Below are 57671 nucleotides of genomic sequence, written 5' to 3'. Positions count from 1 at the left end.
CTTGGGCGCCGGCGGCGCCGTGATCCCGGGAAGCCCCGTGGCCAGCCACGTGCGGTACGACCGCATCCAGGGGCTGTCGGCACCACCCTGGCGGTAGTCGACCAGCACCTTGTTGACCCGGGCCACGAGATCGTCGGCCCCGAGCTTCGCCGCGACGCCGTAGTACTCGGTGGTGAACGGCTTGTCGCCCTTGAGCTCCACCGCCGGGTCCTGAGCGGCCTGGCCGGCCGCCAGCGCGTTGTCCGTGACGACCGCGTCCACCTCGCCGAGCTGCAGCCGCACCAGGCAGTCCAGCTGGTTGGGGACGGTCAGCTGGTCCAGGTCCTGCTCGGTGCCGTCGTTCTCGTCCTTGAAGGTCGCACCGTAGGACTCCTTCTCCAGCGCCTCGTACGCCGTCGAGCCCTCGGCGGTGCAGACCCGCTTGCCGGCGAGGGACGTGTCGTACCCCGTGATCGTCGACTCCTTGGGGGCCAGGACCTGCTGGCCCGCCTGGAAGTAGGCGGTGGAGAACGAGACCTGCTCCAGGCGCTTGCAGTTGATCGTCATCGTCCGCACGACGACGTCCACCCTGTCGTTCTCCAGTGCGGCGATCCGCTGGTTCGTGGGGATCGCACGGAAGATCACCGCGTCCGGATCGCCGAGGATGTCCTTCGCGATGGCCCGCACCAGATCGATGTCGAAGCCTTCGAGGGTGCCGGTCTCCGTCTCCGGATTGCGGTACCCCCACTGGAAGCTGTTCTGGTCGACACCGGCGATCAGCTTCCCGCGCTCCCGGATCTTCCTGATGGCCGGGCCGTCCGCGCTCGACGGCGCCAGGCTCGCCTCCGGGTCCGTGCACGAGTCGGCCTTGGCGGCCACCGCCGACGTCGCCCCCTGCCCCGTGCTCTCTCCGCCCGAGGAGCCCCCGCCGTGCGTCAGCGGCAGCAGGGTGAGCGAGGCCGTGAGGGCACAGGCCACCGCCATGCCTGTCACACCTCCCCAGCCGCGCAGCCTGCCGCGGGCGGCCCAGACCTCGGCCCTGGTCATCGCTGCCCCTCTCACCGGTACTCCGAGAGCCTGCGGTTGACCCCGGCGATCGCCGCTACCGCACCCAGTACGGCGAGGACGGCTGCCCCGATCGGCATTCCGCCCAGCGCCCCGCGCCCGTCCTTCGCCGCAGCGGTGAACTCGCCCTGTTCATGGGCGAGCGCCTGCTGCAACGCCCGGTCCACCAGTTCGAAGCACTCTCCCGTGGAGCCCTTCGCACCGATGATCTGCTGCAAGGCGCTGTTGTAGTCGCCCTGGTCGTCCGTCGTGCGGGCCTTCCTGTGGCGGCCCTGCCACTCGTTCACACTGCTGATGGCCTTCGCCACCGGATCGCTCCCCCGGGAGTCGTCGGCGAGCTTCTCGGCGCTCTTGAGCTGCGATCCGAGGGACTTCATGCCCGTGCTGTAATCCGTCTCGTACTTGTCCTTCTGCCCGTCGGCGGTCAGGACCGCGCCACGGGCGACCAGCGTGAGGTTCTCGTTGGCGCGCGCCTTCAGCGAGTTGATCCGCGCGTTGTTGAGGACATCGAGGGACTCCTGCCCATGGGTCATCGCCTCACGCAGCTCGGCCCGCGCCACCGTGTGTCCCACGGCCAGCCACAGCAGCACCACCGTGGCCGCGGCGGTCGCGGCGAGCAGCCCGCGGTTCAGGACACGGTTCGTCCTGCGGTAGTTGCGCCGCTGCATCCATACCAGTGCGGACAGTGCCACGATCCCGGCACCCAGGGAGAAGAACGGCCACTGCCGGGCGTCGGTCGAGTCGGTGCCGAGCCGGCCGGTCTCCGCCGCGTACAACCGCTCGGCCGCCGGCAGGAGTTCGTTCGTCATCTTCTGGTTCGCGTACCGGAGATAGGCGCCACCGAGCGGCAGCCCCTGCCGGTTGTTCGCGCGGGCACGCTCGACGAGACCCGTGTACTCGGGAAGCAGCTTGTTGAGCGTGGTGATCTCGTCCCACGACGACGACGACGCGTCGGTGCTCGCCGCGGCCTTCACCAGGAGCCTGGCGGCTTCCCTGATGTCCTTCTCGTACTGCTCGTGAACGGCCTTGGGCTCCTGCGCACCTGCCAGGAAGCCGCTCGCCGCCATCGTGTCCGCGTCGGCGAGCGAACGGTAGATACTCGCCGCGTCCGCGCTGAGCGGCTGACTGCGGGTCACCACGTCGTCGGCGGCCGAGGCCCGCCCGGAGATCTCCAGGGCCGTGACCGCCCCGAACGCCACGACCAGCAGCGCCAGTACGGCACCGATGATCTGCAGCCTGCCCGGCTCGGTCATCGCCGCGGCACGAAGCCGCTCGGCGGCCACCGCCCCGGCACCACGACGCTGCGTGGGTACGGTCGTCACCGCCGCCTCGCGATCCGGCGCACGCTCCCGCTGCGAGTCCCCGTTCGGCGGGTATGTCACTTGACCTCCCCCTCGGTCACTGACGGTGGTCCCGCCCCCCGGCCGATCGGAGGACTGGTACCCGGCCAGAAGTATGGCCGCAGGGAGCGGCATCCACCAGGAATGCCTGGATCCCGCGTCGATCCCCGAAGTCGATCAGGTGCATTCGATCAGGACGAACGCGGCCGATCAAGACAAGTCACCGCGCAATTCCCGATGCATCCCCCGAAGCGGAGCGATCTCCCCATCATGAACACGTTCGGGACATCTGATCGGTTCCCGTGCTGACGGGGCGTCTCGCGGCGCCGGAGCCGCAGGACGCCCCATCAGGTCCGACCGGTGGGTCAGTTGTAGTGCGCACGCAGCCTGCTGTGCACCTCCGGCGCCGCCCCCGTGCGGTCCAGACCCAGCAGAGCGGCCCCCAGCACAGGGGGTTGCGAGACCACCCTGACCACCGCCTTCGGGGCGCGTTCGGCCAGGAGCCCGGCGATCCGTTCGTCCAGCCGTGCGTGCCCCGCGGCGAGGACACTGCCACCCAGCACCACCGGCACCTCCTCGTCCAGCAGTTCCAGCCGGCCCAGCGCGACCGACGCCAGGGCGACGACCTCATCGGCCAGCCGGTCCACCAGGGCGCTCGCCACCGGATCCCCGGCCGTACTCGTCGCGAACAGCACGGGAGTCAGCTCGTGCCTCCGCTCGTAAGGGATACGCCCCCGGTGCAAGGCCTCGATCAGCTCGTACACCGAGCCCAGCCCGAAGTGCCCCGGCAGCGTACGGGCCAGCTCGGTCGGCCCACCACGGCCGTCCTCGGCCCGCGCCGCGAACCACATGGCCTCCTCGGCGAGCCCCGAACCGCCGCCCCAGTCACCGGATATCCGGCCGATGGCGGGGAAGCGCGCGGTACGCCCGTCCGGCACCATGCCCACGCAGTTGATCCCGGCGCCGCAGACGACGGCCACACCGCGCGGCTCGTCGACCCCCGCCCGCAGGATCGCGAAGGTGTCGTTGCGCACCTCCACCGTGCGGCCCCACCCACGCTCCACCAGAGCCAGGGTGAGTTCCTCCTCCTCAACGGGGAGATCGGCGTTGGCCAGGCACGCCGACACGTGCCCGATGCTCCCGACGGGTTCGACGGCCGCCGCGAGCGCCCAGTCGAGCACCGAGGCGAGCACGTCCACGGCTGCCTCCACGCCGACCGTCGGCGGCTGGAAGCCGCCTCCGCGAGCCGTGGACAGGACCGTGCCGTCCTCGCCGATCAGTGCCACATCGGTCTTGCTGTTCCCCGCGTCGATGGCGACGACCGAAGCGTTCACGCCCACGCGAGGTGCTCCCGGTTGTGCGCGACCAGCCGGTCGGTGAGCGCCTCGGCGTACTCGTACTGGCCGATGAGAGGGTGCGAGAGCAGCGCCTTGAAGACACGGTCCCGGCCGCCCCGCAGCGCCGCCTCCAGGGCGAGGTCCTCGTACGCCGTCACATTCGCGATCAGTCCTGCGTAGAGGGGGTCGAGCGCCGACACCGCGAGCGGCGTGGCGCCCGTGCCGTCCACCCGGGCCTGCACCTCGATCACGGCGTCGTCCGGCAGGAACGGGAGCGTCCCGTTGTTGTACGTGTTGACCACCTGTACCGAGGAGCCGCCCCCGCCGAGCAGGGCGGCGGCCAGGTCCACGGCCGCCTCCGAGTAGAAGGCGCCGCCGCGCTTGCCGAGCAGCGCCGGCTTCTCGTCCAGCGCCGGATCGCCGTACATGGCCAGGAGTTCCTTCTCCATGGCGGCGACCTCGGCCGCCCGCGAGGGCTTCGTGCCGAGCTCCCGTACGACCTCGTCGTGCGCGTAGAAGTACCGCAGGTAGTACGAGGGGACGACGCCGAGCCGGTCGACGATCTGCCGGGGCATGTGCAGATCGTCGGCGATCGTGTCGCCGTGCTCGGCGAGCAGCTTCGGCAGGACGTTCTCACCGTCCGGACCGCCGAGCCGCACCCCGAGCTCCCACGACAGGTGGTTGAGCCCGACATGGTCCAGGTGCACCTCGGCCGGGGTGACGTCGAGCAGCGCCGCGAACTTCCGCTGGAAGCCGATCGCCACGTTGCACAGGCCGACGGCCTTGTGCCCGGCCTGCAGGAGCGCCCTGGTCACGATGCCGACGGGGTTGGTGAAGTCGATGATCCAGGCGTCGGGATTCGTGCGCCGGACCCGCTCGGCGATGTCGAGCACGACCGGCACCGTACGAAGGGCCTTGGCGAGGCCGCCGGCCCCGGTGGTCTCCTGGCCGACGCAGCCGCACTCCAGCGGCCACGTCTCGTCCTGGCCGCGAGCGGCCTGGCCGCCGACGCGCAGCTGGAGCAGGACCGCGTCGGCGCCGTCCACCCCGGCGTCCAGGTCGGTCGTGGTGGTGATCCTCCCGGCGTGGTCCTGCTTGGCGAAGATCCGCCGGGCGAGGCCGCCGACGAGCTCCAGCCGGTCGGCCGCCGGGTCGATGAGCACCAGCTCCTCGACCGGCAGGGTGTCCCGCAACCGTGCGAATCCGTCGATCAGTTCAGGTGTGTAGGTGGACCCGCCACCCACTACTGCGAGCTTCATGTCAGCCCTTCACTCCGGTCAGTGTGACGCCCTCGACGAATGCCTTCTGGGCGAAGAAGAAGACGGCGATCACGGGGGCCATGACCAGAACGGTCGCGGCCATGGTCAGGTTCCAGTCGGTGTGGTGTGCGCCCTTGAAGGATTCCAGGCCGTAACTGAGCGTCCAGGCGGCCGGGTTCTCGGAGGCGTAGATCTGCGGTCCGAAGTAGTCGTTCCAGGCGGCGAAGAACTGGAACAGGGCGATCGCCGCGATGCCGGGCTTCGCCATCGGCAGGACGACCCTGATCAGGGTACGGAACTCGCCGCACCCGTCGACCTTCGCCGCGTCCAGGTACTCGTCGGGGATGGTGAGGAGGAACTGCCGCAGCAGGAAGATGGAGAACGCGTCGCCGAAGGCCATCGGAATGATCAGCGGCCACAGCGTGCCGGACAGGTCCAGCTCCTTCGCCCAGAACAGGTACATCGGGATGATGACGACCTGCGGCGGCAGCATCATCATCGAGATGACGAGCATCAGCGAGAGCTTGCGGCCCCGGAAGCGGAACTTGGCCAGAGCGTAGGCGACGGGCACCGACGACACGACGGTCAGGACGGTGCCCAGACCCGCGTACAGCAGGGTGTTGCGCCACCAGGTGAGGAAGCCGGGGGTGTCGAAAACCCGCTGGTAGTTGCCCCATTCCCAGGTGTCGGGGGTGAGGTCGCGGGTCAGCGCCTGCTGGTCGCTCATGAGCGACGTCAGGACGACGAAGACGAACGGGAGCACGAAGAACAGCGCGGCCGCGATGCCCAGCGAGTGGACGGCGATCCAGTGCAGCAGTGCCTTGCGGCGGGCTGTGCGCAGGGCCGGCGTGGAGGTGTCCGTGGCCGGCACCGGGCGGGGCGTGTCGAGGAGTTGGGTCATGGCTCAGTCACCGGCCTGGATCAGGTTGTTGCGGCCCCGCATCAGCAGCGCGGTGAAGGCCATGGCCAGGGCGAACAGGACGAGGGCGACGACACAGGCGGAGCCGTAGTCGAAGCGCTGGAAGCCGAGGTTGTAGACGAGCTGAGGAAGCGTCAGGGTCGACTTGTCCGGGTAGCCCGGTTCGAACTGCTGCCCGGAGCCGCCGATCACGCCCGAGGCGACCTTCCCCGCCACCAGCGGCTGGGTGTAGTACTGCATCGCCTGGATCACCCCGGTCACCACGGCGAACAGCACGATCGGAGAGATGTTCGGCAGCGTGACGAAGCGGAACCTCTGCCATCCGGACGCGCCGTCCAGCTCGGCCGCCTCGTACTGCTCCTTCGGTACGTCGAGCAGTGCGGCCATGAAGATCACCATCAGGTCGCCGATGCCCCACACCGCGAGCATGGTGAGCGCCGGCTTCGAGAAGGAGGCGTCATTGAACCAGCCCGGTGTCGGCAGCCCCAGGTCGCCGAGGATCGAATTGACGGGACCCGTCCCCGGGTTGAGCAGGAAGACGAAGGCCAGCGTCGCGGCGACCGGCGGTGCCAGGTAGGGCAGGTAGAAGAAGGTGCGGAAGAGCCCCGTCCCTGTCTTGATCTTCGTGATCAGCATGCCGATGCCGAGGCCGAACACCACCCGGCAGGTGACCATGACGAGCACCAGCCAGAGCGTGTTGCGAAGGGACGGCCAGAACATCGGGTAGTCGCTGAAGACGTACGTCCAGTTCGCCGTCCCGTTGAAGGACGGCACCCCGAAGCCGTCGTACTTCATGAAGGAGAAGTACACGGTCGAGACCATCGGGTACGCGAAGAAGACGGTGAACCCGATCAGCCACGGCGACATGAAGGCTGCCGTCCGCAGCGCCGACCTGCGGTGCTTGGTGCGGAGTGTGTGCGTGGTCATCGGGAGCTACTTCGCCTTGGCGATGTCGGTGTCGATCTGCGCGGCGGTCTTCTCCAGACCGGCCTTCAGGTCCTTCACCGCGCCCTTCTCGTACTGGAAGCCGAAGTCCTGGAGGGTCTGCTGGTACGTCGACCCGTTGACCGCACCGTCGGGCGTGTTGGACTTCGGGTGCTGGGCGATGTCCAGGAAGGTCTTGAACCGCGGGTCGAGCTTCAGGTCGGGGGACTTCAGCGCCGCGAAGGTGGAGGGCACGTTGCGGATGCCGTTCGCGAAGTCGACCACGGCCTGCGTGTCGCTCGTCATGAACTTCACGAGCTCCCACGCGGCGTTCTGCTTCTTGCTGGCCGGGGCGATCCCCATGATCGTGCCGGACAGGAAGCCCTTGCCGTAGCTGTCGGCCTCGTCGTCGGCCACCGGCATCGGTGCCACACCGATCTCGAACGGCACCTTGGCGTCGGTGGCCATTCCCAGCCGCCACTCGCCGTCCAGCTGCATGGCGACCTGGCCGGTGTGGAACGGGTGCTTCGCGCCCCACTCGTCACCGAAGGTGCCGCGGTACTTTTCCAGCTTCGCGTAACCGCCGAGGTCCTCGACCAGCTTCTTCTGGTACGTGAGCATCTCGGCGAAGGCCGGGTCCTTGGCGATGTTGGACTTGCCGTCGGCGTCGAAGTACGTGTGGTCCCACGAGGACAGGTAGTGATCGGCGACCGTCTCGTAGCCGTGGTAGGTCGGCATGAAGCCGAGCTGCTCGTAGCTGTCGCCCTTGGAGACCGTCAGCTTCTTCGCGACCGCGGCCAGCTCGGACATCGTCTTCGGGGGCGCGGTGACACCGGCCTTCTCGAAGGCGTCCTTGTTGTAGTAGAGGCCGTAGGCGTCCGCGAGCAGCGGCAGGGCGCAGCGCTTGCCCTCGAACTGGGTGTAGTCGAGCAGGACCTCGGGGAAGGTCTTCTCCAGGTCCAGCTTCGACTTCTCTATGAAGGGCGTCAGGTCGGCGAAGGCACCGGACGAGCAGAACTTGCCGACGTTGGAGGTAGTGAAGGACGACACGACGTCGGGGCCGTTCGAACTTCCGGTGCGCAACGACTGGTTGAGCTTGTCGTCGTTGATGTTGCCGACGACGTTGACCTTGATGTTCGGGTGGGTCTTCTCGAACCGGTCGACGTTGTCCTGGACGGCCTTCACCTCGGAGGGCGCGCTCCAGCCGTGCCAGAAATTGATCGTGGTCCTCGCGTTCGGGTCGTCGTTCGCACCGGACTCGGCCTGGCCCGTACAGGCGGTGGCGAGGACCGAGATCGCGGCGACGGCGACAGCGGCGGTGGTGGTCAGTCGGCTTCTGCGCATGGCAAAGCTCCCAGGGACAGGGGGAAGGGGAGAAGGCAGGAGTGGGAAAAGGTTCAGCGGGAGGTGTCGAACACTTCGTCGCGGGTGTCCGCGAGGGCCCGTTCCAGGGCACCTCGCAGGACCGGATGCCGGCTGATCCCGCCGAGTACGAGACGGGGCCGGGACGCCGCGAGCTCGGCGAGCTCGGACTGGATCAGGGACCGCAGCAGCTCGCCGCCCGAGGCGACGAGCTCGCCGGAGAGCACGATCAGGCCGGGGTCGAGCACGGCGGTGACGGACGCGAGACCGGTGGCGAGCCGCTGGGCGTACTGGCGCAGCAGCTCGGTCAGTGCGGGGTCCTGTTCGTACGCGGCGGCGGCCCTGGCCAGCAGCCCGGCGGCGACCTCCGCGTACGGCTGGTGCGGGGTGTCGATGCCGAGCGAGGTGGCGAGCCGGGGGACCGCCTGGGCGCCGGCCAGCTCCTGGAAGCCGCCGGCGTTGGCCTTCACGACCTGGCGTACGAGAGGGGTTCCCGGCACCGGCAGGAACCCGACCTCGCCCGCGCCGCCGGTGAATCCGCGGTGCAGCCGGCCGTTGATGACGAGGGCGGCACCGAGGCCCTCCTCGTTCCACAGCAGGACGAAGTCCTCGTGGCCCCGGGCCGCTCCGAGCCGCTGCTCGGCCACCGCGACCAGGTTCACGTCGTTCTCGTACTCCACCGGCATCGGCAGGGCGGCGGCCAGCTCGTCCAGCAGGGTGGGGGCGTGCCAGCCGGGCAGGTGCGAGGCGTAGCGCAGCCGTCCCGTGCCGGGGTCGAAGGCGCCCGGGGTGCCGATGACGACACGGTGCACATCGGCGCGGGCGAGCCCGGCCTCCTTGACCGCGCCGTCCAGGGCGTCCGTGACCTGCCGCACCACGCTGTCGGCGCGCCGTCCGGGGGTGCGGAGCTCGTACTCGCCGACGGTCCGGCCGGTCACGTCGGCGACCGCCGCGACGATCCGCCGGGCGGTCACATCGAGCCCCGCCACGTGCGCGGCCCGCGCGTTGACCGCGTACAGCTGGGCGCTGGGGCCCGGCCGTCCCTCGCTCGTACCGGTGGCCACGACGAGCCCGGCCGCCTCCAGCCGGGCGAGGAGCTGGGAAGCGGTGGGCTTGGACAGGCCCGTCAGGTTCCCGATCCTCGTGCGGGAGAGGGGGCCGTGCTCCAGCAGCAGGTCCAGGGCGGCACGGTCGTTCATGGCGCGAAGGACGCGCGGTGTGCCCGGCGTGCCCGGTGTGGTTCCCGCCATGACGGATGCACCTGCCCTCTGTTAGGAAAGTTTCCTATTCGGTGGGAGGAAGGTAAGGCGCACGTCACCGGCACGTCAATGGTGTCCGCCCCTGCGGCAATCAAAGCGTTACCTCGAGCCGGGGCGGACGCCGAAGGGGCGCCGCGCGGAGTCCGCGCGGCGCCCCTTCGCCCGTGTCCGGGCCGGTGCTACTTCGTCAGGTTCGGCGGCGCTATCGGGGTGGCCGCCAGCGACTGCGGCGACGTCGTCGACGCGTACGCCGACGGGGCGGCGACGCCTGCCGTCGGGTCCGGGGCCGACTCGCCCTCCACCTGGAGGGGGACGGCGCCGACCATGCGGATGCCGGCCGAGTCGAGCGCCTGCTTGATCCGCCAGCGCAGCTCGCGCTCCACACCCAGTGCCTTGCCCGGCATCGTCTTCGCGGTGACCCGTACGGTCATCGAGTCGAGCAGGACGGCGTCCAGGCCGAGGATCTCCACGGGGCCCCACAGGCGCTCCGACCAGGGGTCCTCCTTGGCCATGACCTCGGCCGCCTCGGTGATCGACGCGCGGACCCGGCCCAGGTCCTCCGTCGGGCGCACCGTGACGTCGACACCGGCCGTGGACCAGCCCTGGCTGAGGTTGCCGATCCGCTTCACCTCGCCGTTGCGGACGTACCAGATCTCGCCGTTGTCGCCGCGCAGCTTGGTGACGCGCAGACCCACCTCGATGACCTCGCCGGAGGCGACACCCGCGTCGATCTGGTCGCCGACCCCGTACTGGTCCTCGAGGATCATGAAGACACCGGACAGGAAGTCGGTGACCAGGTTGCGGGCACCGAAGCCCAGCGCCACACCGGCGACGCCCGCGGAGGCCAGCAAGGGCGCCAGATTGATCTGGAACGCCCCCAGGATCATCAGGGCGGCCGTGCCGAGGATCAGGAACGACGTGACCGAACGGAGTACGGAACCGATGGCTTCCGAGCGCTGACGGCGGCGTTCCGCGTTGACCAGCAGGCCGCCGAGAGCCGTGCCCTCCACCGCCTGGGCGCTGCGGTTCATCCGGTCGATGAGATTGGTCAGGGCACGCCGGATCACGTAGCGCAGTACGAGCGCGATCGCCGCGATGAGCACGATGCGCAGACCCGTGTTGACCCAGGTGGACCAGTTCTCCTCGACCCAGCCGGCGGCGTTCCCGGCCCGCTCGGCGGCTTCGTCCAGCGAGCCGCCGGGCGCCGGTGACGGGGCTGCGGCCAGGAGGGCGGACAGGGACACGGCAGGGACCTCCAGGTGGGGCGAGAGCAGACCAACCACAGTAACGAAGCCGGGGGAGTGGTTCGTTGCCGCTGCGAGGGGAGAGACACGTCTCACCCGGGGATACAGAGGGTGTGGCCGATCGCACAGAGCGATCGGCTGCCGTGGTGAAGCGCCTGTTCCGCCGGTTTCCGGCGGTGCGTCCGGTGGGTGGTGAGAAAAATCCCTCCGGCCCGTTACCCGGACGTGGTGGCGCTTCCACCAGGCATGAGGAGAGACTGAGATCGGATCGTCCCGGCGCGAGCCACGCGCCGCCGGCGTACAAGGAGGCATCCACCGTGCCGCATGTCCTGGTTCTCAACGCGTCGTACGAGCCCCTCGGCGTCGTACCGCTCCGCCGCGCGCTCGTCCTCGTCCTCGAGAACAAGGCCATCTGCCTCGAGGAGTCCGGCGCCTTCATGCACAGTGCCACCCGTGCCGTGCCGGCGCCCAGCGTCGTCCGCCTCAAGCGGTTCGTGCGGGTCCCCTACCGGGGGCCCGTTCCACTGACCCGCCGGGCGCTCTTCGCCAGGGACGGCGGACGATGCATGTACTGCGGTGCCGCCGCGACCAGCGTCGACCACGTCATTCCGCGCAGCCGTGGCGGACAGCACGCCTGGGACAACGTCGTGGCGGCCTGCCGCCGCTGCAACCACGTCAAGGCCGACCGCCATCTGCCCGAGCTCGGCTGGCGGCTGCGCCACGCGCCCGCCCCGCCCAGCGGCCTGGCCTGGCGGATCATCGGGACGGGGCACCGCGACCCGCGCTGGCTGCCCTACTTGCAACCGTTCGGCGCGGACGACGTGATGGCCCGGATCGATGGCGTTTCCGCCTGAGAACCCGGGCCTCTGTCGTCCCGGGGCAGGTAGCGGGGCGGGCCCGGAGGCCCGCCACGCTACTCGGCCACGGCGTAGGCCTCCACCGACCAGAGCGAGTAGCCGTACTGCGTGGCCCGGCCGTCGCCCTGCACCCTGATGAAGCGGGTGCCGCGGGCGTCCATCCGGACCGATTCGCGCCCGCCGCCGCCCTCCCGCACGGTCGCCGCGGTACGCCAGGTGCGGCCGTCCGCGGAGACCTGTACGCGATAGCGGGAGGCGTACGCGTCCTGCCAGTGCAGCACCACCTGGCCCAGTCTGACGGGCCGCGGCAGCTCGGTCTGCCACCAGGCGTTGTCCTCCACGGGTGAGGACCAGCGCGTCCCCGGATCGCCGTCCGAGGCCGCCGAGGCCGGGAAGTCCGGAGTCTCGTCGCCGGACGAGGAAGCCGTGGCCGTACGCGCCAGATCGGGGCCGGCGGTGCGCGGGTACGCCCGCACGGTCAGCGTGCTCTCCTCGCCGCCGAAGCTCAGCGGCACCTCGTACTCGCCGGCCGGGGTGTCCGCGGGGACGGTGATGTCCACCGGGACATCCGTACGGGATCCGCGCGGCACCGTCGTCTGCTTCGGCACCGTCACCTTGATGCCCTTGGGAGCCTTCGCGGTCAGGGACCCCTTCACCGCGGTGGGGCGCCCGCCGGCCAGCCGTGCCTCGACACGCTGAGGACCGCCGCCGATCACGGCGTCCGTCTCGCCGCGTACGAGATCGAGGCGGGCCGCCGGCTCGTCACCGAACCACGGCACGAGCGCGCGCACGGCCGCGGGGCCGGGTCCCGCACCCGTCACGATGGAGGGCGTGCCCGTGATACCCGGGGCCAGGGGCCCGGTGAGGACGGGGCGTGCCGCCGGGACGGTGACCCGGAGCGCGTCCGCCCGCAGGCCCTTCGCCGCTGTGTGCGTCCAGCCCGCTGTCGCCAGCGGGCCGAGGCCGCGCCAGCCCTCGCCCGGCACATGGGCCTCCAGGACCGCGTCCGCGGCCCCGCTGCCCGGCTCGGCCAGCGTGGTGACGGCCTGGACCGGGCGGGCACGGTCCAGGCGGACCGTATAGCTGTTCGAGTCCCGGCTCACCGTGCCCGTATCGCGATCGGTGCCGTTCCAGCCGTCGGCCTCCTTGCTGACCCGGTCCAGGAACGGTCCGAGCACACCCTTGCCGACCGTCGCGCCGCTCGCCTCGATCTCCTTGCGCAGCGGCTCCAGCGCCAGCTGGGCCTTCCAGGCGGCCGCTCCGTCGCCGGCCGCCTGCGCCTGCAGGAGATCGACGGCGAGCTCACCCGCCCGGCCGTACCGGGCCAGCTGCTCGGTCCACGGGCGCACCTCGTCGCCCAGCCGCCCGTCCGCCGGGGTCCCCAGCTGCTGCGGGGCCCGGCGCATCACGGAGAACGCCGCCCGCAGCTCACGCGCCGCGTCGTCACGGGCCGCCGCGTCCGTGGTCGTGCGGGATGCCCAGAACGCCGCGAACAGCGGTCGCAGATAGGCGGACTCGTCGCCCCCGAGCACGGAGGTCGCGCTGTTGCCGGCCAGCGCCCGCAGCGCCGCCCGGGTGCCGGCGTCGGCGCCGGCCAGGTCGTCCATCGCCGCCTGCCAGGACTCCTGCGGCCGGTACCCCTTCGGGTTCCAGGCGAAGTCCGCTGCCGTGAAGAGCGGAATGCGGGAGGCCGACGACTGTTCCATCGCGTTGGCCAGCAGGGCCGCGGAGCCGATGGCCACGGCCGGGTCCCGGCCGGTGTACGGGCCGAGGAAGATCCGGTCCTGTGCGTAGTCGTTGACCGGGTAGTTGTCCATGGTGACCAGCGGATGGCGGAAGGCCGCCCGCGCACCGGCGAGCTCACGCCCGGTGATCGTCTTCGGTACGACGCCGACCCCGGTCCAGGCCACCTGCACCCGGTCGTCCAGTTCGGCGGCGAGGGCGGTGCGGTAGTCGGTGGCGCCGTCCTGGTAGAACTCGGTCGGCATCACCGACAGCGGCTCCGCGCCCGGGTGGCGCTCCGCCAGGTGCCGGGCCACCGCGCTCGCGACCCGCGCCTGGGCCCGGGCAGCCGCCCGTGGACCGCTGCCGAACGTCTCCGCGTCCCGGTCGCAGTGCCACTCGCTGTAGCTCACGTCCTGGAACTGCAGCTGGAAGACCCGGACGCCCAGCGCCCACATCGCGTCGATCTTCCGGGTCAGCGCCTTGACGTCCGCGTCGGACGCCATGCACATCGCCTGCCCGGGGGAGACGGCCCAGCCGAGCGTCACGTGCTCCGCTCGCGCCTTCTCGGCCAGTGCCCGGAAGTCCGCTCGGCGCTCGGCGGGGTACGGGTCGCGCCAGCGGGCCTGCCGGTAGGGGTCGTCACCGGCCGCGTAGAGATAGCGGTTCTGCTTCGTACGTCCCATGAAGCCGATCTGGGCGAGGCGTTCCTCGCGGGTCCACGGCTGTCCGTAGAACCCCTCGGCCATGCCCCGCACGGCGGTGCCCGGCCAGTCGCGGACCACGGCCGGGGCGACGGTGCCGTCGCTGATGAGCTGGCGCAGGGTCTGGACGCCGTGGAAGAGACCGTCCTCGCCGATGCCGTCCAGGGCCACGGTGGAACGGCCCCGGACCTCGCCCACGGCGATCCGGTAGCCGCCGGACGGAAGGTCGGCGCGCTCGGGCGCGCGAAGGTCCCGCAGCGCCTGACCGGCCCCCGTACCGCCCAGCCTGATCACCGGGCCGCGTCCCGGCAGGGCGTCGTGCACCGTCCGTACTCCGGCGTCGCCCAGTACCTTCCTGAGCTCGGCCACGGCGTAGCGGTCGGCGTCCGCGTCGGCGAGGAGGGTGACCTCCGTGCCGAGGGGCACGGCCCGGCCGGACGCCTTGATCGCCTGGGGCCGTGGCCAGACGGAGGGCAGCTGTGTTCCGTCGGCGCGGTCGGGCGTGGTCGCGGCGGGTGTACCGGGGACGACGGGGGCCGCGACAGCCGCCGGTGCGACCGGGCCGAGGAGACCGCCGATCACGGCGACGGCGACGGCCGTCGCACGCCTTCTGCGCCCGAACTGCACGCCGTTCTCCCTTCGTCCCGCCCGTGGGCCCCGAGCCCACCACCCGGGCGCGAGGGTGTCAATGCGTGTGGCCGTTGTGACGCATATGCCGGATGTGTCGCACGATGCGGTTGGCGTGCGGCGCCGGGAGATTTCGAGTGGCCGAAAACAGCCCATACCCGACGTACGCGGGAACGGTATGTGACCCACGGCACGTTGGGCTCGTTGTCATAACGCCTACGTCACGTCCACGCCTGCTCCCGCGCCCGCTGGGTAGGCCTGCTGTGTCCTGTTGTCCACGGCCAGGAGGCCACCGTGCCCGCTTCCGCGCAGCTTCTGCTCTCCGCCCTCTCCAAACAGGTACCGAGCCCCACGGGTCCCGATCCGCTGACCAGCGAACCGCCCCTGACCGAAGTCGTGCCCCTCATGATCAGCGAGCTGCCGCTCGCCGACGTCTCCCACCTCGTCGGCGAGCAAGGGTTCGCCGACGACGCGCCGCTGACCAGCGAGCCACCGCTCGCCGATGCCACCCCTCTCACGAGCGAGCCACCGCTCGCCGCCGTCGCCCCTCTGACCAGCGAGCCGACAGCACCCGGCACCGCAGGGGGCATGGAGTCCCCAGGAGTCTGAATGGGCTTGTCCCGGCTCGCCGCGCTGCACGGCGTCGCCACCTCCTTCTCCCCGTCCGCGGATGTCTCGGTGTCCGTCCCCGACGACACGGTCAAGGCCGTGCTCGCCGCGCTGGGCGTCGACGCCGCCACCCCCGCGGGGGTGGGGAGATCACTCGTCGCCGCCGAATCGGCAGCGGCCTCCCGACTGCTCCCGCCGACGGTGGTGACCTGGGCCGGGGAGTCGCTGCCGCCCGCCCTGGCCGCGCTGCCGCCCGGCGCGACCCTGACGATCGAGCCCGAGGGCGAACCGGGAAGCACCGAGGCGCCACCACCGCTGCGGATGCAGGTCCCGGCGGCCACGCCGACCCCCCGGGCCGGGAACGCGCCGCGCACGCCCTCCTGGTGGAGCGAACCGCCCCTCGGCGTCCACCGGCTGACCGTCCGTGCCCCGGGCCACCGCTACGCCACGGCCACGCTCGTCGTCGCACCGGACCGCGTACCCCAGCCGCCCGCCCGCACGCACGGTTTCCTCGTCCAGCTCTACTCGCTGCTTTCCGCCCGGTCCTGGGGCATGGGCGACCTGGCGGACCTGGCCGACCTCGCCGCCTGGTCCGGACGGACCCTGCAGGCAGGCTTCGTCCAGGTCAACCCGCTGCACGCCGCCGTGCCCGGCAGGCCCACCGACCCGTCCCCCTACCGCCCCTCCTCGCGGCGCTTCCCCGACCCCGTACATCTGCACATCGAGTCGGTACCGGAGTACGGGCACGTACCGGACAGGGCAACGCTGGACGACCTGCGCCAGGACGCCGCGTCACTCTGCGAGGCCGTCCTGAACAAGGGGGCGCTGATCGACCGTGACGCCGTCTGGGAGCTCAAGAAGCAGGCCCTGGAGCTCATCGTCCAGGTCCCGCTGACGCCCGGCCGCCGCGCCGCCTACTGCGACTTCCTGGCCGCGCAGGGGCAGGCCCTGGAGGACCACGCCCTGTGGTGCGCCCTGGCCGAGGTGCACGGTTCGAACTGGCGCGACTGGCCCGAGGGGCTCCGTGATCCGCGCTCCGCGCAGAGCGCCCGCGCCCGCACCGATCTCCTGGACCGGGTCGACTTCCACTGCCGGCTCGCCTGGCTGACGGACACCCAGCTCGCCGCGGCCCAGAGCGCCGCGCGGGACTCCGGGATGGCCGTCGGCATCGTCCACGACCTCGCGGTCGGCGTCCACCCCGACGGGGCCGACGCCTGGGCGCAGCAGGACGCCTTCGCGCACGGCATGTCCGTAGGCGCGCCCCCGGACGCCTTCAACGCGCACGGCCAGGACTGGGGGCTGCCGCCCTGGCGCCCGGACGCGCTCGCCGCGTCCGGCTACGCGCCCTACCGCGGCCTCCTGCGCGGTCTCCTCGCCCACGCGGGCGCCCTGCGCATCGACCACGTCATGGGGCTGTTCCGGCTCTGGTGGGTCCCCGAGGGCAGCCCGCCCACCGAGGGCACCTACGTCAGCCATGACGCGGACGCGATGCTCGCCGTTCTCGTCCTGGAGGCGCACCGCGCGGGTGCCGTCGTCATAGGGGAGGACCTGGGCACCGTCGAGCCCGGCGTGCGCGAGGCGCTGGCCCGGCGCGGGGTGCTCGGCACGTCCGTGCTCTGGTTCGAGCGCGACTGGGACGGCACCAGGCGCCCCCTGCCCCCCGAGCGCTGGCGCCGGGACTGCGTGGCCACCGCCACCACCCACGACCTGCCCTCCACCGCCGCCCGGCTGACGGGTGAGCACGTGACGCTGCGCCACCGGCTGGGGCTGCTCACCCGCCCCCTGGAGCAGGAGCTGGCCGAGGACGCCGCGGACACCGCCGAGTGGCTGGCCTATCTGGCCCGGCTCCGGCTGCTGCCCGAGGGCGACGGTGACGAGGAGGCCGCCGTGCGGGCCGTCCACCGCTTCCTGCTGCTCACCCCGGCCCGGATGGCCGGGGTCTGGCTCCCGGACACCGTCGGCGACCGCCGCCCGCAGAATCTGCCCGGCACCTGGGACCAGTACCCCAACTGGCGTCTGCCCATCGCCGATGCGGAGGGCCACCCGGTCACCCTGGAGGAGATCGCCGCATCGCCCCGGCTGCACCGGCTGATGGAGGTTCTGAGACCTGGCGTGGACCGGCCGTAGGGCCTGTACGGCACCCCCGGGCGCGCGCCGCCCGCAGGCGTTCGCTACGTTTGCACCGTGGACAAGAAGAACGCTATGCGCGCCGGCGCCGTCGCGGCCGGTACGACGCTGATGATGCTGCTCATGTCGTCCCCCGCGCTCGCTCTCACCCGCGACGACGGTGACGACCCGGGTACGGGGCTGAACGTGATGGAGACCCTCGGTCTCTTCGTCGCGGCGCCCATCGTCCTGTTCCTGGCGATCGTGGGCCTCGTCATGGTCCTCGACAAGTCCAAGAAGCAGGCCTAGCACCTCTCACCACACCGCTCTTCACGGGTGCGCCGCCGGTACGAGGTACCGCGCGGCGCACCCGCATGTCCGGATCCCGGTAGGTTTCGGCCATGACCGAGTGGGACGTCAAGAAGCTCCGCATCCTGCGCACCCTGCGGGACCGGGGCACGGTGACCGCGACGGCCGAGGCCCTCCTGATGACCCCGTCGGCCGTCTCGCAGCAGCTCACGAACCTGGCCAAGCAGCTCGGTGTCCCCCTGCTGGAGGCGCAGGGCCGCCGCGTCCGGCTCACCGACGCCGCGCACCTCGTGCTGCGCCATGCCGAGGCGGTCTTCGCCCAGCTGGAGCGGGCCGATGCCGAGCTGACGGGCTATCTGCGCGGTGAGGCGGGACAGGTGCGGGTGGGCGCCTTCTCGACGGCTGTCCCCGCCCTCGTCGTACCGGCCGTCCGGCTCCTGGCCGAGGACCGCCGGCCGTCGCCCCAGGTGCGCGTACGGGAGACGGAGGCGGCGCAGGCGTACGAGCTGCTCTCGGCGGGCGAGGTGGACCTCGCGCTCTCCCTGGCGGCGCACGCCCCCACGGCCCGCGACCCCCGCTTCACCCTCGTACCGCTCCTGGCCGACCCGCTGGACGTGGCACTGCCCGCGGACCATCCCCTCGCCCGGACCCCGGGCCTCCGTCTGGCCGACCTCGCCGCCGAGCCCTGGATCTTCGGCGGTTCCGGTCCCTGGTCGCAGATCACCACCGCCGCCTGCGAAGCGGCCGGCTTCGTCCCCGAGCAGGCCCACAGCGCCTCCGGCTGGACCGCCATCCTCGCCATGGTGGAGGCGGGCATGGGCGTGGCGCTGATTCCCCGCATGGCGTCGGCCGCCGACCGGCCGCGCGAGGGTGTGGCCATGCGGGTCCTGGACGCCGACCGGCCGCGCCGCCACGTGGTGGCGGCGGTACGGCAGGGGGCCGAGCGGGGGCCGGCGGTGGCACGGGTGCTCACTGCGCTGCAGCACGTGGCCGTTAAGCAGAACTGAACGAACTGTACGAAAACTTTCGATGGACCTGATGGGTCTCTCCGTACGAGGGTCGTCGCATGACCTTCGACGCGAACGAGAGCACACTCCAGGACACCGACCCCCACGCCAATGACGCGGCCCCCTACGGCGGCGGCGACCCGTACGCCGACTACCGCACCGCCACCGGCCTCGCGTTCACCGACCTCGTCGACCTCGCGGACCGCCGCCTCGGCGCGGGCGTGATCGCCGCCGACGACGAGTTCTTCGCCGAGCGCGAGAACCTCCTGATCCGTGAACCCGCCGTCTTCGACCCCGAGCGGTTCGGCCACAAGGGCAAGATCATGGACGGCTGGGAGACCCGCCGCCGCCGTGGAGCGGACGCGGACCACCCCTTCCCCGCCCCCGGGGAGCACGACTGGGCGATCGTCCGCCTGGGCGCCCCCGGCATCATCCGCGGCATCGTCGTCGACACGGCCCACTTCCGCGGCAACTACCCGCAGCGCGTCTCGGTCCAGGCGACGGCCGTCGAAGGCGCCCCGAGCCCCGAGCAGCTCCTCGCGGACGACGTGAAGTGGGAGGAGATCGTCCCGCAGACCCCCGTACGCGGCCACGCGGCCAACGCCTTCGAGATCTCCGGCGACCGGCGGTACACCCACGTCCGCCTCTGCCAGCACCCCGACGGCGGCATCGCCCGCCTCCGCGTCCACGGCGAGGTCGTCCCCGACCCGGCCTGGCTCGCCGCGCTGGGCACGGTCGACCTGCTCTCGATCCTCAACGGCGGTACGTACGAGGACGCCTCCGACCGCTTCTACTCCTCACCGGAACAGATCATCCTGCCCGGTACCTCCCGCAAGATGGACGACGGCTGGGAGAACCGCCGACGCCGGGTCCGCGACACGAACGACTGGGTGCGCTTCCGGCTGCCCGCCCAGGGCGCGGTGCGCGCCGTCGAGATCGACACGGCCTGCCTCAAGGGCAACGCCGCGGGCTGGATCGCCCTCCACGGCAGGGACGGCGACACGGGCGAGTGGTTCGAGATCCTCCCGCGCACCCGGCTCCAGCCGGACACCCTGCACCGCTTCGTCCTGGACACCGAGGCCGTGCTCACCCACGCCCGCCTCGACACCTTCCCCGACGGCGGCGTGGCCCGGATGCGCCTGCACGGCACGCCGACGGAAGCGGGAGCGGCCGAACTGGCCCGCCGCTACGAGGAGTCGGCCGGCTGACGGCCGCGCCCCCGGCCGACTCCCCCCGGCCCCGCCCGGCGGACGGCTGCGCGACAGCGCCTGCCCGCCGGGCGGTTTCCACCGCCTACGCGGTCGCTGCCGCCGAGTCGGCAGCCTGAGCCCTGAGCGCGCGCTCGACGCCCGCCCTGGACTCCGACATCAGCCGGCGCAGCGCAGCGCTCGGCTCGGCCGAGTCCAGCCACGCGTCCGTGGCGTCCAGCGTGGCCCCGGAGACCTGGAGGGCCGGGTACAGGCCGACCGCGATCTGCTGGGCCATCTCGTGGCTGCGCGAGTCCCAGACGTCCTTCACCGCGGCGAAGAACTTCTCCGTGTACGGGGCGAGGAGCTCACGCTGGTCGGTCTGGACGAAACCGCCGATGACCGCCTCCTGGAGGGCGTTCGGCAGCTTGTCGGACTCGACGACCGAGGCCCACGCCTCGGCCTTCGCCTCCGCGGACGGCTGCGCCGCACGTGCGGTCGACGCGTGGCGCTCGCCCGCGGCCGTCCTGTCGCGCTCGTACTCGGCGGCGATCTCCTCCTCGTCCAGGAGGCCCGTCGCGGCGAGCCGCTGCACGAACGCCCAGCGCAGCTCCGTGTCGACGGCCAGACCCTCGATCTCCTCCGTGCCGTCCAGCAGGGACTGCAGCAGGTCGAGCTGCTGGGGGTTGCGCGCCGTGGCCGCGAAGGCACGGGCCCAGGCCAGCTGGTGGTCGCTGCCCGGCTCCGCCGCGCGCAGGTGCGCGAGCGTCGCCTCGGTCCACTGGGTCAGACCCGCCTCGCGCCACTCCGGCGCCGCGTACAGGTCCAGTGCCAGCTTCACCTGGCGGTGCAGCGACTGGACGACGCCGATGTCCGTCTCCTTGCTGATCCCGGAGAGGACCAGCGCCAGGTAGTCGCGTGCCGGCAGCTCGGCGTCCCGCGTCATGTCCCAGGCGGAGGCCCAGCTCAGGGCGCGGGGGAGGGACTCGGAGAAGTCGCCGAGGTGCTCCGTGACGACGGCCAGCGACTCCTCGTCGAGGCGGACCTTCGCGTACGACAGGTCGTCGTCGTTGAGCAGGACGACCGCCGGGCGCGCCGTGCCCGCCGGGAACGGCACGGTCGTGCGCTCGCCGTCCACGTCCAGCTCGATCCGGTTCGTACGGACCAGCTTCCCGGCCGCGTCGAGGTCGTAGCAGCCGATCGCGATCCGGTGCGGACGCAGCGTCGGCTCGCCCTTCGCGCCGACGGGGAGGGCGGGGGCCTCCTGGAGAACGGTGAACGAGGAGACGTGGCCGTTCGCGTCCGTCTCGATCTCCGGGCGCAGGATGTTGATGCCGGCCGTCTCCAGCCATGCCTTCGACCAGGTCTTCAGGTCACGGCCGGAGGTCTCCTCCAGCGCGCCCAGCAGGTCCGAAAGGCGCGTGTTCCCGAAGGCGTGGGCCTTGAAGTACGCCTGGACGCCCTTGAAGAACGCGTCCTTGCCGACGTACGCCACGAGCTGCTTCAGGACCGAGGCGCCCTTCGCGTACGTGATCCCGTCGAAGTTCACCAGGACGTCGTCGAGGTCCCGGATGTCCGCCATGATCGGGTGCGTCGAGGGCAGCTGGTCCTGCCGGTACGCCCACGTCTTCATGGAGTTGGCGAACGTGGTCCAGGAGTGCGGCCACTTCGATCCCTCGGCATCCGCCTGGCACGCGATGGAGGTGTACGTGGCGAACGACTCGTTCAGCCAGAGGTCGTTCCACCACTCCATGGTGACCAGGTCGCCGAACCACATGTGGGCCAGCTCGTGGAGGATCGTCTCGGCGCGCGTCTCGTACGCGGCGTCCGTGACCTTCGAACGGAACACGTACTGGTCGCGGATGGTGACCGCGCCCGCGTTCTCCATCGCGCCCGCGTTGAACTCCGGGACGAAGAGCTGGTCGTACTTGGCGAAGGGGTACGCGTAGTCGAACTTCTCCTGGAACCAGTCGAAGCCCTGCCGCGTGACCGCGAAGATGTCGTCCGCGTCGAGGTACTCGGCGAGCGACGGACGGCAGTAGATGCCGAGCGGCACCGACTGGCCGTCCTTCTCGTAGCTGCTGTGCACCGCGTGGTACGGGCCCGCGATCAGGGCCGTGATGTACGTGGAGATGCGCGGCGTCGGCTCGAAGGACCAGATGTCGTCCTTCGGCTCCGGCGTCGGCGAGTTGGAGATCACGGTCCAGCCGGACGGCGCCTTCACGGTGAAGGTGAAGGTCGCCTTCAGGTCGGGCTGCTCGAAGCTGGCGAACACCCTGCGGGCGTCCGGCACCTCGAACTGGGTGTAGAGGTAGGCCTGCTCGTCGACCGGGTCGACGAACCGGTGCAGTCCCTCACCGGTGTTCGTGTACGAGCAGTCGGCGACGACCTTCAGCTCGTTGGTACCCGCCCGCAGATGCGGCAGCGTGATCCTGGAGTCGCGGAAGACGGCGGCGACGTCCAGCGCCTTGCCGTTCAGCACGACGTCGTGCACGGCCGGGGCGACCAGGTCGATGAAGGTCTCCGCACCGGCCTCGGCGGAGTCGAAGCGCACGGTGGTGACGGACCGGTAGGAGCCGCCCTCCTGCGCTCCGGACAGATCGAGATCGATCTCGTACGCGTCCACGGTCAGCAGGCGCGCCCGCTCCTGTGCCTCTTCGCGGGTCAGATTCGTGCCAGGCACGCGGTCATCTCCTTGATATGCGATGTTTTTGGCCATCCTTCCACGTGGGGTACGCGCAGCGCGATGTCCGTTTTCCGCCGGACCGGTGGAGACGTTCGGGCCACCCTCGGAGCATGACCACCTATGAGGCACGACCGATCGCCCCCACCGCCCTCGACGAGCTCCGCAAGACGGACGACGCGGACCGTCCCTGCGTCCCGTACACGGCGACGGAGGGCGGCGAACCCCTGCGCTGCTGCCTGCGCGCCGCCGGGCCGGGGGAGCGGATCGCCCTCGTCTCGTACGCCCCGCTGAGGCGCTGGGCGGCGGAGACCTGGGCCCGGCCGGGGGCGTACGACGAGCAGGGCCCGGTCTTCATCCACGCCGAGGAGTGCGAGGGGCCGGCGGCGGACCCGGACGGCTACCCGTTCGCGCGGGCGGGCGCGCTGCGCACGGTCCGCCGCTACGACGCGGACGGCCACATCGTCGGCGGCCGGCTGCTGGAGATCCCGGCCGACGAGGAGCGTGGCTTCGACGAGGCCCTCGCGGAAGCCTTCGCCGACCCGGAGGTGGCGCTGGTGCACGTACGGGCCGTGGAGTACGGGTGCTTCCACTTCGAGGTGCGACGCGGGTAGTACCCGCACCTTCCTGCTCCGGTAGCCAACTAGTTCCTACCATTGGTAGGATTGAGGGCATGAAGATCAGTGTGAGCTTGCCGCAGGAGGATGTTGCCTTCGTCGACGAGTACGCCGCGAAGACCGAGGCGGACTCCCGGTCGGCGGTGATACACGCCGCCATCGAGCTGCTGCGCGAGGCCGGGCTCGAAGCGGAGTACACCGAGGCGTTCGAGGAGTGGGACGCGAGCGAGGATGCGGCCCTCTGGGACCGCACGGTCGGAGACGGAATCGCTGATGCGTAGAGGTGACATTCACCTGGTCGATCTCGAACCTGCCAGGGGCAGCGAGGCCAACAAGGTCAGACCGGCCGTGATCGTGTCCAACAACGCCGCCAACCAGTCCGTCGAGTCGAACGGCCGCGGTGTGATCACTGTCGTGCCCCTGACGTCGAACACCGCACGTGTGCTCACATTCCAGGCGCTTCTCAGGTCTGCGGAGAGCGGGCTGCCGAGAGACTCGAAGGTTCAGTGCGAGCAGGTCCGGGCCGTCTCCCTGGATCGCGTACTGAAGCGCATCGGTACCGTCCCCCGCCAGCGCATGACGGATATCGACGCGGCTCTGCGGCGGCACCTCGCCCTCTGAGGCATGCGAAAGGGCGGCCCCGGACACCGGGGCCGCCCTTTCAGAGGGGGAGGGTCAGCCCTTCAGCTCCGCCGCCACCAGCTCCGCGATCTGCACCGCGTTCAGCGCCGCGCCCTTGCGCAGGTTGTCGTTGGAGACGAAGAGGGCGAGGCCGTGCTCGACGGTCTCGTCGACCCGGATGCGGCCCACGTAGGAGGCGTCCTGGCCGGCCGCCTGGAGCGGCGTCGGGATCTCGGAGAGCTCGACACCCTCGGCGTCCTTCAGCAGCTCGTAGGCGCGCTCGACGCTGATCGGACGGGCGAACCGGGCGTTGATCTGCAGGGAGTGGCCGGAGAAGACCGGGACCCGGACGCAGGTGCCGGACACCTTGAGCTCCGGGATCTCCAGGATCTTGCGGGACTCGTTGCGGAGCTTCTGCTCCTCGTCCGTCTCGAACGAACCGTCGTCGACGATCGAGCCGGCGAGCGGCAGTACGTTGAAGGCGATCGGACGCTTGTAGACACCCGGCTCGGGGAAGTCGACCGCGCTGCCGTCGTGCGTGAGCTTGTCCGCGTCGGCGACGACCTTGGACACCTGGCCGTGCAGCTCCGCGACACCGGCGACACCGGAACCCGACACCGCCTGGTACGTGGCGACGGTCAGGGTCTCCAGACCTGCCTCCGCGTGCAGCGGGCGCAGCACGGGCATGGCGGCCATCGTCGTGCAGTTCGGGTTGGCGATGATGCCCTTGGGGCGGTTGCCGATCGCGTGCGCGTTGACCTCGGAGACCACCAGCGGGACCTCGGGGTCCTTACGCCAGGCGGAGGAGTTGTCGATCACGACGGCACCCTGGGCGGCGACCTTCTCGGCCAGGGCCTTCGACGTCGCGCCCCCCGCGGAGAACAGCACGATGTCCAGACCCGTGTAATCGGCCGTGGAGGCGTCCTCGACGGTGATGTCGGTGCCCTCGTAGACGATCGTGGAGCCCGCGGAGCGGGCGGAGGCGAAGAGCCGCAGTTCGGCGACGGGGAACTTCCGCTCGGCCAGGATCCTGCGCATGACTGTGCCGACCTGACCGGTGGCGCCGACGATTCCGACCTTCACAGGGACTCCTTCAAACGTACGAACGGGCACGGTTGCCAGTCCATGATGCGTATGTCCCCGCCCACCTTGTCCAATCCATTGTCCGGCCCTCGGACGGCGACCGTCCACGGCGGGCGAACGTTCTGCCGCGCTCCCGCGTCAGAGGGGAAACACATTCAGGGGGAGGCACTCCTTGCTGGGAAGGAAGGCTGCCGGCGCGGGGGACGACCCCCTGGGCCCGGCACAGGTGAACCGTGTCAGGGCGGTTCTTTCACTGGGCGGAGTTCCGTACTCCGACCTGCAGGACGGTGTGCAACAGATACGGCTGCGCCTCCTGGAGCGCTCGGCGAGCGGCCGGGAAGCCCCTCGCGAGATCGGCGCCTGGGCGGCCGTGGTCGCCTCGAACCTGGCCGCCGACTGGCACCGGAGCAGGAACCGACAGGAACGGGTGGGCGCCCGGCTCGCCGCGCTGAGCCCGGCCGACCCCGGCACCGAGGGTGGTCAGGAGGCACGCCTGCTGGCTCTCACGGTGGCCGAGGGACTGGACGAACTTCCCGCACCGCAGCGCCAGGCCCTGGTCCTGCGGTTCTACGCGGACCTCTCGGTACCGCAGATCGCGGCGGAGCTGGGCATCCCCGAGGGAACGGTCAAGAGCCGCCTGCACGCGGCGGCCCGAGCGATGCGCGAGCGGCTCGCGCGGGTTCACGCGGACGAGGTGGTGTGACGATGGACACGGATGGGTCCGACGAGCTGATGGCCGTACTGCTGGGGCGGTCCGCGCCCGACCCGGGCGACGCGCCGGCCGCTGCGCGGTACGACGCCGCGAGGCGTGACATGACGGAGCTGCGCGAGCAGCTGCACCTCATCGGGGACCGGCTGGCCGCCCCGGACGGCGCACCGGGCACCCTCACGCCTTCGCGTTCCCGGTGGGTGCGGAAGGGGCCACTGGCGCTCGCCGCCTCCGTGGTGATCGCCGCATGCCTGGCCGGGACAGGAATCCTCTGGTCGGTCGCGCAGCCGTCCGGGGAGCACGGCGACGCCAAACTGACCGAGGAGGGCCTGATGGCCTGCGCGCGGGTCGTCGCGGACGGCACGGTCAGCCGGACGGAACGGGTCGGCGGCCTCGTACGGGTCGTGCTGACGGTCGACCGGTACCTCAAGCCCGACAAGGGGCCCCGGGAGACCTCGTTCGTCGTCACGGGCGAGGAGGAGGAGTACTTCCGGCCGGGCACGCCCATGGTCGTGATCGTCTCGCGCTTCCCTGGCGAGGGGGTCGATTCCTTCACCGGTGCGGACCGGGCCACCGCCTGGCAGTGGATGTCGGCCGCGCTGCCCGCCTCGCGCACCCTGGAATGCACGGACCCCGGATGACGCACAGCGGGGCGGGAGCTCCCGGAAGAGCGCCCGCCCCGCTGCTCAGGTACTTCGGACCGCTACGGCGTGACCTTCTCGATCACGACGCTGCCGGTGCCCGCGGCGGTGCCGCGGGAGTTCACCAGGTGCACCTCGCCGAAGAACTGACGGCCCTCGGGAGCCGCTCCGGCGACCACGACCTCGGCGCCGACCTGCGCGGACGCGCCGTTGGCCAGGGTCACGACCTTCGACTCGTCGACGTTGATCGCGCCGAGCGACGGTGCGTAGTACACATCGCGGTAGTCGTACTCGGTGGTCCCGGCCGGAACCGCGTAGCCGTCGATGACGACGGTGTACGTACCGGCAGCCGGCTTCACCAGGCTGACCGACTCCTCGGAACCGGCCGTCGTGGACGCACCGACCTCCGTGTCGCCGTTGTAGACGTACAGGTCGATGTCGGCGTTGGCGTCCGACGTGCCACCGATGGCGAAGTCGAGCTTCTCGACGCCCTCACCGATGGTGACCGTGGTCTCGTACGTCTCACCCGTGGAGATCGACGGACGCTCGACCTTGGCCGAACCCAGCGAGCCGCCCTTGAGCGAGCCCTCGAGGTCACCGGCGTTGTTGGTGACCGTCCAGTCCACCGCGGCCGGGGTGCCGATCTTCGCCTCGGCGATGGTCTTCACCGCCGGGTCGAAGGACGCGCCGAGCAGCGAGACATCCAGCTTGTACGGGTTGTCCAGCAGCGGCGACGTACGACGGGACTCGACCTCGATCTCCCAGACGCCGGGCTGCGGGGCCTTGTAGGACCGCGTGTCCGGACGGCAGGTGTTGGCCGGGTTCTCGTAGTTCGGGTAGCAGAAGATCGTGGAGCTGTCCTCCACCGCGACCCCGTAGGGGTGGATGGAGATGAACCGCGTCTGGCTGCCCGAGCGCAGGGCGCTCATCGCGACCTCGAGCGTCTCCGCGCCCTCCGGGACGTTCACGAAGTACGACGTGGTGCCGTTGCGCTGCACCGAGCCGGTCGTCGAGAACGCGTAACCCGGCTTCACCAGGTCCTTGGAGACGATGACGGTGGCCAGGATCTGCTGGTCCACGCCGACGGTCTTGGAGTCGTCCACCTGCAGGATCGCGCTGTGCACACCGGCGGTGCCGGGCTTCGCCTCGACCTTGACGGTCACGGGCTTGCCGAGCGGCAGCGAGACGGTGCTCGAACCGGTCAGCTTGAAGGTGCCGTCGTTGTTCTTCCACGACAGCTTGTGCGCGACGGCGCGGTCCGGACCCGTGGTGCGGGTGACGGTGACGTCGTACGACTTCTTCTGGCCGGCCTTGAGGCCGCCCTCACGGTCGTACAGGCCGGTGCCGAAGCCCGGGGTCTTCAGCGCGAAGTCGATCGCGGTGTCGACCGGGGCCTTCACCGAGAACTCGTGCGCCGGGGTGCCCTGCTTCTCGATCTGCTTCCAGGCGCCGACGATGTTGATCAGACCGGCACCCTGGGCGTGCGCGGGCACGCCGTCGATGTGGGTGGCGGTGCTGGTCAGCGCGGTGCGCAGGTCTGCCGGGGGCAGCTCGATGTTCTTCTGCTTCGCGGCGGACAGGAGCAGCGCCGTGGCGCCGGCGGCCTGCGGCGAGGACATCGAGGTGCCCTGCAGCATGGAGTAACCGGCGGGCAGCGTGTAACCCGCCTCCTTGACCGGACCGCCGGGGAACCAGGTCTGGGTGGTGTTGATGGACGCACCCGGAGCCGTCAGGATCGGCGCGAAGCCGCCGTCCTCACGCGGACCGCGCGAGGAGAAGGGCAGCATGTCGTACTTCTTGGTGACGTTCGAGCCGTAGTTCGCGGCCCAGGTCTCCTTGGAGATGGACGCGCCGACCGAGATGACGTGGTCGGCGAGGCCGGGGTCACCGATCGTGTTGACACCCGGGCCCTCGTTGCCGGCCGAGATGACCAGCTGGACGCCGTAGATGTCGATGAGCCGCTTGTAGAGCTCGGCGCGCGCGTTGTTGCCGTCGTTGAGCGGCGGCAGGCCGCCGATCGACATGTTGACGACGTCGACACCGCGGTTCACGACGAGGTCGATCATGCCCTCGGTCAGCGCGATGTTGGTGCAGCCGCCGGACCAGGTGCAGGCACGCGAGGAGACGACCTTGGCGCCGGGCGCCGCGCCGTTCATCTTGCCGCCGAACAGGCCGTTGGCCGCGGTGATGCCCGCGACGTGCGTGCCGTGCTCGCTCTCGATGACACCGATGTTGACGTAGTCGGCCTTGGTGCCGGCCGCGTCGAAGACGACGTCCTTGCGGGTCTCGACGACGAACGGGATGCGCTCGACGATCTGCGTCGCCGGGTTGTCCGTGCCGAAGTAGCCGACCTGGTGCTTGTCCTTGTACGGCTGGAGCGCGGCGTCGTTGCCGAAGTTCGCGTCGTCGTTCAGGTCGACGCGGACGGTACCGGCGGTCGGGTCGTAGAGCACGGCCCACTTGTCGGTGGTGTCGCCGTCCCGGTTCAGGTCCCCGGCCATGTCGCCACCCAGGGTGGCGGCCTCGGAGAAGATCTGGATCTTGTAGGACCCCTCCGGTGCCGAGTAGGTGCGGCCGGCGATGGTGAACGTCGGGCCCGCCACGGCGGCGGTCATCCGCAGCCAGGTGCGGTCGCCGTCGCTCACGGGGTCGGTGGCCGTCACCCAGTCGACGATCTTGCGCTCGCCGGTGGTGGTCTTCTGCAGCGCCGGGTGCGCGATGTCGACACCGGAGTCCAGGACACCGATGGTGATACCGCGGCCGTCGGCCTTCGGGTGCTGCTGGACGAAGTCGACCGCACCCGTCTCGAACGACGGGTTGTACGGGTTCTTCGCCGGCGTGTTCTTGCCGGGCGCCGGGTAACTGCCCGTGGACTTCGTCTGCTTCGCACCGGCGGCCCGGTCGCCCGAGGGCGTCGGGTCGTCGAGCTTGATCTCCTGCTTGAGATCGATGCCGTACACCGACGAGAGCTTCTGGGCCGCCTTGATGGTGGCCTCGGCCGTCGCGGTCGGTACGGTCGCCCGGACGTAGCCGAGCTTGTCGTACGTCTGTCCCAGCACGGACCCCTTGACGGCGTCCAGTTGCTCGGTGACCTGCTCGGTCGCACCGGGGGCGGTGGCGACCATCATCGTGATGTTCTTCTCGCCCTTGGCCTCGGCCTTCGCCAGCACATCGGCGTCGGCCTCACCGAGCTTGTCGCCCTTGTCGCTGGTGGCGGCAGGCTTCACCGGCGTGGTCACCGGGGCGTCGGCGGCGAAGACCGGGGCGGCGCCGGAGGCGGCCAGTGCGGCCACCAGACCGGCGGCGGCCGCGATGCGCGCCGCGCGTCTCGCCCCGGGTATGGAGCTGGGGGATTCCTTGGTCATCAGCATCCCTGTAGGTGAAAGAAAGAGAGAGTTCGGAATTCGGTACCGGATGACCGGTCAGCCTTTCTTAAAAGGCAGGGGTTTGTGGAGACTTGACGGCGGCGAGTAGTGGACATGGCGTACATTCGCCACCGGTGCTGATGCGTCATGTGGGACGAAAAGGGTGAATGTTCCGCTCATCGCGGCAGGACCACCACGTACGCGGCCGGTTCGCGGTCGTCCGCCGCCATCAGGGCCGTGCGCACCACCACAGCCTGCTGCGCCATCCTCTCGCGCAGCTTCTTCGCCGTGACGCGGACGACGGTCACCCCCAGCCGCTCCAGGTGCTCCCGTTCCGCGGTGTACGTGACGTGCTCCTGGCGGGGGCTGCGGGTGCCGAGTTCGAGCGCGACCGCCTGCTCCGGCCAGTACGCGTCCACCCCGCCCAGGAACGTGCCGCCCTGCAGGTACAGATCCACGTTCCACAGCGGTTCCGGCAGGCCGTAGCTGCGCACCATGCCGTACAGCCGGTCCTCCGCCACCGCCCTGCCCTCCAGGAGCAGCGCGTCGACGGCCTCCACCACATGGGGCCTGCCCAGCAGCTTGGCGGCACTCAACTCCCGTACGACCGTCGCCGGTTCGCAGTGACCGCCGCGCACCGCCTCCGTCAGCATCCGGCGCACCGTGGGGGCATCGGTGAGCCCGGCCACCGCATCCGCCAGGGCCCGCTCCACCGGGGCCACGGGCACTCCGAGCCGCCGGTCGGGCGCGGGGAGCGAGGCCGCCCGCTTCACACCGACGAAGCGGGTGGAGCGCAGCCGCCTCGTGCGCGGCACCAGCACGTCGATCCGGTGGAGGGCGATCATCGGCGGCGCGGACGCGAAACCGTGCAGGGCCAGCGCCGCCAGCCCGGTGACCATCGCCTCGCCGTACCCCGGACCGGACTGGGCCGGTACGGTCCGCCGCGCGGAGACCGGTGGCCGGCCGGCGTACAGCAGGGCGCCGTGCAGGCGCTCCTGGCTCGTGGGCGGGCCCGGGTGCAGGAGGTACACGCCGGGCAGCAACTGCTGCCACGGCCCGCCCGGCAGGCACTGTGCTGCGGTCTGCGCGGCGGACACGCCCTGGGCGCGCAACTGCGCCGCGGACTGGACGCGTTGACGCACATCGTGAAGGGGGCGAGGGGGCAGCGGGGTGTTCTGGGTCATGCCCCGGAGGTTTCCGTACCTCTCAGGAGCGCTGACCCCTGTTACGAAGCCGTCGGCATTTCAGGACAACGCCGTCCTAAAGTACGGCAGTTCGACTGCCGAAAAGAGCGGTCGCGCCGGGGATTGTGCGGCGGCCGCCCCGTACAGATGTGCGGGGCGACCGCGTCACCACATCAGGCCGCGGCGTCGCACTCCTGGCCGCGCAGCGCCCGCGCGAGGTCGTCCCGGGCCTCCAGGACCAGCCGCCGCAGCGCCGGCGCCGCGTCCGGGCGGGAGGTCAGCCACGCGTCCGTCGCCGTCAGCGTCGCGGGGTCGTCCTGCAGCCCCGGGAACAGGCCCTTGACGACGTCCATGCCGATCTGGATGGACCGCTCGGCCCACACCCGCTCGATCGCCTCGAAGTACGAGGCCGTGTACGGCGCCAGCAGCTCGCGCTGGGAGGGCTGCACGAAGCCGGCGATCGTCGCCCCGACGAGCGCGTTGGACAGCTTGTCCGACTCCACGACCGCCGCCCACGCCTGAGCCTTGACCGCGGCCGAGGGGCGCGAGGCCAGGCACCGGACGTGGTGGCGCTTGCCGGACGCCGTGTCGTCACGGGCCAGTTCGGCGTCGATGGCCGGCTCGTCGGCCACCCCGTGCGAGGCCAGCGGCGACAGGAACGCCCAGCGCAGCTCCTGGTCGACATCCAGGCCCTCGATCACGGCCGTGTCGTCCAGCAGTGCCGTCAGCAGCTGGAAGTCCGCCTCCGAGGTGGCGACCGCCGCGAAGAACCGCGCCCAGGTCAGCTGGTGCTGACCGCCCGGCTCCGCGAGGCGCAGCTCCCGCAGCGCGCCCTCGGCCAGCGCCCGGCCGCCCTCCTCGCGCCACGCCGGAGCGGCGTAGTGCACGAGCGCGGACTGGGCCCAGGCGTGCAGCATCTGGAGCACGCCGATGTCCGACTCCCGGCCGGCGAACGCCAGGACCAGGGAGACGAAGTCGCGGGCCGGCAGCAGTGCGTCCCGGGTCAGGTTCCACAGCGCGGACCAGCACAGCGCGCGGGCCAGCGGGTCGGTGATGTCGCCCAGGTGCTCCCGCAGGGTGGTCAGGGATCCCTCGTCGAAGCGGACCTTGCAGTACGTGAGGTCGTCGTCGTTGACCAGGACGAGGTCGGGCTTCTCGGCCCCCGCCAGCTCCGTGACCACGGTGTGCGGCCCGGCGACGTCCACCTCGGCGCGGGCGTACCGCACCAGGTCACCCGCGGGGGTGCGACGGTACAGGCCCACCGCGACCCGGTGCGGGCGCAGTTCGGGGTGGGAGTCGGCGGCCCCCTGGAGCACCACCAGCTCCGTGATCCGGTCCGCGGCGTCGTACGTCACCGCCGGCGTCAGGACGTTGACGCCCGCCGTCTGCAGCCAGGACCGGGACCAGGACGTCATGTCGCGCCCCGACGTCTCGGCGAGCACCGACAGCAGGTCGCCCAGCTGTGTGTTGCCGTACGCGTGCTGCTTGAAGTAGCGGCGCGCACCCTCCAGGAACGCGTCCCGTCCCACGTACGCGACCAGCTGCTTGAGCACCGAGGCGCCCTTGGCGTACGTGATGCCGTCGAAGTTCAGCTTGGCGTCCTCCAGGTCACGGATGTCGGCCGTGATCGGGTGCGTGGACGGCAGCTGGTCGGCGCGGTACGCCCAGGCCTTGCGGTTGTTGGCGAAGGTGATCCAGCCGTTGGTGAAGCGGGTGGCCTCCACCATCGAGAACGACCCCATGAAGTCGGCGAAGGACTCCTTCAGCCACAGGTCGTCCCACCACTGCATGGTGACCAGGTCGCCGAACCACATGTGCGCCATCTCGTGCAGGATGGTGTTGGCACGGCGCTCGTAGGACGCCGAGGTGACCTTGCCGCGGTAGATGTACTCCTCGCGGAAGGTGACACAGCCCGGGTTCTCCATGGCGCCGATGTTGTACTCGGGCACGAAGGCCTGGTCGTACTTCCCGAACGGGTACGGGTAGTCGAAGTGGTCGTGGAAGAAGTCCAGGCCCTGCTTGGTGATCAGGAAGATGTCGTCCGCGTCGAAGTGCCGCGCGAGCCCCTTGCGGCACATCGCGCCCAGGGGGATCTCCAGCTTCGAACCGTCGTCGAACGTACGGGTGTAGAGGTCGCTCTCGCAGTGGTACGGACCCGCCACGACCGTCGTGATGTACGTCGAGATGGGCTTCGTCTCAACGAACCGCCACGCCTCGCCCTCGTGGAACTCCTCGGCGCCGTTCGACCGGACCGTCCACCCCTCGGGCGCGGTGACCTCGAAGCGGTAGGGGGCCTTCAGGTCGGGCTGCTCGAAGTTCGTGTAGACGCGCCGGGCGTCGGCCGGCTCGTAATGCGTGTAGAGGTAGACCTCGCCGTCCTCCGGGTCGACGAAGCGGTGCATGCCCTCGCCGGTCCGGCTGTACGCGCACTGCGCGTCGACCACCAGGACGTTCTCGCCCGCTGCGAGGCCGTCCAGTGCGATCCGGGCGCCGTCGAAGACGGCCGCCGGGTCCAGGGCCTTCCCGTTCAGCGTCACCGCGGTCACGGCCGGGGCCACCAGGTCGGCGAAGGTCGAGGCCCCCGCACGCGCGGCGCGGAAGCGGATCGTGGTCAGCGAGCGGAACGTGCGCGGACCGGCGCTCCCGTCGGGCTCACCGACAGCGGAACGCAGGTCGAGAGCGACCTCGTAACCGTCGACGGTCAGCAGCTCGGCCCGCTCACGGGCCTCGTCGCGGGACAGGTTCTCACCGGGCACGGAACACTCCTTTGTGTCTCATTCGAACAGCTTTGATCCTCGCACGCGGCCCAGGACCCCGGCACCCGGGAATGGCCGGAGCGCCCCGTGGCGTTCTGGAACTCAGGTGCGAGACGACCTCATGAGGAGACACATGCCCGAGAACAGCACGTCGAACGGCAGGACCCCGGCGGACTTCTGGTTCGACCCGCTCTGCCCCTGGGCCTGGATGACCTCACGCTGGATGCTGGAAGTGGAGAAGGTCCGCGACGTCGAGGTCCGCTGGCACGTGATGAGCCTGGCCGTGCTCAACGAGGACAGGCTGGACGAGCTGCCCGAGGAGTACCGGGACATGCTGGCGAACAAGGCGTGGGGCCCGGTCCGGGTCGTCGTCGCCGCCCAGCAGGAGCACGGCGACGCTGTCGTCGGCCCCCTTTACACAGCGCTCGGTACCCGCTTCCACAACAAGGGCGAGGGCCCGACCCGCGAGGCCGTCGTGGGTGCCCTCGAAGATGTCGGCCTGCCGGTGGAGCTCGCGGAGTACGCGGACTCGGACCGTTACGACAAGGAGCTGCGCGCCTCCCACAAGGAGGGCATCGAGAAGGTCGGGCAGGACGTCGGCACGCCGGTCATCGCCGTGCCGGGCGCCGACGGCGAGCAGATCGCCTTCTTCGGCCCGGTCGTGACCCCCGCCCCCAAGGGCGAGGACGCGGCGAAGCTGTGGGACGGCACGCTGCTGGTCGCGTCGGTCCCCGGCTTCTACGAGATAAAGCGGACCCGTACGCAGGGCCCGTCCTTCGACTGACGTACCCGCCCGACCCCGCACGGCCGATATGGAAGAACCCCCGCGAGTCATGTCCTCGCGGGGGTTCCTCTTTGATCCGCCTGCCGGGTGAAGGTTGAGAAGACGATCACGAGGCAGGACGTCAGGGCACCGTCAGGGAGCGAGCAGGAGTACGTCCGCGCGCTCCTTGGCGGCGGCGTACCGCTTCGCCACGTCCTGCCAGTTGACGACCCGCCACATCGCCTCGATGAAGTCGACCTTCTGGTTCTTGTACTGGAGGTAGAAGGCGTGCTCCCAGGCGTCGAAGACCAGGATCGGGACCGAGCCCTGGCCGACGTTGCCCTGGTGGTCGTAGACCTGTTCGACGATCAGCCGGCCGCTGACCGGCTCGTAGGCGAGGACGCCCCAGCCGGAGCCCTGCGTGGTGGCCGCGGCCTTCGTCAGCTGGGACTTGAAGCCGGCGTACGAGCCGAAGGACTCGGCGATCGCGTCGGCGAGGTCGCCCACACCGTCCGCCGCGAGGGGCTCGCCGCCGCCGTCGCCGGTCATGTTGTGCCAGTAGATCGAGTGCAGGATGTGGCCGGAGAGATGAAACGCGAGGTTCTTCTGGAGGCCGTTGATCGCGCCCCAGGCCTCCTTGTCGCGGGCCTCTTCCAGCTGCTCCAGGGTGTCGTTCGCGCCCTTGACGTACGCGGCGTGGTGCTTGGCGTGGTGGAGCTCGACGATCTGCGGGTTGATGACCGGTTCGAGCGCCGCGTAGTCGTACGGGAGTTCCGGAAGCGTGTACGTGGCCATAAGTTCGAACCCTCCAACTGCTGTCCTGTTGTTATTGCAAGTTGTTCGCAATTGCAGGCTAGCAGGAGGAGGGTCCGAAAGTGATCAGCCCCTGGTCCTAGGACCCCAGACCGTCGCGCGCGGCCGCAGCAAGGTCGGGGAAGTCGGTGACGACCGCGTCCACGCCCTGCCCGAAGTGGAAGGCGTACTCGGCGAACGCGTCCCCGAAGTCGTCGGGCGCGGCGCCCCTTCGGTACGGGGCCGGAAGGTACTGGTTCTCCGCGCGGAAGGTGTACGCACCGACCTTCAGCCCTGCCGCGTGCGCATCGGCCAGCAGGGTCAGCGGCGGGACGAGCGAGGACTTGTCCGGGCCGATCCACTGCGCGTACGAGGCGATCTCGCGCAGCCCGGCCGGCGTCATCATCTCCTTGTACGTGACCGGGTGGCCGTACGGGCCACCGCTCGTTCCCAGCGCCTGCCACAGCGGAAGACCGAGCCGGGCCTCGGCCACCCGGTGCAGGCTGGACGGCTCGAAGGACTGGACGACGCAGTCGCGGGCGGTGAGGCGGTTGCGCCGGATCACCCGTATCAGTTCGGGCTCCAGCGGCAGGCCGATCGAGCGGAAGTACGTCGGGTGCTTCGTCTCGGGGAAGACCGCGATCCGGCGGCGGTGCTCCCTGGACAGGGTGCGGGCCAGATCGACGACCTCCTGGAACGTCATGATCCGCTCGCGGCCGTCGAAGACCGTGTTGCGGTTACGGATCAGCGGCAGCCGCTCCACGGCGCGCAGCGTCTTCAGCTCCGCCAGGGTGAAGTCCTCGGTGAACCAGCCGGTGACGGCCCTGCCGTCGACCGTCTTCGTGGTGCGGCGGCCGGCGAACTCCGGGTGCCCGGCCACATCCGTCGTGCCGGAGATCTCGTTCTCGTGACGCACGACCAGGACGTGGTCCTTCGTCGGGACGAGGTCGGGCTCGATCCAGTCGGCTCCGGCCCGCACCCCGAAGGTGTAGGCGGCGGCGGTGTGTTCGGGCCGCCAGCCGGCGGCGCCGCGATGGCCGATGACGACGGGCCCGTGGGGGCGTCCGGGGTTGGACGACGCGGCGGCGGGGGTCGCGGCGGCGGCCGACACCGCGGCCGTGGCCAGGAGGATCGAACGGCGTCTCGGGTGCTGGGACATGCGAGCTCCTCGTGCGGGCCGGATCAGGCGGAGGAACCACCAAAGCCACGAGGGGTTACAGCAGGGCGGACAGAGGCTTGCCACCTCATGTACGGACGTGGGTAGGGCCGTTGGCGGGCGTCGAACGCCGGCGGCGCGGAACGGGGGACGGTGCCGGATGAAGGCCCGAAAGGGCCGCCCCGAGGAAGCTCAGCTGCCCGGCTGAGCGGAGCCCTCGGGTGCGGCCGCCTCCAGTTCGTCGATGCTGCCCGACATGATCGTGCGGACATGCTCGGTGATGTGCTCGGCGGGCCAGTCCCACCACGCGACGGCGAGAAGCCGGGCGATGTCCGCGTCGTCGTACCGGGTACGGATCAGCTTCGCCGGGTTGCCGCCGACGATCCCGTAGTCCGGGACATCGGCCGTGACCACGGCGTCGGCGGCGATGATCGCGCCGTTCCCGATCCGTACGCCCGGCATCACCGTCGCCCGGTAGCCGAACCAGACGTCGTGGCCGACCACCGTGTCGCCCCGGACCGGCAGGCCGGTCAGCAGGTCGAAGTGGTCAGCCCAGGAGCCGCCCAGGGTGGGGAACGGGAACGTCGACGGGCCGTCCATGCGGTGGTTGGCGCCGTTCATGATGAACCGCACCCCGGTCCCCAGCGCGCAGAACCTGCCGATGACGAGCTTCTCCGGACCGTAGTGGTACAGCACGTTGCGGGTCTCGAACGCGGTCGCGTCATCGGGGTCGTCGTAGTACGAGTACGCGCCCACCTCGATGAGGGCCGACTTGACCAGGGGCTTCAGCTGCACCACCCGGGGCTGGCCGGGCATCGGGTGGAGCACGGTCGGGTCGGCGGGGACGAGGCTCATGCGGGCACTCTCCCAGAAGTCCCGTGCAGTGTGCACGGGACTTTCAGGCACGTGATCCTCAGGCGCGCGGTTCGCGCCCCGCACGCTTCTGCCGGATGAGGCCGGTCACGATCAGCGCCGCGGTCAGCGCCCCGGTCGCCAGCAGCTGGTCCCGCGTGTCGGGCTGACGCAGCATCAGGAAGAAGATGCCGGCCATGGCGAGCAGAGCCACGATCGTCAGGACCGGGAAGAGCCACATGCGCACGACGAGCTTCTCGGGCGCCTCGCGCTCCATCCGGCTGCGCAGGATCAGCTGGGAGACGGCGATGAAGATCCAGACGACCAGGATCACCGCGCCGATCATGTTGAGCAGCCACGGGAAGACGTCATCCGGACGCCAGTAGCTGAGCAGCACGCACAGGAAACCGAACACGGAGGAGACGAGCACGGCGTTGCGCGGCACACCGGACGAGATCGTGCCGATGCGCTTCGGCCCCTGGCCGCGTGCGACGAGCGAGCAGGCCATGCGCGAGGCGCCGTAGATGTTGGCGTTCATCGCGGAGAGCAGGGCGACCAGGATGACCACGTTCATGATCTCCGCGGCGCCGCTGATGCCGAGGTGGTCGAGTGCCGCGTAGAACGGGCCGACCTCGGCGACCGCCGGGTCGTCCCACGGGACGAGGGCGACGATGACCGCCATCGAGCCGACGTAGAAGACCGCGATCCGCCACATCGCCGTGCGCACGGCCTTGGCGACGCCCTGAACCGGGTTCTCCGACTCGGCCGCGGCGATGGTGACGGTCTCCAGACCGCCGTACGCGAAGACGGACGCGAGCAGTCCGATGATGAACCCGTCGGAGCCGTTCGGCAGGAGCCCGCCCTCTCCGGTGAGGTTCGAGCCGCCGGGCGAGTCCGTCCCGGGCAGCACGCCGAGGAGCGCGAGTACGCCGAGCACGAGGAAGAGCGTGATCGCGACGACCTTGAGCGCCGCGAACCAGAATTCGAACTCGCCGAAGTTCTTCACAGCGGCGAGGTTCGTGCCGAGGAAGACCAGCATGAACAGGGCGACCCAGGCCCACTCGGGCGTACCCGGCAGCCAGCCCGTGACGATCTTCGCGGCGCCGATGCCCTCCAGGCCGACGGCGACACAGAGCAGCACCCAGAACGACCACCCTGCGGTGAAGCCCGCCCACGGTCCGATCGCCCGCTCGGCGTGTACGGAGAAGGATCCCGACGCCGGATTGGCGGCCGACATCTCGCCGAGCATCCGCATCACGAACATGACCAGCAGACCGGAGATGCCGTACGCGATGACGATCGACGGACCTGCGGCGGCGATCCCGGCGCCGGAGCCGACGAACAGGCCGGCGCCGATGACACCGCCCAGGGCGATCATCGACAGATGGCGCTGCTTGAGCCCGTGGGTGAGCGCGGAGTCGACGGTGGGCGTGGTGTCCGTGGGGGGCGGCGCGGAAGTCCGGGACATCGGCAGGCTCTGTTCGCTGGTGGGACAGGGGACGGCCCACAGTCTGAGCATGCTGACCGTCCACAAGGAACCGTTGTCCGCTATACGGTCACCGGGCTCACACATGGTGCACACCCGAGTACGTGCTGACCGCGGGTCAGGCCCTGCGTGCCCGGAACTCCCGCACCCCTGCCACGAGCAGCACCAGCCCGGTGGCCCCCGCCGACCACAGGACCTGGGAGCGTGCCGCGTCATCGGTGAGCATCAGCAGCAGGACACCCAGCAGACCGGCCAGGGTCAGCCAGGTCAGCCAGGGGAAGCACCACATCTTCAGGGTCAGGGCCCCTGGCGCCTCACGCTCGATGCGCCGGCGCAGGCGCAACTGCGAGGCGGCGATCAGGGCCCAGACGAACAGCAGGACCGCACCGACCGAGTTGAGCAGGTAGAGGAAGACCGTGTCGGGCCACTTCAGATTGAGCAGTACGGAGACGAAGCCGAAGGCGACCGAGGCCAGTACGGCCCGCCGCGGCACCCCGCCGGCGCCGCCCCCCGAGACCTTGAGCAGCCCGCGCGGGGCCTCGCCGCGCTCGGCCAGCGAGAAGACCATCCGGGAGGCCCCGTACAGGTTGGCGTTGAGCGCCGAGAGCAGCGCCACGAAGACCACGATGTTCATGATCTGCCCGGCCGACGGCACCCCGACGGCGTCCAGGACCTTCACATACGGGCTGAGCCCCGCCTGCTGGGCTGTCCACGGCAGCACCGTCACGATGACCAGCATCGAACCGACGTAGAAGAAGAGGACGCGCACCATCGCGCTGCGCACCGCACGGCCCACCGCGCGCGCCGGGTCGTCGGTCTCGGCGGCGGCGATCGTCACGACCTCCAGCCCGCCGAAGGCGAAGACGACGGTGAGTACGCCGGAGACGACCCCGTCCCAGCCGTTCGGCAGGAAGCCGCCCTGTCCGGTGAGGTTGGTCATCCCGACCGGAGAGGTGTCCGGGAGGATGCCGAAGACGGCCAGCAGCCCGAGCACCAGGAAGGCCACGATGGCCGTCACCTTGAGCGCGGCGAACCAGAACTCGAACTCGCCGAAGTTCTTCACGGCCGTCAGGTTGGCCACGGTGAAGACCACCATGAACACCAGCACCCAGAGCCACTGATCCACCGCGGGTACCCACCCGTGAGCGATCTGTGCGGCCGCCGTCGCCTCCACGGCGAGCACGACCACCAGCAGGAACCAGTACAGCCAGCCCACACTGAAGCCCGCCCAGCGGCCCAGAGCGCGTTCCGCGTGGACGGAGAAGGAACCGGACGTGGGCATCGCCGCGGACATCTCGCCGAGCATCCGCATCACCAGCATCGCGAGCGCGCCCGCGATCAGGTACGAGACGACGATGGCGGGGCCCGCGACGGCGATGCCGGCGCCCGAGCCGACGAACAGCCCGGCGCCGATCACTCCGCCCAGCCCGAGCATGGTCAGGTGGCGCTGCTTCAGACCGTGGGCCAGGGGCTCCGGCTGCAGGGGGGAGGGTGCGGGGGGAAGGGCGTCGTGCATGAGGTGCGGGTCACTCTCGGATCATTTATGGGGAACCTACAGTCTCACGGGCCACCGGCCCTTCCCGCGCAGGGTGCCGCACATGCCCCTGCCTCAGTGACAAGCATCACGTCGATGAGCGATTGCGTGACGCTCTTTGTCCGAACCCAACTAACTCCTCAACCACCGCTTTGTGGGCGGCTGCTGGTGATCCAGCGATATTCCGTCGGCTAACGTCACCATCAGCCTGTCCCCACCTGTCCTGTTGCCCTCACCTGCGGAGTCCCCCGATGAGCACTGCTGCCGCCCCCATCCGTTCCGGAGCGGTCCTCGCCGACCTGCTGCCCGCAGCCCGGCACCGCTACGCCGTGGACACCGCGCTGGTCCTCGGCGGCGCCGCACTCACCGGTATCGCTGCCCAGATAGCCGTCCCCGTTCCGGGCTCCCCGGTTCCCGTCACCGGCCAGACCTTCGCCGCGCTGCTCATCGGAACCGCCCTCGGAGCCCGTCGCGGCTTCCTCTCCCTCGCGCTGTACGCGCTCATCGGGATGGCCGGCATGCCGTGGTTCGCCGAGGGCAGCTCCGGAGCCGGCGGCGCCTCGTTCGGCTACGTGCTGGGCATGCTGCTCGCCGCCACGGTCGTCGGCGGCCTCGCCCGTCGCGGCGGCGACCGCTCGGTGCTGCGTACCGCGGGCACGATGGTGGTCGGTTCCGTGATCATCTACGCGGTCGGTGTGCCGTACCTGGCCCTCTCCACCGGGATGTCGATGAGCGCCGCCGTCGCGGCGGGCCTCACGCCGTTCCTGATCGGTGACGCCCTCAAGGCGGCGCTGGCCATGGGCGCGCTGCCCGCGTCCTGGAAGCTCATCGGGCGCCGCGGCTGATGCCGTAGGCCCCACCGGGAGGCCCGCCGGTCGTGCTGCCACAGCAGTGCGACCTGCGGGCCTCTCTCGTGTGCCCGGGGAACTCGGCGCCTCCGGTACGGTCCCGGGTTCACCGTGATCTCCTCGTACAGCGCCCGTACGGCGGCCCCCGGCCGCACCGTTGCGCGGCGAGAGCGGCCGCAGCAGGGCGACCCCGTGCGGGCAGCAAAGAGAGAGGCCCTCCGTTCGCTCGCCGGTATGCGTGCGAACGGAGGGCCTCCCCGGGTGAACCCGGCACCTGCCGTCAGGTGTCCGTGCCGGCTACTCGACCGGGGCCGCCGCCTTGCGGCCGCGCGCCTCGCGTACCAGGGAGACGGCCACGACCAGCGCCGCGACCAGCAGCGACAGCAGCACCTGCTCACGCCCGGCGTCGTCGGTCAGCATGTAGACGAGGACGAACGAGATCATCGCGATCGTCGCCCAGGTCAGATACGGGAAGAGCCACATCCGTACGACGAGCTTCTCCGGCGACTCGCGCAGGATGATGCCGCGCATCCGCAGCTGGGTGAAGCAGATCACCAGCCAGACGAACAGGGCGATGGCACCCGAGGAGTTCAGCAGGAACTGGAACACCGTGTCGGGCCACTGGTAGTTGAAGAAGACGGCCACGAATCCGAACACGACGGACGAGAGGATCGCCACCTGCGGCACGCCCCGCTTGTTCACCCGGGCGAAGGCCTTCGGGGCATCGCCCCGCTGACCGAGCGAGAAGCCCATCCGCGAGGCCGTGTAGAGGCCGGAGTTGAGGCAGGACAGCACGGCCGTCAGCACGATGACGTCCATGACCTGGCCGGCGTGCGGAATGCCGATGGCGTTCAGCGCGGCGACGTACGAGCCGTCCTTGACGATCGACGGGTCGTTCCACGGCAGCAGCGTCAGGACGATGAAGATCGAGCCCAGGTAGAAGATGGCGATACGCCAGATCACGCTGTTGGTCGCCTTGGAGACGGCGCGCTGCGGGTCCTCCGACTCACCGGCGGCCAGGGTCACGATCTCGCTGCCCATGAAGGAGAAGACGACCATCAGCACACCCGTGAGGATGGCGCCCGGCCCCTCGGGGAAGAACCCGCCGGTGTCCGTGAGGTGGGCGAGTCCCGAACCGGGGTTGTCCGAGCCCGGCAGCAGGCCGAAGACGGCGAGCATGCCGACGACGACGAAGGCGCCGATCGCCACGACCTTGATCCCGGCGAACCAGAACTCGAACTCACCGTACGAGCCGACGGACACCAGGTTGGTCGCGGTGAGTACCACCATGACGATCAGGGCCCAGGCCCACTGCGGAACGCCGGGGATCCAGCTCTCCAGGATCTTGGCACCCGCCGTGGCCTCGACGGCGAGCACCACGACCCAGAAGAACCAGTACAGCCAGCCGATCGAGAAGCCCGCCCAGCGGCCCAGGGCCCGGTCCGCATAGGCGGAGAAGGAGCCGGAGCTGGGGCGGGCGACAGCCATCTCGCCGAGCATCCGCATGACGAAGACGACCATCAGGCCGACGAGCGCGTACGACAGGAGAATGGCCGGTCCGGCGGCGGCGATACCGGCGCCGGAGCCTACGAAGAGGCCCGCGCCGATCACTCCGCCGATGGCGATCATCGAGAGATGACGGTTCTTGAGACCGGCCTGAAGCCCGTCCGTGCTGTCCGGCTTGTCCGGCCCGTCGGGCTGTTGGCCCGGCTCCACCAGAGTCGTCTGCGACGTCATGGATCGAATCCTTACGTTTTCTGATCGCGTGTGTCGGTCCTGCCTCGGCGGGGGTGGTGCGAAGGCAAGGCCACGCATTCAAGCCCGAATGACACCGGAAGGGGAACCCCCTCTTCCGGATCGTTGACCGGATCGTTGCCCGAGTGGAGTTGCACACAGGTCCCGAGGCCGCCGGGCCCCCGGACCGCCCGGTGGGTCCCGACCCCGCTGACGGCTACCCCGCCCGGTCCGTGCCACACTTCGCACCATGCGCGTGTACCTCGGCTCCGACCATGCCGGCTACGAACTCAAGAACCACCTCGTCGAGTGGCTCACGGCCCAGGGCCACGAGGCCGTCGACTGTGGTCCCCACATCTATGACGCCCAGGACGACTACCCGCCGTTCTGCCTGCGTGCCGCCGAGCGGACCGCAGCGGACAAGGGCAGCCTCGGCATCGTCATCGGCGGCTCCGGCAACGGCGAGCAGATCGCCGCCAACAAGGTCAAGGGCGTCCGCGCCGCACTCGCCTGGAGCGAGCAGACCGCCGCGCTCGGCCGTGAGCACAACGACGCCAACGTGGTGGCCATCGGCGGCCGGATGCACACGACGGAGGAGTCCACCAAGTTCGTCGAGATCTTCCTCGGCACCCCGTACTCGGGCGAGGAGCGTCACACCCGCCGCATCGAGATGCTGTCGGCGTACGAGGTGACCGGCGAGCTCCCCCCGATCCCGGCCCACCACCCGCAGCAGGGCTGAACCGCCCGCACCCGCTCCACTGTGCCGCCGGGTCCGTACCCGGCGGCACAGTCGTGTCACCGAGGAGATCCGCCGTGCCCGAGGGGCATACGATCCACCGCCTCGCCGCGGACCACCGCGAGCGGTTCGAGGGCGGTCCGGTGCGGGTGAGCAGCCCCCAGGGAAAGTTCTCCGACAGCGCGGCCCTGCTGGACGGCCGGACCCTCACCGGCGTGGACGCGCACGGGAAGCACCTCTTCCTGGGCTTCGACGGCCACGGCCCCGACGGGCAGGGCTCCGACAGGCTGCGCTTCGACGGGCCCGGCTGGGTCCATATCCACCTCGGCCTCTTCGGCAAGCTCGGCTTCGGCGCGACTCCGGCACCGCCGCCCACCGACACGGTCCGGCTCCGCCTGGTCAACGACGCCCACTACGCCGACCTGCGCGGCCCCACCACGTGCGTCCTGATCACCGAACCCGAGAAGCGGGCGATACACGACCGGCTCGGCCCGGACCCGCTGCGCACCGACGAGGACGGCGAGCGGGCCTGGCAGCGGATCTCCCGGAGCCGCGTCACCGTCGCCGCCCTGCTGATGGACCAGAAGGTCGTCGCGGGCGTCGGCAACGTGTACCGCGCCGAGGTCCTGTTCCGGCACGGCATCGACCCGTACCGCCTCGGGAAGGACCTCGCGCGCAGGGAGTGGGACGCGATCTGGTCCGACCTCGGCGAGCTGATGCGCGAGGGCGTACGGAACAACCGGATCGACACGGTCCGCCCCGAGCACCTGCCCGAGGCGATGGGCCGCCCACCGCGCGTCGACGACCACGGCGGCGAGGTCTACGTCTACCGGCGGGCCCGGCAGGCCTGCCACATCTGCGGCACCGGGATCCGGACCGCGGACCTCGCGGCCCGCAACCTCTTCTGGTGCCCGTCCTGCCAGAAGGGCGCATCCGCTCCGGACACGAGCGCGTCCGGTCCGTCCCGCGATTGAGGACAAAGCGGCTCCGGAACTCCTGCGGAGTACGCGTCCCGGACCGGGTCGGCCCGATTTCGAACGCATTGTCACAGGGGTCCCCCTGCACCGGAGGCTGTCGGGTGGATAGGGTCCCGGCAATGGCCCGTCGCAGAGGAGTAGACGCGTACCCGGCCCGGTGGCGAAGATCGGCACACCGGGCGCGCATCGCGCTGCGCAAGTCAGGCGTCGACTACTTCCGCGGGGACGGCTCCGACTGGATCGCGCTCGTCGGCCTCCTGCTCATCATTCCCGCGATCACCTGCGCCACTCTGCTGAACCCCGTGTGGTTCTCACCTGCCGCGCTGGCGCTGCCCATCGTCGCCGGTGGTCTGCTGCTCCGGCCGGCCAGCCTCCTCGGCCTGTACGCGGCCGCGGCCGCCGCCCTGATCGTGGAGTCGCTCAGCCTCGGCCCGTACATGAGGGAACCGGCCGGGGTCACTCCGGGCACCGTCCTGGTCGTCGCCGCCTGCGGCTTCTTCGGGCTGGTCCTCGCCCAGTTCCGGGCGAGGGTCGGAGTGCCGTGGAGACGCGGCGGCACGATGCTCTTCGACCTCCGCGAGAGGATCCGGGTCCAGAGCGCCCTGCCCCTGCTGCCCCAGGGCTGGCACCGCGAGATGGCACTGCGCCCGGCCGGCGGCCAGTCCTTCTCCGGCGACTTCGTCGTCGCGGCCCGTACCAACGGCGGGCGCACCCTCGAAGCGGTCCTCACGGACGTGTCCGGCAAGGGCATGGACGCGGGCTCCCGGGCCCTGCTGCTGTCGGGCGCCTTCGGCGGCCTTCTCGGCTCACTTCCCCCGCACGGCTTCCTGCCCGCGGCCAACGGCTACCTCCTGCGCCAGGACTGGGACGAGGGCTTCGCCACGTCGATCCACCTCGTCCTGGATCTGGAGTCGGGCGACTACGAACTCCTGTCCGCCGGCCACCCGCCTGCCCTGCAACTGCACGCGGGCAGCGGCCAGTGGGAGGAGAAGGCCGCGGAGGGGCCGCTGCTGGGCGTGTACGACGGAGCCCAGTTCGACGCGGTGAAGGGCTCGTTGGCGCCCGGCGATGTGCTGATGCTCTTCACCGACGGTCTGGTGGAGGCGTCCGACCGGGACATGGCCGAGGGCATCGACCGGCTGACCGGCGAGGCCGACCGCTATGTCGCCACGGGCTTCGAGGGCGCGGCCTGGCACCTGATCGAGGCGTGCGCGAAGGACGTCAACGACGACCGCGCGCTGCTGCTTCTGTCCCGTCGCTCCTGAACCGTGCGGAAGCGTACGAAAAGGTGCAACCGTCAATGCGGGCACCCACTTTCACCCGGACGTGGATCTCCCGGGGCGGGGCACGGACACGGAGAGGCGGCCCCCGTGCCCGTGCCAGGCGGTCAGACCGGCACCGCGGGCTTCTCGGCCTCCCGGTCCTTCGCGGTCCCTCCGGGCAGGAAGCGGGCCAGCCGGTCCGAGCGGCCGGCCGCCAGCGGCGCCAGGACCGCGAGCAGGAGCACATAACCGGCGATGAACGGGGAGAGCCGTTCGTCGAGTCCGGCGCCCGCCGCCATGGTCGCGAGAATCAGGGCGAACTCGCCGCGGGCCAGCAGTGTGGTCGAGATGTTCGCGGTGGCCCGGGGGCCGAAGGCGTAGATCCTGGCGGCGGCCAGCCCCGCGACCACGTTCATCGCCATGGTCACCGCGACCGCGGCGAGCACCGGCCACACGACGCTCGGCAGGTCGCCCGGGTCGATCGAGAGGCCGAACGCGAAGAAGAAGATGGCGCCGAAGGCATCACGCAGCGGATGGACGAGCTTGAGGATGCGCGGGCCCGACGCGGTGCTGCCGAGCATCAGGCCGACCATGAACGCGCCGATCGCGTCGGCCACCCCGAACCACTCGGAGACGCCCGCGACGAAGACGGCCGCGCCGAGGAAGGAGATGACGAGGAGTTCGTCGTCCTTGGTGTCGAAGAGCCGGGAGACGACCTTGGTTCCGAAGCGCGCTGCCAGCGCGAGGAGCAGCAGGAAGCCGAACGCCTTGCCCCCGTCGAGGGCCGCGGCGGAGAGGCTGTCCGCGCCGGAGAGGATGGGCTGGAGCGCGGCCAGGTAGAGGGCGAGGAAGACGTCCTCGACGACGATGATGCCCAGGATCGGTTTGGTCTCGGCGTTGCCGATGCGCCCGAGGTCCACCAGGACCTTGGTGACGATCGCCGAGGACGAGATCCCGAGCACACCGGCGAGGACCAGTGCCTCGGAAGTGCCCCAGCCCAGCGCGAAGCCGAAGCCGAGTCCGGCGCCGACGTTCAGTGCGAGGTACGTGCCGCCTGCGAGCGCCATCTTGCGCCCGCCCGCCTTGAGGTCGTCGAGGTGGAACTCCAGGCCCAGGTAGAAGAGCAGCAGGACCAGGCCCAGCGCGGAGAGCATCTCCAGCTCGTGGGGATCGTCGACGAGGACGACACCCGGTGTGTGCGGGCCGAGCAGGATCCCGGCCAGGATGAACAGGGGAATGGTCGGCAGTCCGATCCGGCCGCCGACGCGGGCGAGGACGGCGGCGGCCAGGAAGGCGCCGCCCATGGCGATGAGCGTGTCTGCGTGTCCGATGAGCCTGATCCTTCGTTAGGTCAAGAGAGCGTCAAGGAATCGTCAGTAATTAGTTTACCGAACCATTGACGCTGCAACTGTGAACCCGCCGAACGTCGGCCCCGAGGCGTACAGTCGGGCGCATGCCGACCCCGTATCTGACCCTGGCCGAGGTCGAGTTCACAGCTCGCGAGGCCCATCGCGCCCAGACCGACAAGGCGGGGCGCCCCTACGCCGAGCACCTTGCCGCGGTGGCCGAGGGTGTACGGATCCGGGGCGGGAGCGACGAGCAGATCGCCGCCGCCTGGTTGCACGACGCCGTCGAGGACGGCGCGCTGTCCCGGCAGTGGCTGGACGAGGCCCCGCTCCCGCGGCAGGTCAAGGAAATGGTCCTCGCCGTCACCAAGCGGGACGGCGAGGACCTCTCCGCGTACACCGGGCGGATTCTCGCCACGCCCGGCGCGCTGCTGATCAAGGAGTCGGACCTGGCGCACAACGCCGATCCGGACCGCCTCGCGGTCCTGGATCCGGCGACGCGTACCCGGTTGACGGCGAAATATGCGCAGGTACGTGGGCTGTTGGGGCTCCCCGGCGGCGAATGGCCCACCGACCGGTCGGATCCGGCCAACCCCGCGGCAGGCTGATCCCGGACCGGCCTTCGCCGGTCCGGGGCCGGACCACGCGACGGCCGGAACCCGTCCGGGCACGTCGCGGGCCGGACGGGCTCAGCGCCTGGCGGCCCTCCGGCGGAAGGCCCAGTTCAGATCCGGCTCGGTGGCGAACCGCAGTACGCGCCGGACCGGGGGAGTGCACATCAGGGTGACGGCGGCAGCCGCGACCACGGAGACGACCAGCAGGCCGGCAGGACCGGTGAGCCACTCGTACCGGTCGAACAGGCCGAAGTATCCGGCGCCCTTCACGAGGAAGCCGTGCAGCAGATAGCCGCAGATCGTCCCGGCTCCCAGCACGGTGAACCACATGTGACGGCGCGGCACCCAGGCCAGGAAGCCGATCGTGAGGACGAGCGCGCACCCGAACATCGCCAGGGACATCACGGCCCCCGACCACCACGGCGCGCCCAGTTCCTGTGCGGCACTGCTCCGGTAGAACCAGCCGAGCTGCATGCGCGGAGCCGCCCAGTAGGCGAACAGCAGGGCCCCTGCGAACAGCGGCAGGGCGAGCAGCCGCACCTCACGTCGCCGGACCAGCTGGAAGTGCTCGGACTTCAGCAGGAGACCCAGCACGAAGAACGGCAGGAGCTGCAGGACACGCTGCAGATCGAGATCGTCACCGATGCCCGGAGTCACCGACGCGAGCACGGCGATCGTGAGGGCGACGGGCAGCGGGTGGCGCAGTGACTGCCACAGCGGAGTGGTGACCCGCCAGATGAACAGGGCGATCAGGAACCAGGTGAGGAACAGGGGGTCGAGCAGGGTGACCGGGACGTCCTCAGAACCGCCGCCCGCGTACCGCTTGAACAGTGAGTACGCCGTCTCGAACAGGACATAGGGCACCGCCACCCCGGTGACCAGACGCTTCACCTTCGTGGGACTCATGTCGAACGACCGTGAGAAGTAGCCGGAGATGAGGATGAAGGCCGGCATGTGGAACGTGTACACGACCATGTACAGGGCGCGCGCGGCGCGGCTGCCGTCCATCACCGGTTCCCAGGCGTGGGCCACCGCGACGAGCACGATCGCGAGGTACTTCACATTGTCGAAGTAGGCATCGCGCTGCTTGGCCGGAGCGGGGCCCCCGGAGGCCGCAGGGGCGGCGGAGCGGGCCGGGGCGGACACCGGGGGAGTCCTGACGGCCGTCGACGCCGCGCGCTCGTGTCTGGGCTCCGATTCCCGGGTCTCCGGGGGGATCGGGGCCCTCTTGAATTCGCTCGGAGCTTGGAACATCTAAAGCACCTTAGACCTGTTGATTGCCATGCGTGAAACTCTCAAGAGATTTCGCGTGTTCCCGCTCATTCGAAAATGAAACCACCGAAAACCGCCCGCTATGAGGCGGTTAATCCCCCTTAAACGGTGCATATCGTCGCGTAGTTGGGGAGAGTGAATTTCGTCGCACGAACACGCGGCGCAATGCTGTGAATGAAGTGTGGGGGTATGGAAACGATCACAGTGGCCGATATTCGAACTGCCTCGAGCGCAGTCGGCGCGCGGATTTCCGGCTGCGCCCCGGCGTGCCTTCTCCTCGCGCCCCGTGCGCCGATCCGCCCCGGGGTGCACGCGGGCGCGAGGATGGCGCGATCCGGACAGTGCCATCCGTCACCTGGCAGCACCCACAGGGGAGTTGGTGGCACGATGGAGTCAACGGAGGTGTGCTGGGCTGCACACCCTCCGGGCCGGCAAGGCGGACCGACCAAGGGTGTGATCAGTCGTGGCCATTTCACTGTCTGTGGTGCTGATGCTGGGGATCATCCTGGTGGTGCTGATCCGCGGCGGGTCCATCAAGGGCGGGCCGGCGGTCGTGGCCGTGCTCTTCGGCTTCTTCCTGGCATCGACGGGCATGGCGCCGTCGATCAACAGATTCATGAACTCGATAGCCGAGACGATCAACCAGATCAGCTTCTGATCCGCGCACGCAAAGGGCCCGGTCCGACGAGTAACCGTCGGACCGGGCCCTGGCGTGGAGCGGGCGACGGGAATCGAACCCGCGTAGCTAGTTTGGAAGACTAGGGCTCTACCATTGAGCTACGCCCGCAAGCGGTGCACCGCGGGTCCTGTGGACCGCGGCACGAAAAGCATCGTAGCGGGTCGGGGAAGGTGCGCGCACACCTGTATCGGTGTGACCGTCCGTGACCGCCTTCGGAAAGCGTGCTGCGCACTGCTTGTCGGCATGTACCCTACGTGTCGCACCGACGGGGTGTGGCGCAGCTTGGTAGCGCGTCCGCTTTGGGAGCGGAAGGTCGTCGGTTCGAATCCGGCCACCCCGACCACCAGCAAGATCTTCAGGCAAGATCGCGTTGTGGGAGTCATCCCGCTTGCCGTTACTATGCAAATTGCGTGCCCGTGTGTCTGATGTACCGGGCTCGATCCGCGAAGCCGCCTCTCGGCGGCCCAGCAGAACCCCAAGAAGTCAGCCACCAAGGAGACCGAACCGTGAAGAGCGCCGTGGAGACCCTGAACCCGACCCGGGTTCGGCTCAGCATTGAGGTGCCCTTCGAGGAGCTCAAGGACAGCCTCGACGCGGCGTACAAGAAGATCAACCAGCAGGTCACGGTGAAGGGCTTCCGTAAGGGCAAGATCCCCAACCGCGTCATCGACCAGCGGTTCGGCCGTGGTGCTGTGCTGGAGGAGGCCGTCAACGACGCCCTTCCGAAGTTCTACACCGAGGCTGTCAACGAGGGTGAGCTCAATGTCCTGGGCCAGCCCGAGGTTGACATCACCGAACTGAAGGACGGCGAGCTGCTGGCCTTCACCGCCGAGGTGGATGTCCGTCCCGAGATCGAGATTCCGGACTACTCCGGCATCGAGGTCACCGTGGACGCACTCGAGGTCACCGACGAGGACGTCGACAAGGCCGTGGAGCAGCTCCGCGAGCGCTTCGCCTCGACCAACCCGGTCGAGCGCGCGGCCGCCGAGGGCGACGTCGTCACGATCGACCTGGAGGCCAAGGTCGACGGAGAGGTCCTGGAGGACGGCGTGGCCGCCGGTGTCTCGTACACCATCGGTTCCGGCGAGCTCCTCGAGGGCATCGACGAGGCCGTGACCGGCCTGGAGGCCGGTGGCGAGGCCACCTTCACCTCCGAGCTGAAGGGCGGCTCCGCCGAGGGCAAGGAAGCGGAGGTCACCGTCAAGGTCACCACCGTCGCCTCCCGCGAACTGCCCGAGCTGGATGACGACTTCGCGCAGATGGCGAGCGAGTTCGACACGCTGGCCGAGCTCCGCGAGGACAGCCGCAAGCGCCTCGAGAACACCAAGCAGTACGACCAGGCCACCCAGGCCCAGGAGCGCGTCCTCGACGAGCTGCTGAAGCTGGCCGAGGTCCCGATCCCCGAGAAGCTTCTCGCGGACGAGGTCCAGACCCGCAAGCACAACCTCGAGCACCACCAGCTCGGCCAGATGGGTCTCGACCTCGAGAAGTACCTGGAGATCCAGGGCAAGACGCTCGAGGAGTTCGAGGCCGAGACCTCCGAGCAGGCCATCAAGGGCATCAAGACCCAGTTCATCCTGGACGAGCTCGTCAACAAGGAGAAGCTGAACGTCAACCAGGAGGAGCTCACCGAGCACCTCATGCGGCGCGCTGCTTCCTCCGGCATGAGCCCCGACCAGTTCGCCCAGGCCGTCGTCGAAGGCGGCCAGGTGCCGATGCTCGTCGGCGAGGTCGCCCGCGGCAAGGCGCTCGCGGTGGTCGTCGAGGCCGCCAAGGTCGTCGACACCAACGGTGAGGTCGTCGAGCTCGAGGACGACGAGGAAGAGGCCGTCGAGACGGTCGAGGCCGTCGAGGGCACCGCTGACGCGGTCGCCGACGACGAGAAGACCGAGGCCTGATCCTCGAACTGATCGGCTTTTCTGATCCGTACACGACGGGCTCCGGACGTACCACGTCCGGGGCCCGTCGGCGTATCGGTCCGCACCCCCAGAACCCTTGTGCGGACTGCCGACCTTGCGCTCCCAGCGAACAGTTGGGGAAGCGGGATGGCGTTGTCCCACCTGCGCGTTAGGGTCCATGAAGAGGAAGGGTCGGGTTCAGTCCCGGCCCACCCGGTACGAAGACGCTGAGACGGCCGGAGCCGTCAGAGACGAGCAGGTGGATACGTGACGAATCTGATGCCCTACGCCGCCGGAGAGCCGTCCCTCGGTGGAGGCCTCGGTGACCAGGTCTACAGCCGACTGCTCGGCGAACGCATCATCTTCCTCGGTCAGCAGGTCGACGATGACATCGCCAACAAGATCACCGCACAGCTTCTGCTCCTTGCCGCGGACCCGGACAAGGACATCTACCTCTACATCAACAGCCCCGGCGGCTCGGTGACGGCAGGCATGGCGGTCTACGACACCATGCAGTACATCCCGAACGACGTGGTCACCATCGGTATGGGCATGGCGGCCTCGATGGGCCAGTTCCTGCTCACCGGTGGTACGGCGGGCAAGCGCTTCGCGCTCCCGAACACCGACATCCTCATGCACCAGGGTTCGGCCGGCATCGGCGGTACCGCCTCGGACATCAAGATCCAGGCCCAGTACCTGCTCCGCACCAAGACGCGGATGGCGGAGATCACCGCCCACCACTCCGGCCAGACCGTGGAAACGATCATCCGCGACGGCGACCGCGACCGCTGGTACACGGCGGAGGAGGCCAAGGACTACGGCCTCATCGACGAGATCATCACGGTCGCGTCGGGCATCCCGGGCGGCGGCGGCACCGGCGCCTGATCCGGCCCCCGGACAGGCACCACGCCGCACCCTCTCGTACGCCACTCGTACGCCGAGACTCCCAGCCCACATGAACGCCACCAGGATGGTGAACACCCACATGAACAACTTCCCCGGCGCCTCCGCGAGCGGCCTCTACACCGGCCCGCAGGTGGACAACCGCTACGTCGTCCCGCGCTTCGTGGAGCGCACCTCGCAGGGTGTGCGTGAGTACGACCCGTACGCGAAGCTCTTCGAGGAGCGTGTGATCTTCCTCGGTGTGCAGATCGACGACGCCTCGGCCAACGACGTCATGGCGCAGCTGCTGTGCCTGGAGTCGATGGACCCGGACCGCGACATCTCGATCTACATCAACAGCCCCGGCGGCTCGTTCACCGCGCTCACCGCGATCTACGACACGATGCAGTTCGTGAAGCCGGACATCCAGACGGTCTGCATGGGCCAGGCGGCCTCCGCCGCCGCCGTCCTGCTGGCCGCGGGCACCCCGGGCAAGCGCATGGCGCTCCCGCACGCCCGTGTGCTGATCCACCAGCCGTCCTCGCAGACCGGCCGTGAGCAGCTCTCCGACCTGGAGATCGCGGCCAACGAGATCCTGCGGATGCGCACCCAGCTCGAGGAGATGCTGGCCAAGCACTCCACCACCCCGCTGGAGAAGATCAGCGAGGACATCGAGCGCGACAAGATCCTTACCGCCGACGACGCACTCGCGTACGGTCTGGTGGACCAGATTGTCTCCACCCGCAAGACCACAGCCGGCGCGGCCGTCTGACGTCGGTCTTTCCCCTTGGCACATTCCACCAGCACGGCCACGGCCGTGTGAACCGTGCCAAGGGGGGCCCGAACGGGGGGCCAGGCAAGGTACCGTCGGATAGAGGCACCAGGAGCCGCTGAACCAGGCTGCTCCCAGGCGAAGGGGAAGCACCTCGTGGCACGCATCGGTGATGGCGGCGACCTGCTCAAGTGCTCGTTCTGTGGAAAGAGCCAGAAGCAGGTGAAGAAGCTCATCGCAGGACCCGGTGTGTACATCTGCGACGAGTGCATCGATCTCTGCAACGAGATCATCGAGGAGGAGCTCGCCGAGACCTCCGAGGTGCGGTGGGAGGAGCTCCCCAAGCCGCGCGAGATCTACGAGTTCCTCGAGGGGTACGTCGTCGGGCAGGAGCCCGCGAAGAAGGCCCTCTCGGTCGCGGTGTACAACCACTACAAGCGGGTCCAGGCCGGTGAGAACGGCGGCGGCGCGAATCGTGACGACGCGATCGAGCTCGCCAAGTCCAACATCCTGCTGCTGGGCCCCACGGGCTCCGGCAAGACGCTCCTCGCGCAGACGCTGGCCCGCATGCTCAACGTCCCGTTCGCCATCGCCGACGCGACAGCGCTGACGGAGGCCGGCTACGTCGGCGAGGACGTCGAGAACATTCTGCTGAAGCTGATCCAGGCCGCGGACTACGACGTCAAGAAGGCCGAGACCGGGATCATCTACATCGACGAGATCGACAAGGTCGCCCGCAAGAGCGAGAACCCGTCGATCACCCGCGATGTCTCCGGCGAGGGCGTCCAGCAGGCCCTGCTGAAGATCCTGGAGGGCACCACGGCCTCCGTACCGCCGCAGGGCGGCCGGAAGCACCCGCACCAGGAGTTCATCCAGATCGACACGACGAACGTGCTGTTCATCGTGGGCGGTGCCTTCTCCGGTCTGGAGAAGATCATCGAGTCGCGCGCCGGCGCCAAGGGCATCGGCTTCGGCGCGACGATCCGCTCGAAGCTGGAGATCCAGGCGAGCGACCAGTTCCAGGAGGTCATGCCGGAGGACCTGGTGAAGTTCGGGATGATCCCCGAGTTCATCGGCCGCCTCCCCGTACTGACCTCGGTCCACAACCTGGACCGCGAGGCGCTGCTCCAGATCCTGGTCGAGCCGCGTAACGCCCTGGTGAAGCAGTACCAAAGGCTGTTCGAACTCGACGGTGTGGAGCTGGACTTCGAGCGCGAGGCGCTGGAAGCCATCGCCGACCAGGCGATCCTGCGCCAGACGGGCGCACGTGGTCTGCGCGCGATCATGGAGGAAGTCCTCCAGTCCGTGATGTACGAGGTCCCGTCCCGCAAGGACGTGGCCCGCGTGGTCATCACCCCGGACGTCGTCCGCAACAACGTCAACCCGACGCTGGTCCCGCGCGAGCCGCGCACGATCGGCAAGAACGACGACGGTGGCCGCCACGAGAAGTCCGCGTAGCGGCAGCGGCAGCGATACGTACGCCGAAGGGGCGCCCGGCCAATGGCCGGGCGCCCCTTCGGCGTTGAAGGTCAGACCTTGGTGCGCGAGGTGTTGTAGAGCTTGGCCGCGAGGGCGGCCGTCTCGTCGAGCGTCATGGACTTGTTGGTCATGGCCGCGCCGATGTCGACGCCGATGACCGCCGCGACGGTGCTGTAGTCGGCCCAGATGCAGACAGGCATCACCATCTCCTTGGGGCCTCCTGCCGCGGTGCCGTCGGCCTTGTCGTTGACCACCTTCATTTCCTGGCACTTCATGAGCGCGCCCTCGAAGCCTTCCGGCGTGACGCTCTTGGGGCTGCCGACCAGGGTGGCCTTGCCCTCGTCCTCGTCCTCGGCCATCCCGACCTTGGCCTGCGCGAACATGCCGTCGAGGGCCTTCGCCGGGTCGGACACCTCGCCCCAGTTGCCGTAGAGCATGAGCATCTTGGTCGTGAGGGGGTTCTTCTCGAGGTCGCCGCTCTGGTACTGCGCCTCGGCCTTGTGGGCGTCCTTGATGCCCAGGGCCTCGGCCTCTGCCTTCTCCTTGCTCGTCATCGTGTCCGAGGAGGAGTCCTTCTTGCCCTGCTTGTAATCGCCCACCGAGGCGGCCGGTGTGATCTTGTACCCCTTGGTGGAGTCCGCCACGTCACCGTTGCCCCCACCCGACGTGAGGAAGTAGACCCCGCCCGCGATGACCGCCAGCGCCACGACCGCGCCGCCGATGATCAGGCCGGTCTTCTTCTTCGGTGCGGCCGGAGGCATCTGGCCGCCGTACGCCTGCTGGCCGCCGTACGGGGGCGTGGGCGGCTGCTGGCCGTACGGGCCCGGCTGCTGGCCCTGCGGGTAGCCGTAGCCCTGCGGGGGCTGCTGCGGCGGGACACCCTGGGGGGCCTGCTGCGGGTAGCCGTAACCGGGCTGGCCCTGCGGCGGGCCCTGCGGCGGCTGTCCGCCGTACGGGCCCGGCTGCTGGCCGTAGGGTCCGGGCTGGCCCTGCGGCGGCTGACCGCCGTACGGGCCCGGCTGGTTGTAGCTCATTGGGCTGTCCCCTCCAGAATGCTTATGCGTTCCGAACATCCTGGCGGATGGGGCCGTGACATGGGGCACCGGGCTGCACACCGTTACTGAACTATCCCGTTTCAGTGCACGACTGTGACGGCCCTAAACTGTGGTGCGTGACCGAGAACTCATCGCAGCAGCCAGTCAGCAACCCCGAACTGCCGACCCAGTACGCGCCGGCCGAGGTAGAGGGGAAACTGTACGAGCGCTGGGTGGAGCGCGGTTATTTCGAAGTTGACGAGCACAGCGACAAGCCGCCCTACAGCATCGTCATCCCGCCGCCGAACGTCACAGGATCCCTCCACCTGGGACACGCCTTCGAGCACACACTGATCGACGCCCTGGTCCGCCGTAAGCGGATGCAGGGCTTCGAGGCGCTGTACCAGCCGGGCATGGACCACGCTGGCATCGCCACCCAGAACGTCGTCGAGCGCGAGCTCGGCAAGGAGGGCAAGTCCCGCCACGACCTGGGGCGCGAGGCCTTCGTCGAGCGCGTCTGGCAGTGGAAGAACGAGTCCGGCGGACAGATCTCCGGACAGATGCGGCGTCTTGGCGAGGGAGTCGCCTGGTCCCGTGAGCGCTTCACCATGGACGAGGGTCTGTCCAAGGCCGTCCAGACCGTCTTCAAGCAGATGTACGACGACGGGCTGATCTACCGCGCCGAGCGCATCATCAACTGGTGCCCGCGCTGCCTCACCGCGATCTCGGACATCGAGGTCGAGTACCAGGAGGACGACGGCGAGCTCGTCTCCATGCAGTACGGCGAGGGCGACGAGACCATCGTCGTCGCCACCACCCGCGCCGAGACGATGCTCGGTGACACCGCCGTCGCCGTCCACCCCGACGACGAGCGCTACAAGCACCTGGTCGGCAAGCAGATCAAGCTGCCGCTGACCGACCGTACGATCCCGGTCGTCGCCGACCACCACGTCGACCCCGAGTTCGGCACCGGCGCCGTCAAGGTGACCCCGGCCCACGACCCGAACGACTTCGAGATCGGCAAGCGCCACGACCTGCCGTTCCTGACCGTCCTGGACGAGCGGGCCATCATCACCGTCCCCGGCCCCTTCCAGGGACTGGACCGGCTGGAAGCCCGCTCCGCCATCGTTGCCGCCCTGCGCGCCGAGGGCCGGATCGTCGCCGAGAAGCGCCCGTACGTCCACTCCGTCGGGCACTGCTCGCGTTGCAAGACCACCATCGAGCCGCGCCTCTCCCTCCAGTGGTGGGTCAAGGTCGCCCCGCTCGCCAAGGCGGCCGGTGACGCCGTCCGCGACGGCAAGGTCAAGATCCACCCGCAGGAGATGGAGAAGCGGTACTTCGACTGGGTCGACAACCTCCACGACTGGACCATCTCGCGCCAGCTCTGGTGGGGGCACCGCATCCCCGTCTGGTACGGCCCGAACGGCGAGGTCGTCTGCGTCGGACCGGACGACGAGGCGCCCACCGGCGACGGCTGGACCCAGGACAGCGATGTCCTGGACACCTGGTTCTCCTCCGGGCTGTGGCCGTTCTCCACGCTCGGCTGGCCCGAACAGACCGACAGCCTCGCGAAGTTCTACCCCAACTCCGTCCTCGTCACCGGCTACGACATCCTGTTCTTCTGGGTCGCCCGGATGATGATGTTCGGGTTGTACGTCAACGACGGTGTCCCGCCGTTCGGCACGATCGTCCTGCACGGCATGGTCCGCGACGAGCACGGCAAGAAGATGTCGAAGTCCTTCGGCAACGTGGTCAACCCGCTGGACTGGATGGACAAGTACGGTTCGGACGCCCTGCGCTTCACCCTCGCGCGCGGAGCCAACCCGGGCACCGACGTCCCGATCGGCGAGGACTGGGTCCAGGGTTCGGCGAAGTTCGCCAACAAGATCTGGAACGCCACCCGTTTCGCGCTGATGAACGGCGCGACCATCGAGGGCGAACTGCCGTCCGCCGACGAGATGTCGGTGACCGACCGCTGGATCCTGTCGCGGCTGAACAAGACGGTTGCGGACGTCGACGCGTACTACGACGACTTCCAGTTCGCCAAGATCAGTGAGGCGCTGCGTCACTTCGCCTGGGA

The 57671-nt window shown here is 69.9% G+C and carries 46 protein-coding genes, 2 tRNA genes and 1 pseudogene (2 of these 49 cut by a window edge); 24 read left to right on the top strand and 25 right to left on the bottom strand.

From position 1 onward, the window contains the following. The 9 genes from ACFW9O_RS10060 to ACFW9O_RS10020 all read right to left on the bottom strand — a co-directional run. Positions 1-1026, bottom strand: partial view of a glutamate ABC transporter substrate-binding protein gene (locus ACFW9O_RS10060; RefSeq protein ID WP_384607097.1) — the 5' portion only. The gene continues 15 nt to the left of window position 1, outside the view; only the first 1026 of its 1041 coding nucleotides appear in the window; its start codon is at positions 1024-1026; its stop codon lies off the left edge, out of view. 11 nt (positions 1027-1037) lie between these two features. Continuing rightward, the gene (locus ACFW9O_RS10055) at positions 1038-2426 is read right to left on the bottom strand and encodes a hypothetical protein (protein ID WP_384607094.1); all 1389 of its coding nucleotides are present in this window, start codon (positions 2424-2426) and stop codon (positions 1038-1040) included. A 323-nt stretch (positions 2427-2749) separates the two neighbouring features. After that, entirely contained in the window at positions 2750-3724 is a 975-nt protein-coding gene (locus ACFW9O_RS10050) for an N-acetylglucosamine kinase (protein ID WP_384607091.1), read from the bottom strand. After that, positions 3715-4980 carry a 6-phospho-beta-glucosidase gene (locus ACFW9O_RS10045; protein WP_384607088.1) on the bottom strand — a complete coding sequence of 422 codons (1266 nt, stop codon included), beginning with the start codon at positions 4978-4980 and terminating at the stop codon, positions 3715-3717. Before ACFW9O_RS10045 ends, ACFW9O_RS10050 begins: the two co-directional genes overlap by 10 nt. A gap of 1 nt (position 4981) precedes the next feature. Further along, on the bottom strand, positions 4982-5881 hold the full coding sequence (locus tag ACFW9O_RS10040) for a carbohydrate ABC transporter permease (protein WP_384607085.1): 900 nt from the start codon (positions 5879-5881) through the stop codon (positions 4982-4984). A 3-nt stretch (positions 5882-5884) separates the two neighbouring features. Continuing rightward, entirely contained in the window at positions 5885-6826 is a 942-nt protein-coding gene (locus ACFW9O_RS10035) for a carbohydrate ABC transporter permease (RefSeq protein WP_384607082.1), read from the bottom strand. 6 nt (positions 6827-6832) lie between these two features. After that, positions 6833-8167, bottom strand: a complete 1335-nt coding sequence (locus ACFW9O_RS10030) for an ABC transporter substrate-binding protein (protein ID WP_384607079.1) — start codon at positions 8165-8167, stop codon at positions 6833-6835. Between the two features lie 53 nt (positions 8168-8220). Beyond that, the gene (locus tag ACFW9O_RS10025; RefSeq protein ID WP_384607076.1) at positions 8221-9435 is read right to left on the bottom strand and encodes an ROK family protein; all 1215 of its coding nucleotides are present in this window, start codon (positions 9433-9435) and stop codon (positions 8221-8223) included. Between the two features lie 188 nt (positions 9436-9623). Then, the gene (locus ACFW9O_RS10020; protein ID WP_384607073.1) at positions 9624-10688 is read right to left on the bottom strand and encodes a mechanosensitive ion channel family protein; all 1065 of its coding nucleotides are present in this window, start codon (positions 10686-10688) and stop codon (positions 9624-9626) included. A gap of 317 nt (positions 10689-11005) precedes the next feature. On the opposite strand from ACFW9O_RS10020, the gene ACFW9O_RS10015 reads away from it, so the two are divergent. Next, entirely contained in the window at positions 11006-11542 is a 537-nt protein-coding gene (locus ACFW9O_RS10015; protein WP_329211031.1) for an HNH endonuclease, read from the top strand. Positions 11543-11601: 59 nt separating this feature from the next. Here the strand turns inward: ACFW9O_RS10015 and ACFW9O_RS10010 are convergent, their stop codons facing one another. Beyond that, a complete protein-coding gene (locus ACFW9O_RS10010) occupies positions 11602-14598 on the bottom strand; it encodes a beta-N-acetylglucosaminidase domain-containing protein (protein ID WP_384607068.1) in 2997 nt (998 codons plus the stop codon). A 294-nt stretch (positions 14599-14892) separates the two neighbouring features. On the opposite strand from ACFW9O_RS10010, the gene ACFW9O_RS10005 reads away from it, so the two are divergent. From ACFW9O_RS10005 to alc, 5 genes and pseudogenes are all read left to right on the top strand, one after another. Then, positions 14893-15207: a hypothetical protein gene (locus tag ACFW9O_RS10005; protein ID WP_384607065.1), complete on the top strand. Its 315-nt coding sequence runs from the start codon at positions 14893-14895 to the stop codon at positions 15205-15207. Next, positions 15208-17446, top strand: a pseudogene (malQ, locus tag ACFW9O_RS10000) (4-alpha-glucanotransferase). Continuing rightward, positions 17410-17622 carry a hypothetical protein gene (locus ACFW9O_RS09995; protein WP_329215345.1) on the top strand — a complete coding sequence of 71 codons (213 nt, stop codon included), beginning with the start codon at positions 17410-17412 and terminating at the stop codon, positions 17620-17622. Before malQ ends, ACFW9O_RS09995 begins: the two are co-directional and overlap by 37 nt. A 92-nt stretch (positions 17623-17714) precedes the next feature. Further along, the gene (locus ACFW9O_RS09990) at positions 17715-18629 is read left to right on the top strand and encodes a LysR family transcriptional regulator (protein WP_384607062.1); all 915 of its coding nucleotides are present in this window, start codon (positions 17715-17717) and stop codon (positions 18627-18629) included. Between the two features lie 59 nt (positions 18630-18688). Then, the gene (alc, locus tag ACFW9O_RS09985) at positions 18689-19837 is read left to right on the top strand and encodes an allantoicase (RefSeq protein WP_384607059.1); all 1149 of its coding nucleotides are present in this window, start codon (positions 18689-18691) and stop codon (positions 19835-19837) included. Between the two features lie 85 nt (positions 19838-19922). Here the strand turns inward: alc and pepN (ACFW9O_RS09980) are convergent, their stop codons facing one another. Beyond that, on the bottom strand, positions 19923-22499 hold the full coding sequence (gene pepN / locus ACFW9O_RS09980; protein ID WP_384607056.1) for an aminopeptidase N: 2577 nt from the start codon (positions 22497-22499) through the stop codon (positions 19923-19925). Positions 22500-22612: 113 nt separating this feature from the next. On the opposite strand from pepN (ACFW9O_RS09980), the gene ACFW9O_RS09975 reads away from it, so the two are divergent. From ACFW9O_RS09975 to ACFW9O_RS09965, 3 genes are read left to right on the top strand one after another with little or no spacing between them, the layout of a single operon-like run. After that, entirely contained in the window at positions 22613-23113 is a 501-nt protein-coding gene (locus tag ACFW9O_RS09975) for a DUF1203 domain-containing protein (protein WP_384607053.1), read from the top strand. Positions 23114-23172: 59 nt separating this feature from the next. Further along, entirely contained in the window at positions 23173-23397 is a 225-nt protein-coding gene (locus ACFW9O_RS09970; protein ID WP_362841971.1) for a ribbon-helix-helix domain-containing protein, read from the top strand. Next, entirely contained in the window at positions 23390-23737 is a 348-nt protein-coding gene (locus ACFW9O_RS09965) for a type II toxin-antitoxin system PemK/MazF family toxin (protein ID WP_351166787.1), read from the top strand. The genes ACFW9O_RS09970 and ACFW9O_RS09965 overlap by 8 nt, the downstream gene beginning before the upstream one ends. A gap of 54 nt (positions 23738-23791) precedes the next feature. Here the strand turns inward: ACFW9O_RS09965 and ACFW9O_RS09960 are convergent, their stop codons facing one another. Further along, positions 23792-24820: an aspartate-semialdehyde dehydrogenase gene (locus ACFW9O_RS09960; protein WP_384607049.1), complete on the bottom strand. Its 1029-nt coding sequence runs from the start codon at positions 24818-24820 to the stop codon at positions 23792-23794. Between the two features lie 172 nt (positions 24821-24992). On the opposite strand from ACFW9O_RS09960, the gene ACFW9O_RS09955 reads away from it, so the two are divergent. After that, on the top strand, positions 24993-25523 hold the full coding sequence (locus ACFW9O_RS09955; protein ID WP_384607046.1) for an RNA polymerase sigma factor: 531 nt from the start codon (positions 24993-24995) through the stop codon (positions 25521-25523). Positions 25524-25525: 2 nt separating this feature from the next. Continuing rightward, positions 25526-26170: a hypothetical protein gene (locus tag ACFW9O_RS09950; protein ID WP_384607043.1), complete on the top strand. Its 645-nt coding sequence runs from the start codon at positions 25526-25528 to the stop codon at positions 26168-26170. 62 nt (positions 26171-26232) lie between these two features. Here the strand turns inward: ACFW9O_RS09950 and ACFW9O_RS09945 are convergent, their stop codons facing one another. The 3 genes from ACFW9O_RS09945 to pepN (ACFW9O_RS09935) all read right to left on the bottom strand — a co-directional run bounded on the left by ACFW9O_RS09945 (position 26233) and on the right by pepN (ACFW9O_RS09935) (position 33475). Continuing rightward, the gene (locus tag ACFW9O_RS09945; protein ID WP_384607041.1) at positions 26233-29541 is read right to left on the bottom strand and encodes a S8 family serine peptidase; all 3309 of its coding nucleotides are present in this window, start codon (positions 29539-29541) and stop codon (positions 26233-26235) included. A 170-nt stretch (positions 29542-29711) separates the two neighbouring features. Then, positions 29712-30719, bottom strand: coding sequence for a hypothetical protein (locus ACFW9O_RS09940; protein ID WP_351166777.1), 1008 nt, complete (start codon positions 30717-30719; stop codon positions 29712-29714). Positions 30720-30892: 173 nt separating this feature from the next. Beyond that, positions 30893-33475: an aminopeptidase N gene (pepN, locus tag ACFW9O_RS09935; protein ID WP_384607038.1), complete on the bottom strand. Its 2583-nt coding sequence runs from the start codon at positions 33473-33475 to the stop codon at positions 30893-30895. Between the two features lie 133 nt (positions 33476-33608). On the opposite strand from pepN (ACFW9O_RS09935), the gene ACFW9O_RS09930 reads away from it, so the two are divergent. Continuing rightward, on the top strand, positions 33609-34259 hold the full coding sequence (locus ACFW9O_RS09930) for a DsbA family protein (protein ID WP_384607035.1): 651 nt from the start codon (positions 33609-33611) through the stop codon (positions 34257-34259). Between the two features lie 132 nt (positions 34260-34391). Here ACFW9O_RS09930 and ACFW9O_RS09925 read toward each other — a convergent pair whose 3' ends face one another. From ACFW9O_RS09925 to ACFW9O_RS09905, 5 genes are all read right to left on the bottom strand, one after another. After that, a complete protein-coding gene (locus tag ACFW9O_RS09925) occupies positions 34392-35033 on the bottom strand; it encodes a superoxide dismutase (RefSeq protein WP_384607032.1) in 642 nt (213 codons plus the stop codon). 97 nt (positions 35034-35130) lie between these two features. Beyond that, complete coding sequence (locus tag ACFW9O_RS09920) at positions 35131-36189, bottom strand: glycerophosphodiester phosphodiesterase family protein (RefSeq protein WP_384607030.1); 1059 nt, start codon at positions 36187-36189, stop codon at positions 35131-35133. Between the two features lie 189 nt (positions 36190-36378). Continuing rightward, positions 36379-37041 (bottom strand): CatB-related O-acetyltransferase, encoded by a 663-nt coding sequence (locus ACFW9O_RS09915; protein WP_384607027.1) that lies wholly within the window; start codon positions 37039-37041, stop codon positions 36379-36381. Between the two features lie 58 nt (positions 37042-37099). Further along, positions 37100-38506 (bottom strand): amino acid permease, encoded by a 1407-nt coding sequence (locus ACFW9O_RS09910; protein WP_384607024.1) that lies wholly within the window; start codon positions 38504-38506, stop codon positions 37100-37102. A 136-nt stretch (positions 38507-38642) separates the two neighbouring features. Continuing rightward, positions 38643-40040: an amino acid permease gene (locus ACFW9O_RS09905; RefSeq protein WP_384607021.1), complete on the bottom strand. Its 1398-nt coding sequence runs from the start codon at positions 40038-40040 to the stop codon at positions 38643-38645. A gap of 269 nt (positions 40041-40309) precedes the next feature. Between ACFW9O_RS09905 and ACFW9O_RS09900 the strand changes: the two genes are divergently transcribed. Further along, the gene (locus ACFW9O_RS09900; RefSeq protein ID WP_351166759.1) at positions 40310-40903 is read left to right on the top strand and encodes a biotin transporter BioY; all 594 of its coding nucleotides are present in this window, start codon (positions 40310-40312) and stop codon (positions 40901-40903) included. Between the two features lie 300 nt (positions 40904-41203). On the opposite strand, the gene ACFW9O_RS09895 is transcribed toward ACFW9O_RS09900, so the two are convergent. Next, positions 41204-42643 (bottom strand): amino acid permease, encoded by a 1440-nt coding sequence (locus ACFW9O_RS09895; RefSeq protein WP_351179938.1) that lies wholly within the window; start codon positions 42641-42643, stop codon positions 41204-41206. A 247-nt stretch (positions 42644-42890) separates the two neighbouring features. On the opposite strand from ACFW9O_RS09895, the gene ACFW9O_RS09890 reads away from it, so the two are divergent. From ACFW9O_RS09890 to ACFW9O_RS09880, 3 genes are all read left to right on the top strand, one after another. Then, a complete protein-coding gene (locus tag ACFW9O_RS09890) occupies positions 42891-43379 on the top strand; it encodes a ribose-5-phosphate isomerase (protein ID WP_351179941.1) in 489 nt (162 codons plus the stop codon). Positions 43380-43453: 74 nt separating this feature from the next. After that, a complete protein-coding gene (locus tag ACFW9O_RS09885) occupies positions 43454-44350 on the top strand; it encodes an Fpg/Nei family DNA glycosylase (RefSeq protein ID WP_384607017.1) in 897 nt (298 codons plus the stop codon). A gap of 122 nt (positions 44351-44472) precedes the next feature. Continuing rightward, positions 44473-45618, top strand: a complete 1146-nt coding sequence (locus ACFW9O_RS09880; protein ID WP_351179947.1) for a PP2C family protein-serine/threonine phosphatase — start codon at positions 44473-44475, stop codon at positions 45616-45618. 122 nt (positions 45619-45740) lie between these two features. Here ACFW9O_RS09880 and ACFW9O_RS09875 read toward each other — a convergent pair whose 3' ends face one another. Further along, positions 45741-46919: a cation:proton antiporter gene (locus ACFW9O_RS09875; protein ID WP_384607014.1), complete on the bottom strand. Its 1179-nt coding sequence runs from the start codon at positions 46917-46919 to the stop codon at positions 45741-45743. Positions 46920-47068: 149 nt separating this feature from the next. Between ACFW9O_RS09875 and ACFW9O_RS09870 the strand changes: the two genes are divergently transcribed. Continuing rightward, positions 47069-47569, top strand: a complete 501-nt coding sequence (locus ACFW9O_RS09870) for an HD domain-containing protein (protein ID WP_384607011.1) — start codon at positions 47069-47071, stop codon at positions 47567-47569. An 81-nt stretch (positions 47570-47650) separates the two neighbouring features. Here the strand turns inward: ACFW9O_RS09870 and ACFW9O_RS09865 are convergent, their stop codons facing one another. Beyond that, complete coding sequence (locus tag ACFW9O_RS09865) at positions 47651-48829, bottom strand: acyltransferase family protein (protein WP_384607009.1); 1179 nt, start codon at positions 48827-48829, stop codon at positions 47651-47653. Between the two features lie 481 nt (positions 48830-49310). On the opposite strand from ACFW9O_RS09865, the gene ACFW9O_RS09860 reads away from it, so the two are divergent. Further along, positions 49311-49505: a hypothetical protein gene (locus ACFW9O_RS09860; RefSeq protein WP_329211088.1), complete on the top strand. Its 195-nt coding sequence runs from the start codon at positions 49311-49313 to the stop codon at positions 49503-49505. Between the two features lie 55 nt (positions 49506-49560). On the opposite strand, the gene ACFW9O_RS09855 is transcribed toward ACFW9O_RS09860, so the two are convergent. Beyond that, positions 49561-49634, bottom strand: a tRNA-Gly gene (locus tag ACFW9O_RS09855). Positions 49635-49792: 158 nt separating this feature from the next. On the opposite strand from ACFW9O_RS09855, the gene ACFW9O_RS09850 reads away from it, so the two are divergent. The 5 genes from ACFW9O_RS09850 to clpX all read left to right on the top strand — a co-directional run bounded on the left by ACFW9O_RS09850 (position 49793) and on the right by clpX (position 54536). Next, positions 49793-49869: transfer RNA gene (locus ACFW9O_RS09850), tRNA-Pro, on the top strand. Positions 49870-50032: 163 nt separating this feature from the next. Continuing rightward, positions 50033-51424, top strand: a complete 1392-nt coding sequence (gene tig / locus ACFW9O_RS09845) for a trigger factor (RefSeq protein WP_384607006.1) — start codon at positions 50033-50035, stop codon at positions 51422-51424. A 279-nt stretch (positions 51425-51703) separates the two neighbouring features. After that, positions 51704-52309 carry an ATP-dependent Clp protease proteolytic subunit gene (locus ACFW9O_RS09840; protein WP_164494208.1) on the top strand — a complete coding sequence of 202 codons (606 nt, stop codon included), beginning with the start codon at positions 51704-51706 and terminating at the stop codon, positions 52307-52309. Positions 52310-52394: 85 nt separating this feature from the next. After that, the gene (locus ACFW9O_RS09835) at positions 52395-53078 is read left to right on the top strand and encodes an ATP-dependent Clp protease proteolytic subunit (RefSeq protein WP_351179963.1); all 684 of its coding nucleotides are present in this window, start codon (positions 52395-52397) and stop codon (positions 53076-53078) included. Between the two features lie 156 nt (positions 53079-53234). Further along, entirely contained in the window at positions 53235-54536 is a 1302-nt protein-coding gene (gene clpX, locus ACFW9O_RS09830; protein ID WP_056785577.1) for an ATP-dependent Clp protease ATP-binding subunit ClpX, read from the top strand. Between the two features lie 71 nt (positions 54537-54607). Here clpX and ACFW9O_RS09825 read toward each other — a convergent pair whose 3' ends face one another. Continuing rightward, positions 54608-55591: a hypothetical protein gene (locus ACFW9O_RS09825; protein WP_384607003.1), complete on the bottom strand. Its 984-nt coding sequence runs from the start codon at positions 55589-55591 to the stop codon at positions 54608-54610. Between the two features lie 137 nt (positions 55592-55728). Here ACFW9O_RS09825 and ACFW9O_RS09820 point away from each other — a divergent pair, with 137 nt between their 5' ends. Then, positions 55729-57671, top strand: the 5' portion of a protein-coding gene (locus ACFW9O_RS09820; protein ID WP_384607000.1) for a valine--tRNA ligase. Its footprint extends 679 nt past the window's final position; 1943 of the gene's 2622 nt are visible here — the first part of the coding sequence; the start codon lies at positions 55729-55731; its stop codon lies off the right edge, out of view.

The sequence above is a fragment of the Streptomyces sp. NPDC059499 genome, from assembly GCF_042749285.1.
Taxonomy (GTDB): domain Bacteria; phylum Actinomycetota; class Actinomycetes; order Streptomycetales; family Streptomycetaceae; genus Streptomyces.
This window is presented reverse-complemented; position numbering and strand designations above follow the sequence as displayed.

What these genes read in the sequence shown, in the direction of transcription:
- ACFW9O_RS10045 (WP_384607088.1), bottom strand. Translation starts at nt 4,980, where the DNA reads ATGAAGCTCGCAGTAGTGGGTGGCGGGTCCACCTACACACCTGAACTG.
- ACFW9O_RS10040 (WP_384607085.1), bottom strand. Translation starts at nt 5,881, where the DNA reads ATGACCCAACTCCTCGACACGCCCCGCCCGGTGCCGGCCACGGACACC.
- ACFW9O_RS10035 (WP_384607082.1), bottom strand. Translation starts at nt 6,826, where the DNA reads ATGACCACGCACACACTCCGCACCAAGCACCGCAGGTCGGCGCTGCGG.
- ACFW9O_RS10030 (WP_384607079.1), bottom strand. Translation starts at nt 8,167, where the DNA reads ATGCGCAGAAGCCGACTGACCACCACCGCCGCTGTCGCCGTCGCCGCG.
- ACFW9O_RS10025 (WP_384607076.1), bottom strand. Translation starts at nt 9,435, where the DNA reads ATGGCGGGAACCACACCGGGCACGCCGGGCACACCGCGCGTCCTTCGC.
- ACFW9O_RS09995 (WP_329215345.1), top strand. Translation starts at nt 17,410, where the DNA reads ATGCGCGCCGGCGCCGTCGCGGCCGGTACGACGCTGATGATGCTGCTC.
- ACFW9O_RS09990 (WP_384607062.1), top strand. Translation starts at nt 17,715, where the DNA reads ATGACCGAGTGGGACGTCAAGAAGCTCCGCATCCTGCGCACCCTGCGG.
- alc (WP_384607059.1), top strand. Translation starts at nt 18,689, where the DNA reads ATGACCTTCGACGCGAACGAGAGCACACTCCAGGACACCGACCCCCAC.
- ACFW9O_RS09975 (WP_384607053.1), top strand. Translation starts at nt 22,613, where the DNA reads ATGACCACCTATGAGGCACGACCGATCGCCCCCACCGCCCTCGACGAG.
- ACFW9O_RS09970 (WP_362841971.1), top strand. Translation starts at nt 23,173, where the DNA reads ATGAAGATCAGTGTGAGCTTGCCGCAGGAGGATGTTGCCTTCGTCGAC.
- ACFW9O_RS09965 (WP_351166787.1), top strand. Translation starts at nt 23,390, where the DNA reads ATGCGTAGAGGTGACATTCACCTGGTCGATCTCGAACCTGCCAGGGGC.
- ACFW9O_RS09950 (WP_384607043.1), top strand. Translation starts at nt 25,526, where the DNA reads ATGGACACGGATGGGTCCGACGAGCTGATGGCCGTACTGCTGGGGCGG.
- ACFW9O_RS09945 (WP_384607041.1), bottom strand. Translation starts at nt 29,541, where the DNA reads ATGCTGATGACCAAGGAATCCCCCAGCTCCATACCCGGGGCGAGACGC.
- ACFW9O_RS09940 (WP_351166777.1), bottom strand. Translation starts at nt 30,719, where the DNA reads ATGACCCAGAACACCCCGCTGCCCCCTCGCCCCCTTCACGATGTGCGT.
- ACFW9O_RS09930 (WP_384607035.1), top strand. Translation starts at nt 33,609, where the DNA reads ATGCCCGAGAACAGCACGTCGAACGGCAGGACCCCGGCGGACTTCTGG.
- ACFW9O_RS09925 (WP_384607032.1), bottom strand. Translation starts at nt 35,033, where the DNA reads ATGGCCACGTACACGCTTCCGGAACTCCCGTACGACTACGCGGCGCTC.
- ACFW9O_RS09920 (WP_384607030.1), bottom strand. Translation starts at nt 36,189, where the DNA reads ATGTCCCAGCACCCGAGACGCCGTTCGATCCTCCTGGCCACGGCCGCG.
- ACFW9O_RS09915 (WP_384607027.1), bottom strand. Translation starts at nt 37,041, where the DNA reads ATGAGCCTCGTCCCCGCCGACCCGACCGTGCTCCACCCGATGCCCGGC.
- ACFW9O_RS09910 (WP_384607024.1), bottom strand. Translation starts at nt 38,506, where the DNA reads ATGTCCCGGACTTCCGCGCCGCCCCCCACGGACACCACGCCCACCGTC.
- ACFW9O_RS09905 (WP_384607021.1), bottom strand. Translation starts at nt 40,040, where the DNA reads ATGCACGACGCCCTTCCCCCCGCACCCTCCCCCCTGCAGCCGGAGCCC.
- ACFW9O_RS09900 (WP_351166759.1), top strand. Translation starts at nt 40,310, where the DNA reads ATGAGCACTGCTGCCGCCCCCATCCGTTCCGGAGCGGTCCTCGCCGAC.
- ACFW9O_RS09895 (WP_351179938.1), bottom strand. Translation starts at nt 42,643, where the DNA reads ATGACGTCGCAGACGACTCTGGTGGAGCCGGGCCAACAGCCCGACGGG.
- ACFW9O_RS09890 (WP_351179941.1), top strand. Translation starts at nt 42,891, where the DNA reads ATGCGCGTGTACCTCGGCTCCGACCATGCCGGCTACGAACTCAAGAAC.
- ACFW9O_RS09880 (WP_351179947.1), top strand. Translation starts at nt 44,473, where the DNA reads ATGGCCCGTCGCAGAGGAGTAGACGCGTACCCGGCCCGGTGGCGAAGA.
- ACFW9O_RS09875 (WP_384607014.1), bottom strand. Translation starts at nt 46,919, where the DNA reads ATGGGCGGCGCCTTCCTGGCCGCCGCCGTCCTCGCCCGCGTCGGCGGC.
- ACFW9O_RS09870 (WP_384607011.1), top strand. Translation starts at nt 47,069, where the DNA reads ATGCCGACCCCGTATCTGACCCTGGCCGAGGTCGAGTTCACAGCTCGC.
- ACFW9O_RS09865 (WP_384607009.1), bottom strand. Translation starts at nt 48,829, where the DNA reads ATGTTCCAAGCTCCGAGCGAATTCAAGAGGGCCCCGATCCCCCCGGAG.
- ACFW9O_RS09840 (WP_164494208.1), top strand. Translation starts at nt 51,704, where the DNA reads ATGCCCTACGCCGCCGGAGAGCCGTCCCTCGGTGGAGGCCTCGGTGAC.
- ACFW9O_RS09835 (WP_351179963.1), top strand. Translation starts at nt 52,395, where the DNA reads ATGGTGAACACCCACATGAACAACTTCCCCGGCGCCTCCGCGAGCGGC.
- ACFW9O_RS09825 (WP_384607003.1), bottom strand. Translation starts at nt 55,591, where the DNA reads ATGAGCTACAACCAGCCGGGCCCGTACGGCGGTCAGCCGCCGCAGGGC.